Below are 57,671 nucleotides of genomic sequence, written 5' to 3'. Positions count from 1 at the left end.
AGATTAAAGATTGGAAGATAAACCTTTGGTCCAAATGACCACATTAAAGATGAAAAATCTTGAAAACTGTTATCTATTCCCAGTCCTCTATATCCTATGTCTCCTCCGATTGAAACCTGTGGATAGAAATCTGATTTTAATGATTTTAACTTGGCTTTTTGAGAATTAATCATCATCAGATAATATTGTACATCAGGACGATGGATAATAACATCGGAAGAGATCTTGTCAGGGATTAGAAATTCTTGATCCATAAGATGGGAGTAAACAGCATCTTTTAATATCTTTTTTACCTGAATCTTGTTTTTATAAGACGACAATGAATATATAGTCTCTGCAGTAGATTCTTTTTTAAATCTATTTATGTTTATATATCTGTTTAAATTAAGGATCTTGTTTTGAATGATCAGAAGATCATCTTCTGATCCTCCACCAAATTCGATGGTTGATCTGACCTTATCTTCGATAGATACCAATACAGATAGCTTTTTATCGAGGTTTATTTTTTCCTCCTGAAGATAAATATAATACCCGTAAAGTTTAGCAATATTTGTAGTAATATTCAGTTCAATCAGTTTTGAATGAAATTTAGTACTTTCAGCCAAATATGTTTTTTGTTTAGTTAAGTTTTCGTATTTATTATAGAAATCAAAGTTATAGTTGGCTCTGAGTCCTGTACCAGCGGTATAAGCAGTTTCTCCTGCAAGTGCATCTTCAGGGATAAGGGGTACTTCTCCCAATCCAGGAATAGTTTTTGAAACAGCTTTTGATTTTGTATATGGTTTACTGGTACCTACTACATTTGCTCCTGCATAGAGTCCCATTTGAAAAGCACTGTGGTCAGCTGCATCAATAACCGCACTGGCAGCACGAATATTTAATTTAGCTACTTTCAGATCTGTATTTGAATTTAACACGATTTCCATAAGTTTGTTAAGATCTGGATCATTGTAGTTTAACCACCATTTTTCATGAATGAAAACCAAGTTTTGATCTTTGGAAACATCTGTTTCCTCTAAGGTAAAATTATCCTGTAGCTGGATCTCATTTTTTGTCTGCATGAGGTCTTCGTGGGTCTCTGGAACATAGCTGGAGCATCCTATTATTAGGAGCAGCCATGAAATTAATATTATTTTTTTTGCCTTCATCTATATCCTCCTATTTACTAAATGTGTATCCTATATACACGAAAGTTTTGAAAATTAAGTTAACCTAAAGGTTGAAGTAATTCGTTAATTAAATTTTAGCATTTTTTTTATGAGAGAGTTAAACCATTCTTGCTACATTAAAAAAAGACGATATGAATAGGTAAACTGTAACCATGAAACTGGACACTTGAAAAAGAGTGTTAGTTTCATGGTTTTTTTGATACAATTTTTTAATAAGAGTTTAAAGGGGTGAATTAAATGTCTAAAAAAATATTTTCAGATATAGAAGTTACTAAATTATCTAAAAATAAAAATATTTCTAAAGTTTCAAATAAAGCTATTACATATACTTTTGAATTTAAAAAGAAATTTATTGAGGAATATAAAATGGGAAAGCCTCCGCGTATAATTTTTGAGGAAGCTGGCTTTGATGTGGATATTTTAGGTATGAAAAGAGTTGAAACTTCCTCTAAACGTTGGAGGAGAGCTTTTAAAGATAATGGTGAACTGGGTTTAATGGATTCCAGGAAAACATCTTCTGGAAGACCTCTGAAAAGAGAGTTAACAGATTTAGAAAAAATTAAACGTTTAGAAGCACAGATTGAATATTTAAAAATAGAGAATGAATTTTTAAAAAAGTTAGACGAGATCGAAAGGGGGGATGCTTAAATAAAACTGAGATTTTTGAAGCTATTAAATTAATAGTTAAAAGATATAAGTTGAAATCAAAAATTAAATTTCTATGTTTTCAAGCGGGGGTTTCCAGGTCTGGTTTTTACAACTATATTAATTCAGAAAAAAATAGAAATAATAAAGAAGCTAAAGATTTAAACTCCAAAAGATTAATTCTAAAAGCTTTTAATAGAAGAGGTTTTAAGAAGGGCGCCCGAAGTATCAGGATGATTTTAGAGAATGAATTTGATACTATTTTTAATTTGAAAAAAATAAGAAGAATTATGAAAAAATACGAAATAATATGTCCTCACAGAAAACCGAACCCCTATAAAAACATAGCTAAAGCAACTAAGGAACATTCGACTGTCCCTAATATATTGAAAAGAGAATTTAAACAAGAAGTTCCTAAAAAAGTTCTCCTAACTGATATCAGCTATCTAACTTATGGAATTGGAAAAAGAGCTTATCTTTCAACAATAAAAGATGGTAGTACTAATGAAGTATTAGCTCATGAGGTGTCTCATAGTCTTAGTATTGATATTGCTTTAAACACGGTTAAGCGCTTAGTTAAAAGAAAGTTTAAACTCCATCCAGAGTGCATTATTCATTCGGATCAAGGCTTTCACTATACTAATCCTAAGTTTCAAAGATTAGTGAAATCAAAGAAAATTATCCAATCAATGTCGCGAAAAGGTAACTGTTGGGATAATGCTCCTATGGAGTCATTCTTTGGACATATGAAAGATGAAATAAATTTAAAGCCCTTAAAAACATTAGATGATGTAAAGAAAGAAGTATCTAAATATATGAATTATTACAATAACCATAGGTATCAATGGAACTTAAAAAAGATGACTCCTGTGCAATACAGAAATCATCTTTTAACAGTATCTTAACCATACCTTTTTTTAAAGTGTCCTTGACAAAGGGTACAGTTTATAGGATATATCGTCTTTCTTTAATATTTATTGTTTATAGCTTTTATTTACTGACCTCTACAGGGATCATGATGGAATAATGAGATGGATTATCAATGAAAAACTGTTGAACAACCTCAAGGGTATTCTTATTAGGTGTGAGGTGTTCCTTATCAAAGATACTCTGTATATCATTCATTACTACATCTAAGGAGTTATACAATCGATCACCGGAATAGTGCAGAAGAGCATATAGTCCTGAAGGGATAGTAAAATGCTCTTTGAAATCAAGTTTTTTGTCGGTGAAAAAGCCAAAATTATAGATATCTTTAGTTCTTTTGATAGAAACATAGTAGAATTTTTTTAGCTGGGGTGTAGCAATAAAGTTCTGTGAATTTATCTTGGTAAATGTCACAAGATCCTCTTCACTAAGGGGTGTTTTAGTCAGGTCTATAGAATAGGTGATTCCATAGACCTTTGTTTTCTTGAAATACTCTAGGGAAAGATCAATTCTAATCTTTCCATTTAGGGAAATAGTTTCCTTTTCTAAAATGATCAGCCTGTCCTGGATGACCTTTCGGAGGTTGATCTCCCTATACTGTGTAGGAGTAATACTGTAATATTTTTTAAAGGTTCTGTTCAAAATTTGTGGATGGGTATAGGAATATTTAAGAGCGATTTTCCAGATTTCCTCAGTTCTTTTGTTTAATATATCATCGCCAATATATTGGAGTCTTCGTTTACTTATATACTGCCCAAATGAGATACCGGTATAAACTTTAAATATTCTATGGAAATGAAATTTTGAGATGAAAAAATTAGCTGAAATTTCATCTAAAGTGATAGGCCTATAGATATTATTTTCAACATAGTTGATTATCTCCTTTAATATAGGTGTATAATTCATAAAATTGACTCCCTTATATTTATACTTTTTTTAATTTGCTTATAAGATCCCTGCTTTCCTTTATAGATGCTGTTGAGTTTTGATATTCTTTTTGAACGATACCGATAAAGAGTATATCTATAAGGGATAATTGTGCCATTCGGGATGAGATAGCCGAAGATCTGAAAAGATCTTCATAGGCAATAGAATAAAGATTTATATCACTATTATCGCTTACAGGATTGTTTCCGATATTTGTAATAGAAATAGTAGTAGCGCCATGTTCCTTTGCTTTTTCTACCCCTAATATAACCTCCTTACTTTCTCCTCCATGGGAGATTGCTACCACTAAATCATCTTTATTTAAAGTAGTGGTGTGAGTCAACTGTACATGGGGATCAAAATCATGAAATGCCATCTTTCCGATCTTACTTAATTTGTAGAAAAAATCTTTTGCAACTAGGGAAGATGCTCCTACACCTAATATCACTATCTTTCTTGCCTTATGTAGATAGTCAATAGCTATATCTAACTGGTGAAAATTCAGATTATCCAAAGTTTCACTGATAGCATTTATGCTGTTATAGGAAAGTTTTTTTGCTATATCTTCCATGGAGTCGTTTAAGGTGATATCTCCATACAAGTATGACGGTGTAGATGAGGCTTTCGCTAGTTCCTCACCAAGACTTATTTTGAATTCTGTAAATCCTTTGATATCTATTTTTTTTATAAATTTTATGATAGTGGATTGACCTACGCCTATTTTTTTAGCCAGATCAGAGGATGTTATAGTTTTAACTTCTTCTAAATTATCCAATATATAGTTAGCTACTTTTATCTCAGTTTTAGATAAATTTTTTATTTCGTTTTTTATTCGTAGTGTTATAGACACGATTCCCCCCTTAATCTACCGTATTTTTACTTTCATTATAACCTTATTTAAAACTAAGGTGAAGTAAAATTTAAAAAAGGTAAAAAATTAAGAAATTTAAACTTCTCGAGGAAATGGTAAATTGTAATAAGGTAGAAAATATGTTACAATTTAGTCTGAATTTAAGGCGAATAGATTGAAAAAATCAAGTAAGAGGGAGTAAAAAAATATGGTGAAAAATTTAAATCAATGGTTATTTTTATCGATCAACAATTTGGCCGGTAAAAGTGATGTTTTAGACCGATTAGGTGTCTTCTTAGGAGAGAAAGGACCTTATATATTTATTGCATTGATAGTTTATATCTATTTTAAAAAGCAGAATAAAAAAGAAGCTATCTATGCTACGATTACTGTTATCTTAGCTATATTGCTCAATCATTTTGTAGAGTTGTTTTATTATCATCCCAGACCATTTGCCGATGGATTAGGATTAGTTCTGAAAGAACATATAGCAGACAGTTCTTTCCCTTCAGATCATACGACTTTTATGCTGGCTTTATCTTGGTCACTAATTATGTTTAAAAAGACTAAAAAAATGGGGAAAAATATGCTGGTATTGGGGATTTTATTGGGGCTTTGTAGAGTTTTTGAAGGGGTCCATTATCCATTTGATATATTAGGAGCTACAGTTATGGGGTATTTCAGTGCCGTTATAATTTATAGATTAAAGGGAGCGTTTGAGCCTTTAATAAATTTAATTTTAAAAACAGATGATAAAATTTTTAGAAGAGCCTAACTAGTAATTATTAATTACTAGTTACTGATTATATAGATGGGGTGAGAGATTTGCAATTTATAGTAACAGAAGGAATGGGATGGTTAGAAGTTGTAACTGGAAGTATGTTTTCAGGTAAAAGTGAAGAATTGATAAAAAGGTTGAGAAGATCAAAGTATGCACGTCAAAAAGTAGTAGCTTTTAAACATGCAAGTGATGTGAGATATGATGATGAAAAATTAGCATCACATAGTCAGTCTTTTATAGAGGGAGTACCAGTTGCTAGTGTTGAAGAGATGAAGAAAATATTCTTTGAAAAATATAGTGATGCCCAGGTAATTGGAATAGATGAAGTGCAGTTTTTTGGCAGTTCAGTTGTTAAATTTTGTGAGGATTTGGCTGACATGGGAAAGAGAGTTATTGTAGCCGGTTTAGATAAAGATTTTAAAGGTGAACCTTTTAAACCTATGGATGAGCTTTTAGCTAGAGCTGAATATGTAGATAAATTTCAGGCTATTTGTGCTGTATGTGGGAATCCTGCCACAGTATCTCAAAGGTTGATAGACGGGGAACCTGCTTATTACGATGATCCCATTGTATTGGTTGGGGCTACAGAATCATATGAGCCTAGATGTAGAAAGTGTCATAGAATAAAATATAAAAATGAGAATATAGGAAATATTTATTTCATAGTTGGAACTGGAACTGAGATAGGGAAAACTCACGTTACTCTAAAATTGATAGAGGAAGATCTTAAAAATAAAAAAAATGTTATGGCATTGAAACCTATAGAGACAGGGTCGGAAATTTTTGGTGAAAATTTGGAAGGGTCAGATACCAAAAAATATGCAGATCTTTTGGGTAAAGGTATAGAAGAGATAAATACATATTTCTTTAAAAAACCTATGTCTCCTCATATTGCAGCAAACCTGGATGGAAAGCAAATATTTATCGATAAGTTAAAGAAAAGGATAGATGAAGAAATTCAAACCAGTGAAATTTTGTATGTTGAGGGTGCAGGAGGTTTGTTAGTTCCTTATAAAGACAGATATACATATTTAGACCTTTTGGTGGATTACAGAAAAAAATCAGAGGTTATAGTAGTAGCAGCTAATTCTTTGGGGACAATCAACCATACTTTATTAACTATAGAAACATTGAAAAGAAATGATATTATGATAAAGGGGATTATCTTTAATAATAAAGATAATGATACCGATGAAATTTTATTGAAGGATAATGTAGAAACGATAGAAAAGTTAAGCGGAATAAAGGTTTTAAAAAACATGGGATATGACGGAGGCACAGGTGAATTTTAGGAGTTTAGAAAAAACAACAAAATTTGGATATTTATTTTATATCTCATACAGGGGAACAAAATTTCATTCTTTTGATGAAAATAAAGATGAAAATTCTACGAAGAAAACTGTAAAAGGTGAATTTATAAAGATATTAGGAGAACTTGGAATTACATGGGCTAAGGGAGTTCAGCAAGGTGGAAGAACTGATGGTCAGGTAAGTGCTAAGGAAAATATATTGTATATAAATTCAAACAATAAGATAGATAAGACCTTATTAAAGGATAAATTCAATAAAAAAATAAACGAGATGAAGATCGTAAAGATAGAAAAAACACTGCCTAACTTGGCTCTACCAGAGATGATAAAGGGAAGGGTTTACAGGTATAACTACCCGACAAATAAGATAAGCTCTACTAAAGAAGAGATCTTAACAAGGTGTAATGAACTTACGGGAACCTATGATGTAAGCGCGTTTACCGATAGAAAGGGTCAGAAATTAAAGGGAAAAATAAGAAGTGTAGAGATATCATACGACAATGAAAGTTTGGTATTTTCAGGGAACTCATTTATGCCAAAACAGGTAAGGATCATGTCGGGGTATATATTAACCGGTGAGAAAAAAATTCTATCAGGAAAATATTTGACTTTGGAAAAGATGATTTTATCCAAGGAGTTAGAGGAGATAATAATAGAGGAAGTTCACGATATCTCTGAAGATAATATTTTAAAAATAGAAAAAATTAAAGATATCTATATTTTCTATGTGGCTAAAAACAAAAAAGGTGAAGTTATTGGGAAAAATGCCACTAATATCAAAAATTTAAGAAAAAAATATGGAAAGATAATAATAAAGACAATCTAAATTTCTGGAGAGGTATAATGGGTAGAATAAAACAAGGACTAAATTATTTGTTTGCAAAACCTAAGACTGAAAAGATAGAAGAAGTAAAATTATTCTTAACGAAGGAAGAATATAAGATTTTTATAGATATGGATAACTATGATAAAGTACATAGTATAGGTGTCTATGAGAAGGTGAAGAAAGACAATATACTGAATAGAGATGAAAAATATTTAAAATTAGCCCTTCTGCATGATTGCGGTAAGGAAAGAGTTTGCCTCTTGACTAGGGTAAAAAAAGTCTTAGTAGGAGATAAACAATTAGATATGCATCCTAAATCAGGATATAAAAAAATAAAAGAGATAGATTTGGAATTGGCTAATTTAATTTTAAATCACCATGGTCTAGATGGGGATAGGAAATTGAAGAGATTCCAGGAGATAGATGATGAAAGTTAACCCTCCTAGAGAGACTGCGATTATTAAAATTAAGTATAATCAAAACTTAATTTTAAATGCTAACTACTCAAAAGAGGAAACGAAGTTAGGGTAATTTATAAATAAAGGAGAAAAAAATTATGATTGATATAGAAAAATATCTACTCTCAGTAGAGAAACCAGTACAATATATGGGAAATGAGGTAAACAGTGTCCATAAGAAAGATTATAAAGCAAACATGTGTTTATTTTTTCCTGATATCTATGAAGTAGGGATGTCCAACTTAGGTATAAGAATATTATATGATATTTTAAATAAAGTTGATGGATTTTCATTGGAGAGAGGTTTTTCTCCTCAAGAGGATATGGAAGCTGTCATGAGAGAAAATAATATACCAATGTTTTCACTAGAGAGCAAGATTCCTTTAAAAGAATTTGATGTGGTAGGATTCTCACTTTCTTATGAAATGAGTTATACCAATGTATTGAATGCAATGGATTTAGCAGGAATTCCACTGAGAGCAGAAGATAGAACAGAAGAGGATCCACTTATTATGGCAGGGGGAACTTGTACAGTGAATCCCGCTCCTATGAGCAAATTTGTAGATTATTTTGTAATTGGCGATGGGGAAGATGTTATGCCGGAAATAGCTGAGATATTTGTGGCAAACAGTGACAAAACTAAGGCAGAAAAATTAGAATTGATAAAAGATATAGATGGAGTGTATATTCCAAAACTGCATAAGTGTAAAAAAATAAAAAAGGCTATAGTTCATGATTTAGATAATACAGAATTTTATACTGACCAAATAGTTCCTTTTGTTAAGATAGTTCATGACAGGGTATCTGTAGAGATTCAAAGAGGATGTACTAGAGGGTGCAGATTCTGTCAAGCTGGATACACATATAGACCTGTAAGGGAGAGAACTTTAGGGAAAAATATGGCCCTTATAGAAAAAACACTTAAGTCTACTGGATATAATGAAGTGTCATTATCTTCATTATCAAGTAGTGACTACAGTAAGATAAGTCCTTTACTATCAAACTTACAGAAGAAACATGGTGATAGTAACTTGAGTATAGGGCTTCCTTCTCTAAGGATGAATCCTTATTCTGTAGAGGTTGCAGAACAGATTCAGAGTGGTAAAAAAACTGGATTCACATTCGCACCAGAAGCAGGGACTCAAAGGATGAGAGACATTATTAATAAGGGTGTCACAGAAGAAGATATTTTAGAAACAGCAATTTCAGCTGTAAAAGCCGGATGGGGGACATTAAAGTTTTACTTTATGATAGGCCTGCCTTTTGAAACTGATGAAGATTTAAAAGGGATACATGAGTTAGTGATGAAGGTTGTAAGAGCGTGTAAACCATTTACAAAAAAATTAAATATAACAGTTAGTGTATCTAATTTTGTGCCGAAACCTCATACTCCATTCCAATGGGCTGAACAAATGAATATAGAGGAGATGGAGAGAAAGCATCAACTCCTAAAAGATATTTTTTATAGAGCAAGACACACGACTCTTAAGATGCATTTTAGAGAAAAATCATATTTAGAGGGATTCCTATCTCGTGGAGATGAAAAGATAAGTGATCTATTAGAGAATGTATGGAAAAAAGGTGCCAAATTGGAAGACCATGGTAGAAACTTTCAATTTTCTAGATGGAAGGAAGCTATAGAGGAATTGAACCTGGATGAGAAAGATTATCTAGGAGAAAAATCAACAGATGTAGAGCTGCCTTGGCATATGGTAGATATCGGTGTATCGGATAAATTTTATATAAGTGAATTAAATAAAGCCAAAGAGATAGCTCTTACTCCAGACTGCAGGGATAACTGTTTAGGTTGTGGAATGAAGGGAAGAGTTAAAGAATGTGGAGAGTTAATCTCTGACAATTTAAAGAAAAAATAATATAAAAACTTCTAAGTGAACCCAACTATTATAGTTAGGGTTTGCTTGGGAGTCTTTTTTTATTAAGAATAAAAAAAGGAAAAAAGTTTTTTTTGAATAAAAGGTTAATTAGAGTAGTTGAATTTATTTAACTGGTGAATAAAGGGAGGGGAGTAATTTGAAAAAAATGCAGTTAGAAATAAATGGGGATATGGTAAAAATAAATGATATTCTAATTTTTGGTGTACACGATCTTGAGATTGGGGATGACTATGTACTGTTAAAAAAAGACAGTGATAATTTAATCCATTTTATCGATCATGAAAAAGAAGCTAATCCTTATTTTACTGTAATACGAATAAAAGATGGAGCGAGGTTAGCTCATAACTATAGATACTGTAACTTTAAACCTATAGAGATAATGGAAGGTTACCACAAAAAGACTTTATGAGTTTTTTAAAAAATATAATCTAAAAAGAATTTTGAATTTTCTGAAGAGGCTGGTTTATACCAGCCTTTTTTTATAATAAAAACTCTTTATATTTATAAATTTTATCTTTTAATTCTGAAATTCTTAAAAATCGACCTTCCCTATATACTTCCTTTCCCATAGCAAACATAATGACTGTAGGAGCAGTAAATACATTATATTTGGTTCCGACCTCTCTATTATCCTCTATGTAGATATCTATAAATTCGATTTTTTCTGACACTGCAACTTCCTCGACCTTTGGTAGAAGTTCAATACAGACGCTGCAGCTCCTGCTCTTTACATACAAGATAACAATTTCTTCACCTTTTATAGTTTTAGTGATCTTATCTAAATTCATATGAAACCTCCTCGTTTTTATAAAATTATACTCTATTATCAGCTTATATGCATATCTATTATAAAAAAACATGGATTTATAAGTTTAAATTGATATTTTAATAAAAAATTATTATCTTGTATGATAGAAAAAAATTAAGTTGTACTAAATATCGGTTAAAATACGTTAATTCGAACATAAAATGTTGCTTTTTTTTTGTTTTAGGTGTATAATCCACATACAATATAATAAAAAATTATCACGATAGATTGAGGGGGAGTTATGGACGTTAAAAAAATTGTAAAAATATTAAGTGAAGAAATAGTACCAGCAGAGGGGTGTACTGAACCCATTGCTATAGCCTATGTAGGGGCAAAAGCTGTAGAAATTCTGGGAAAAACTCCAACTAAATTAGATATATATGTTTCTGGAAATATGATAAAAAATGTTAAAAGTGTAAATGTTCCAAATGGTGGAGGAATGGTAGGGATAGAGGTTTCTGCTGTTATGGGAGCTATTGCTGGAAATGCAGATGCAGAATTAATGGTTATCAGCAGTGTTACGCCAGAACAATTAGAGGACGTGAAGGAGTTTATTGAAAATAAAGAGATAAATATAATTCATGAAAAAACAGATGTAAAGTTATATGCAAGAGTTATTGCTTATAATGGGGACGAATCTGCAAGTGTTGAGATAAAACATCTACATACTAATATTACAAAAATAGAAAAAAATGGAGAAACTTTGATAAATAGAGCTTGTAACGATACAAATTTTGTTTCAACTGAGGAAGACAGATCTATCCTTACAATTGAAGGGATCTATAATTTTGCTAAGACGGTAGAATTATCTGAGATAGAAGATGTTTTTAAGATGGTGGTAGATTATAACTCTGCAATAGCGAAAGAGGGATTAAGTGAAAAATATGGTGTAAATATGGGATCGATGATTCGTGAAAATATGGAAAAAGGTATATATGGAGATGACCAAAAAAATAGAAGTGCTAGTTTAGCAGCAGCAGGATCAGACGCAAGGATGGCAGGATGTCCATTACCAGTAATGACTACCAGTGGAAGTGGAAACCAGGGAATGACGGCTTCATTACCAATAATTCAATATTGCAATGATAATGATTTGAGTTATGAGCAAATGATCAGAGGATTAGCTTTTTCTCACTTAGCTTGTATTCATATCAAAACAAATGTAGGTAGATTATCAGCTTATTGTGGGGCTATATGTGCATCAGCAGCTGTTAGTGGAGCTCTAGCTTTCGTAATGGAAGAAAGTTTAGAAGTTGTAGCTGATTCAATAACTAATACTTTAGGAAATGTTTCAGGGATGATTTGTGATGGAGCCAAGGCATCTTGTGCTATGAAAATAGCCAGTGGAGTTTATGCAGCATTTGATTCACTACACCTTTCAAAAGCTAAAAAAGTATTATCTAATGGAGAGGGAATAGTAGGTAAAGATATAGAAAAAACTATAAAAAATATCGGTATCTTATCTCAAATAGGGATGAATGGAACGGATGAAACTATCTTAGGAATAATGACAAATAAATACTAAATTAAAAAAACCTATGGAAAAGATACTAGGGAGTATCTTTTTCATAGGTTTTTAACATATATATAGTATAGGAAACAAGGATGATAACGGCACTCCAATTTACTACAAGGATTCCTACCCAAACACCATATATTGGATTAGGGAAAAGCACTATTAAGATAGGAAATAATAATAGGGGGAGCAAAAATTGCCGGTAGACCCCTATAAAAATAACAAAATTTGGCTTTTTAAGACCTTGAAGGACAGCCACAGAGATGTTTAGAAAAACGTAGGAGTTAAAGGCAAAGGTTTCAATATTTAAATAGGTAACACCATATTTTATAACTTCCATATCGTCTGTAAATAATCTTAAAAAATATTTTGAAAAAGGGAAGATGATAAACATAGCGGTGGTCATTATAAGAAGTCCATAGATGAGACCTAATTTATATACTTTTTTTATCCTATCTAAATTCCTAGCACCAAAGTTTTGACCTGTAATACTTAAGATAGCTATATTTAATCCAATAGTAGGAAGAAGTGCCATCTGTTCGACTCTCATAGAGATACCGTAGCCTGCTACTGCAGAGCTGCCACCTACATCTAAAACAAAATAGTTGATTACAAAAACTCCTAAAGCCATACTCATCATATTCAGACTAGCTGGGAATCCTTGCTTTAAAATTTCTGAATAATGATGAAAATCAGGTTTTTTAAGACGCAATTTTATTTCTGAAAATAAAGGAGATCCTATAACTTTTTTTAGGAGATAGAAAGATCCTGTTATTTGGATAAAAACTGTAGCTAAGGCAAGACCTGCAATCCCCATATTAAAAACTAATATAAAGAGAGGATCTAAGATTAAATTTAAGAAAAAACCAAGGATAAGAAAGTTTCTGTAAGGTTTGGTGTCTCCTTGGGCAGAAAGAATTGCATTGAAGGAGCTATTCAAGATGAAGAATAAACTTCCTCCCATAATTATATGGATATATTGAACACCGTAAATTGTGGTTTCTGTAGGAGCGTTTAAAAATCTAAATGTAGTCCCTGTGAGGACAATTCCTAAAAAGGTAACGAAAAAACTTAAAATAATTCCAAGACTTATAGAATCTTCAGATATATCTCTGGCAGTTTTTGTATTTTTCTCTCCTAAAAGATTGGAGATGAGGGCTGTGGTACCGGTTCCCATTCCAGATCCAATAGATATCAGGATGAAAAAAAGTGGGAATGAAAGGGTAAGACCTGAAACTGCATCAGATCCTATATAACTGGCATAGAGGGTATCTACAATGTTAAATAAGGTATTGAATAAAAATCCAATGCTTGAAGGGATAGCTATTTTTTTTATGAGACATCCAATGTCTCCTTGAGTTAGATCTAAATGTTTACTCATAGTTTATCTCCTTTTTAGTGTTTCCTACAAATTACTTTGCAGGAGAACTCGTATTGTATAAAATGTTCTAATATAAATATTATGCCATAAAAAAAATTGAAATGCTCAGAATTACCGGAGAAAAAATAGAAGTTTAAATATAATATTTATATCTTTTTGTAAATGACTGAAGTATAATATTAAGAAAAAACAGAGGAGGTTAAAGATGGTTGATTTTAATAAAAAAATAGATAGAAATAAAAATGATTCAAGAAAATGGGCAGGAAGAAAAAGTTATTTTGGAAGGGAAGATATCCTGCCTATGTGGGTAGCAGATATGGATATAGAAGCTCCTAATGTGGTGATAGAAACTTTAAAAAATAAAGCTAATCAAAAGATATTCGGTTATACAATGGAAAACGAAAGATATATAGGTAGTCTAGTAAACTGGGTCGAAAAAAGACATGGCTATAAATTATCTTGTGATAAAATTGCTCACTCTCCTACTGTAGTGACCACTCTAAATCTATTGATCAAGGCTCTGACTGACGAAGGGGACAAAATAATGATTCAGTCTCCAACTTATCCCCAGTTTGTAAAACAGATTAAAAATAATGGCAGAGAATTAGTTGTAAATGAACTGTTAAAAAAAGAGGGCAGGTATGTAATTGATTTTATAGATTTTGAGGAGAAGGTAAAGTGCTCCAAGGTATTTATATTATGTAACCCTCACAACCCTAGTGGAAGGGTTTGGGAGAGGGAAGAGCTATCAAAAATCGCAGAGATTTGTGTGAGACACGGAGTTAAGATAATCTCCGACGAAATTCATAGTGATCTGATCTTAGAGGGGAAACATATTTCAATAGCCAGTCTAGGTAAGGAAGTGGAAAATATTGTATATACATGCCTTTCTTCTACTAAAACCTTTAATCTGGCTGGAATTCAAAGTTCCTTTGTAGTTTTTCCCACAATAGAGGAAAAAGAAGGTTTTATAGATGAACTTTCACTGATTGGAGTTCATGAACCTAATAGTTTTTGTATGGATATGGTGATATCTGCCTACAATAATGGGGAGGAGTGGTTGGAAGAACTCTTAAATCATCTGAGAGGAAATATAGAATTTGCTATAGATTATATAGGTGAAAACATTCCTCAAATTAGAGTGGAGAAACCAGAGGCTACTTATCTGCTTTGGCTGGACCTGAGAGAATATGGAATGGATAATGAAATATTAAAAGAAAGATTAGTGGAAGATGGAGGATTGGCTCTGATGATGGGGGGCGCTTTTATGGGTGATGGATTTGCAAGGATGAATATAGCCTGCCCTAGATATATGTTAGAGGATGGATTAGAAAGATTGAAGAAGGCTTTTGGATAGAGAAGATCTGTGTGAATCAGAGAATTTCTGTGTCCGCAATATTCTTAGTTTATGAAATAAACTTTAGAGATATTGGTGATGTCTATATTGGGTAATCTCAACAGAGATTGTGTTCAAAGGATTTAAAAGAAAGAAATAGAACGTTGATGCTGTCGCATACATGGAAGAAACTCTAATGAACACGAGTTTGTTCTTTTGGTTAAAATCAAAAAAAAGCAATTTTTAGTATCAGGTTGTTCAGATTAAAAGGTAAAAAAAAGAATTTAGGCTTGGTTTTATGACAAAAAAAAATAAATATGTTAATATTTGAGTACAAAATCAATAAAATGCTAGGAGGAAAAAGATGTTTAAAAAATTATTTGGGTTTGGAAAAAAGAAAGTTGATACTGATGAAAAGTTAAAAAAAAAAGAAGAGGAAGAAAAAAAAGAACTGGAACAATTGAAGGTTAAAGAGGAAGAGGAAAGAAAGGAACTGGAGGCATTAGAAAATCAAAAAGAAGCTGAAAGGGTTGAATTAGAAAGAAAAGAAGAATTAAGAGCTAAAAACGAAGAGTTGGAAATAGAAAAAGCTAAGCAAAAGAAATTGGCAGAAGAAAATGAAAGATTAAAAGCTGAAGAAGAGGCTAAAAGAAAAGAGTTAGAGGAATTAAAAGTTAAAGAGGAAGAGGAAAGAGAAAAACTTGAAAAATTAAAAATTAAAGAGGAACAAGAGAGAAAAGAATTAGAGGAATTGAAGGAGAAAGAGGAGAGAGAAAGAGGAGAATTAGAGAGATTAAAGGCTGAAGAGAATAGAATAGCCAAAGAAGCTGAAGAAGAGGCCAAAAGAAAAGAGGATGAAGAATCAAAGAAGAAGGAAGAAAAATCTAAGAAAAGAGGATTTTTTAAATCTTTAAAGGAAAGACTTGTAAAAACCAGAGAAGGGTTGTTTGGAAAGATGAAAACACTTTTTGCTGGTAGAAGTGTTATAGATGAAGAGATGTATGAGGAGTTAGAGGATCTGTTGATTCAATCGGACATCGGTATGGATATGACTCTGAAAATAGTAGGAGAGCTAGAAAAGGAAGTTAGAAAAAGAGGGATCAAAGATCCTAACTTGGTCTATGATGTGTTAAAAGATGTAATGGAAGGGTTCTTGATCGCTGAAGGGACGGAGTTAGAAGTGGATAAACCTGGGATGAATATAGTCTTAGTAGTAGGGGTAAATGGAGTAGGAAAAACAACTACCATTGGAAAATTAGCTGCTAAGTTTGTAAAAGATGGTAAAAAAGTAGTGATAGGTGCAGGGGATACATTTAGAGCTGCAGCAATTGAGCAATTAGAAGAATGGTCAGATAGAGCAGGTGCAGATATCATAAAGCATGAGCAGGGAAGTGATCCAGGTGCAGTGGTATTTGATACGCTAAAAGCTGCAAAAAATAGAGATGCTGATATAGTCATAATAGATACAGCAGGAAGATTACATAATAAGAACAACCTTATGAAAGAATTAGAGAAGATAAACATCATCATAAAAAAACATGTAGGGGAAGCAGCCTATGAAAGTTTATTAGTAATAGATGGAACTACTGGTCAAAATGGCTTGAACCAAGCTAAAGTATTCAATGAGGTAACTAAATTGAGTGGCTTTGTAGTGACTAAATTAGATGGAACAGCTAAAGGTGGGATAGTATTTGCTATATCTGAAGAGTTAAAAAAACCAATTAAATTTATTGGTGTAGGAGAAGGGATAGAGGACCTCCGTGAATTTAAATCTAAAGAGTATATAGATGCTATTTTCGAATAAAAATTAAATTTGGATAAAAATAAATCAAAAAAAGCTTTCAAAATAAACGTAAAAATAATATAATAGTTATGTTAGTAAAAAATGGTATAAAAAATGTGCTTATGGGAACAAAAGTTTGTAAATGAAACACTAGGTTCTAACCGGTTGTAAGAAAACAAAAACCATATGTACAACTAGAGTAAAATATGTTAATATAGGTTTCATATTATATAGATCGGGAGGATGACTAATGGGAATCATTAATCAAATAAAAGAAAAATCTAAAATCGCACAAAAGACTATCGTTTTACCAGAAGCAACTGATGAAAGAGTATTAAAAGCAGCACAAGAAATCGTAAAAGAGGGATTGGCTAAAGTTGTATTAGTAGGAAACGTAGAAACTTTAAATGCAGAAGCAGCAAAAGTAGGAGCTAACTTAGAGGGAGCTACTATAATAGATCCAAACACTTTTGAAAATATAGATGCTTATGTAGCTAAATTAGTAGAAAGAAGAGCTAAGAAAGGAATGACTCCAGAAAAAGCTAAAGAGATCTTAACTACAGATGTTAACTTCTTTGGTGCTATGATGGTAGCTTTAGGAGATGCAGATGGAATGGTATCTGGATCAGATTCACCTACAGCAAACGTACTTAGAGCTGGATTCCAAGTAATAGGACCTAAGCCAGGAATGAAAACAGTATCATCTGTATTCATCATGGAATTAAAAGATAAAGTTGAAGAGTATGGAAACATCTTAATATTTGGTGACTGTGCAGTAATACCAGAACCTAATTCTCAACAATTAGCTGATATTGCTATGGGTGCAGCTGAAACAGCTAGATCAGTAGCAGGAATTGAGCCAAAGGTAGCATTAATGACATTCTCAACTAAAGGATCAGCTAAACATGATTCAGTAGATGTAGTGGCAGAAGCAGGCAAGATATTAGCTGAAAGTAATGTAGACTTCGAATTTGAAGCTGAATTACAAGCTGATGCAGCATTAGTAGCAGCAGTAGGAGCTAAAAAAGCACCTGAATCAAAAGTAGCAGGAAACGCTAATATCTTAGTATTCCCTAACTTAGCAGCAGGAAATATCGGATATAAATTAGTACAAAGATTAGCAGGAGCAGAAGCTCATGGACCGTTATTACAAGGTTTAGCAGCACCAATCAATGACCTTTCAAGAGGTTGTTCAGTATCTGATATAGTAAACTTAACAGCAATAACATCAGTACAAGCTAACTAATAGATAAAATAGTAGGAGTTAGAGATAGCTCCTACAAAAATAATATAGATGATAAGTGAAATATATATCATCAAATAAAATCTAGGAGGAAATAATTAATGAAAGTTTTAGTAATTAACTGTGGTAGTTCATCTTTAAAGTACCAACTAATCAACCCAACAACTGAAGAGGTATTCGCAATAGGTCTATGTGACAGAATTGGAATTCACGGATCTAAGTTTGAGTACGAAGTACCAGCTACAGATTTCGAATTAGAATTAGAGCATGATATGCCTACACATAAGGAAGCTTTAGAATTAGTGTTAAACACATTAACAGGAGAGCACGGAGTAATTGCAGATATCAAAGAAGTTGACGCAGTTGGACATAGAATAGTACATGGTGGAGAAGAATTCACAACATCTGTATTATTAGATGAAAAAGTAATGGCAGGGATCGAAGCTAACAACGAATTAGCTCCATTACATAACCCAGCTAACTTATTAGGTGTAAAAACTTGTATGGAACTTATTCCTGGAAAGCCTAATGTAGGAGTATTTGATACAGCATTCCACCAAACTATGCCAGCAAAAGCATTTATGTATCCATTACCATATGCTGACTACACAGAGTTAAAAGTAAGAAAATACGGATTCCACGGAACTTCTCATAAATTCGTTTCTGGATTAGCTAACGATTTATTAGGAAACCCTGCTAACTCAAAAGTAATCATATGTCACTTAGGAAACGGAGCATCTATATCAGCTGTTAAAGATGGTAAATCAGTAGATACTTCAATGGGATTAACTCCATTACAAGGATTAATGATGGGAACTAGATGTGGAGATATCGATCCAGCAGCAGCATTATTTATCAAAGCTAAGAGAGAGTTAACTGATAAAGAAATCGATGCTAGAATGAACAAGCAATCTGGAATCTTAGGAATCTTCGAAAAGTCATCTGACTGTAGAGATCTTGAAATTGCAAGAGGAGCTGGAGATGAAAGAGCAGCATTAGCTATCGATATGATGACTTATAGAATCAGAGCTTATATCGCATCATACGCAGCAGCTATGGGTGGAGTAGACATGATCTGTTTCACAGGTGGAATTGGAGAAAACTCTAACTTAATAAGATCTAAATCTTTAGAAGGATTAGAATTTATGGGTGTAGAATTAGATGAAGCTGTTAACTCAGTAAGAAAGAAAGGATCTGTAAAATTATCTACAGAAACTTCTAAAGTAGCTATCTACAAGATTCAAACAAATGAAGAATTAGTAATCGCTAGAGATACATTAGCAATAGTTAAATAATTTTAAAGCTGCCAGATTAATCTGGCAGCTTTTTTTATTACCTAGAAAATTCTACCAGTAAATGGTATGACTAAAATATTAGTAGTTTACTCTGTAAATATAGAACTTTGAGATAAAACTTACTGAATAAATAAAAAATTATAAAAAAATTGGGTTATGTATGTTTGGATACAGCTCCACGTTGCTTTTTTATTTAGATGTAGAAATAGACTGTATATCATTTTTAAACGATATGTATTGGCAGATATCAAATTTGTAAAAAAATGTCCATAAAACACAGAAATATAGGGGGATTTGTAAAGTATAATCGTACAAAAACTTAGAGAATCAAAGGTTTTAACCTCGATAATACTAAGTGAAAAAAATAATTAAATGTGTGGAAGTGGTTATATATGACGTTTTAAGGACGAAAAAAGTGTAAAAAGAGATAAGTTTAAAAAAATAATAATGAATTATTGACAAAATATTGCTAGTGAAGTAAAATTGTACATGAAAGATATTTTATTTTACTGACACCAATAAAATATAATTAAAATTTTCAGGAGGTCAAAAAAATGGCTAAAACTATGCAAACAATGGACGGAAACCAAGCTGCAGCGTGGGTATCATACGCATTCACAGAAGTAGCAGGAATCTATCCTATAACACCATCATCACCAATGGCAGAATACACTGATCAATGGGCAGCTCAAGGTAAGAAAAACTTATTCGGAGTACCTGTAAAGTTAGTAGAAATGCAATCGGAAGCAGGAGCAGCAGGATCAGTTCATGGAGCGTTACAAGCAGGAGCTTTAACGACTACTTATACAGCATCACAAGGATTATTATTAAAAATACCTAACATGTATAAGATCGCTGGAGAACTATTACCTTCAGTAATCCATGTATCAGCTAGATCATTATCAGCTCAAGCATTATCTATATTTGGAGATCACTCAGATATATATGCTGCAAGACAAACTGGTTATGCAATGTTGGCCTCTGGATCTGTACAAGAAGTAATGGACCTTGCAGGTGTGGCTCATTTAGCAACATTTAAAACAAGAGTACCTTTCATGCATTTCTTCGACGGTTTCAGAACTTCACATGAAATCAACAAAGTAGAAGTAATGGATTATGCAGATTTAGATAGATTATTAGATAGAGATGCTGTTCAAGCATTCAGAGATAGAGCAATCAACCCTCATCACCCAGTGACAAGAGGAACAGCTCAAAACGATGACGTTTATTTCCAAGCTAGAGAAGCTCAAAATAAATATTATGATGCAGTACCAGCAGCAGTTTTAGAATATATGGAAGAAATTTCAAAGATTACAGGAAGAGAATATAAGCCATTTACTTACTATGGAGCAGCAGATGCTGAAAGAATAGTAGTAGCTATGGGATCAGTTACAGAGACTATCAAAGAAACTGTAGATCATTTAGTGGCATCAGGAGAAAAAGTAGGATTATTAACTGTTCACTTATACAGACCATTCTCTGCTGAGTACTTCATGAATGTTTTACCTAAGACAGTTAAAACTATATCTGTATTAGATAGAACTAAAGAACCTGGAGCAAACGGAGAACCTTTATACCTTGACATAGTTGAGTTATTCAAAGATGACAAAAATGCACCAAAAATCGTTGGAGGAAGATACGGATTATCTTCTAAAGATACTACACCTGCTCAAATAGTAGCTGTATTTGAAAATGCAAAATTAGATACTCCTAAAGAAGGATTCACAGTAGGAATTATCGATGACGTTACTCACTTATCATTACCAGTAGGAGAATCTGTATCAGTAGTTGCTGATAACGTAAAAGAATGTTTATTCTTCGGATTAGGATCTGACGGTACTGTAGGAGCTAACAAAAACTCAATCAAAATCATAGGAGATAAGACTGATCTTTATGCTCAAGCTTACTTCGCATATGATTCAAAGAAATCTGGAGGAGTTACTAGATCTCACTTAAGATTCGGTAAAGACCCTATCAGATCAACTTACTTAATCAACAGACCTTCATTCGTAGCATGTTCTACACCATCTTACTTAGGTAAGTATGATATGACAAGTGGATTAAAAAAAGGTGGATCATTCTTATTAAACTGTGTATGGGATGCGGAGGAAACTGTTGCAAACTTACCTAACTCAGTTAAGATCAAATTAGCTAAAGCAGAAGCTAAGTTATTCATCATCAATGCAAACAAATTAGCATCTGAATTAGGATTAGGAAACAGAACTAACACAATAATGCAATCTGCATTCTTTAAGTTAGCTAATGTAATTCCATTTACAGAAGCTCAAGAATATATGAAAGAGTATACTTATAAGTCATACATCAAAAAAGGTCAAGATATCGTTGACATGAACTACAATGCAATTGATAAAGGAGCAGACGAGTTAGTAGAAGTTACTGTAGATCCAGCTTGGATCAACTTAGTACATGAAACAGCTGAAGACGCTTACAAAGGTTCTGCATTCGTAGAAAAAATTGCTAAGCCAATAAACGCTATCAAAGGATATGATTTACCAGTATCTGCATTTGACGGATATGAAGATGGTACATTTGAAAATGGAACTACAGCATTTGAAAAGAGAGGGGTAGCAGTAAACGTACCTCAATGGATTCCTGAAAACTGTATCCAATGTAACCAATGTTCATTTGTTTGTCCACATGCAGTAATCAGACCTTTCTTAATCAATGAAGAAGAAAAAGCTAATGGACCAGAAGACATGAAAACTTTAAAAGTTATCGGAAAAGCTGAAGGTGTAGAATACAGATTACAAGTTTCACCACTTGACTGTACTGGTTGTGGAGTATGTGCAAACGTATGTCCAGCACCTAAAGGAAAAGCTTTAGTTATGACTCCAATTGCTGAAGTTATGCCTGAGCAAAAATTCGCTGATTTCTTATTCAACGAAGTAACTTACAAGAAAGAAATTATGGGAACTGCAAATGTTAAAACTTCTCAATTTGCACAACCTTTATTCGAATTCCATGGTGCATGTGCTGGTTGTGGAGAAACTCCATACATCAAGTTAATCACTCAATTATTCGGAGATAGAATGATGGTAGCAAACGCTACTGGTTGTTCATCAATATACGGTGGATCAGCTCCATCAACTCCTTACTGTACAAACGGTTGCGGAGAAGGTCCAGCTTGGGCATCATCATTATTTGAAGATAATGCAGAGTTCGGATACGGAATGCACGTTGCTGTAGAAGCATTAAGAGATAGATTAGAAGTAGAAATGGAAACAATCATGGATAAAGTTACTCCAGAAGTAGCAGAATTATTCAAAGAATGGATTGAAAACAGAACTGATGGAGAGAAGACTCAAGAAATCAGAACTAAATTATTACCATTAATCGAAGGTAATGAAGATGCTAAAGAAGTAACTTCATTAAAAGATTACATCACTAAGAAATCACAATGGATCTTCGGTGGAGACGGTTGGGCAAATGACATCGGTTACGGTGGAATAGATCACGTTTTAGCTACATCTGATGATATCAACATCTTAGTAATGGATACAGAGATGTACTCAAATACTGGTGGACAAGCATCAAAAGCATCACCAACTGGATCAGTAGTTAAGTTTGCTGCAGCTGGAATGCCATTAAAGAAGAAAGATTTAGCTGCTATCTGCATGTCTTATGGACATATCTATGTAGCTCAAGTATCTATGGGTGGAAGTCAAGCTCAATACTTAAAAGCTGTTAAAGAAGCAGAAGCTCATAAAGGACCATCTATCATCATTGCATACGCTCCTTGTATCTCACATGGTGTAAGAAAAGGTATGGGTCACTCTCAAACAGAGATGAAGTTAGCTACTGAATGTGGTTACTGGCCATTATTCAGATTTGATCCTAAATTAGAATTAGAAGGTAAGAACCCATTACAAATCGATTCTAAAGAACCTAACTGGGACAAATATGAAGAGTTCTTATTAGGAGAGACTAGATACTTAACACTAACTAAATCTAATCCTGAGAGAGCAAAAGAATTATTCGCTAAGAATAAAATGGAAGCTCAAAAGAAAATCAGACATTATAAGAGATTAGCTGCACTTGACTATTCTCAAGGTCTATAATTTATCCTCTTCCTTTTAGGAGTAAGAATAAAGTAGACATATAGAAAAAGGACTGGAAATTTTCCAGTCCTTTTTTGCATATCATAAGATTAATAAATTTTAATAATACATAATTAATATATTGGTTCAAAATGAGTGAAACTTAAGAAACAAGATACAAAGCCATAAAACATAGGCGAAAAAGAGTATAGATTTAATTAACAATTGATTTCTAGATGGACTATAGATGTTATATAATCAAGTTATATCATATAAATAGGGGGAATAATTTTGAAAAAAATACTATTATGCTTGGTTAGTTTATTTTTATTTATCGCTTGTGGTGAAGAAAAAGAGAAGAAGGTTAAGGATACGCTAATTTTCTCTCAGTCTTCAGAGTTAAGAACATTAGATCCGCAAATGCACACCGATATCTACTCAAGGAGGGTTTTAACAAATGTTTTTGACAGATTAGTAGAAAAAAATATCGAATTGGAAATTGTACCTGGACTAGCAAAAAATTGGGAATATTTGGATGAGACCACTGTACTTTTTAATTTGAAAGAGGGAATATTATTTCATAATGGAAGTGAGCTAACTTCAGAAGACGTTAAATATTCTTTGGAAAGAGCAAAGGAATCTCCAATGATTGGGGTATTGTTTAGCTTAGTAAGTGAAATAGAAACACCTGATAAATATACAGTAATAATAAAAACGGAGGAGCCATTTGGAGCCTTATTTCATCACTTAAGTCACATTGGAGCTTCTATCGTAAACAAAGAATATAATGAAAACACAGATGAAGTCGCTTTAAATCCAATGGGAACAGGGGCATATAAAATGATAGATTGGAAAGCTGGAGATAGAGTTGTATTGGAAGCTCACGACAAATATTACAAAGGTGAAGCTCCTATTAAGTATGTTCATGTGAGAAATATTCCTGAAGAAAATAGTAGGGTGATAGGTCTAGAAACTGGAGAAATTGATATATCTATGGATATAGCATCAATTTCTAGAACTTCAGTTATTGAGCATAAAGATCTAACTCTTCACGAAGTAACTTCATTAGGGGTGTCATATATGGGTTTAAACACAGAAAAAGGGGCATTAAAAGATAAAAAGGTAAGACAAGCTATTGCTTTGGGAATTGACAGAGATATAATAATTGAGACTATATTAATGGGAGCAGTTACAAAGGCTAATGGATTATTGGGACCGGGAGTTTTTGGTTACTCAAAAGATGCTACAACCTTAGGGTACGACCAGGAAAAAGCAAAGCAACTGTTAAAGGAAGCTGGATATGAAAAAGGAATAGATATGAAAATGACAATAAGTGGAAGTGAAACTAATTCACAAATAGCTCAAATTATGCAGGCTCAATTAAAAGAAATCGGAATTAATTTATCACTGGAACAAATTGAATGGGGTGCATTTTTAAATATTACTTCTAAAGGTGAAACGGACTTATACTTGATGGGGTGGTCAAACTCATCGGGGGATGCAGATTATGGTTTCACTCCTATGCTACATAGTTCTATGAAGGGGAATGCCGGGAATAGAAGTTTTTTTGAAAATTCAGAATTTGATGCTCTTTTAGAAGCTGCGAAGATAGAATTAGATGAAGGTAAAAGAAAAGTATTGTATGCTAAAGTTCAAGATATCATGAATGAAGAAGTGCCTATCTATCCTACAAATTTTTCTGCTGCAAGTGGAGGAGTTAATAACCAAATAGTTGGGTATGTGCAATCAGAATTAAATTTACCATATTTCCATGATTATTCATTTAGAGTTAATTAATAAATGTATATATGATAATGGGAGTTATTTATCTGAAGGACTGGGATTTTCCAGTCCTTTTTTTATTATCTAGGAAATCATACCCGCAAAGGGTATCACCAAAATTTTAAGGTTTATTACAAAAAAATTTGGATGCAGCGTCATGTTGCTTTTTTATGCCATGATATATTTATTCTTCTTTTTCCATAGACCTGACAGATAAAATAGGATGGAGACAACTCCTATGGCATTCGTAGCAATTGCTGTAGAATACCATAATGACCTTTCTCCTACAAAAATTCCCAGGATGAAAACCAGCGGGATTCTCAGCAGCCATAATCTAATAATGGTTATATACATGGATATCTTAGTATAACCGGCTCCCTGATGTACCCCCATAATGATCTGAGAGATCCCCCATGCAACAGCTGTAGGAGTTGTAGCAACAAAAAATTCTTTTGTAAGTTTTTTTATTGATGGATCGGAAGTAAAGAAAGAGAGGATATTCTCTGAAAATAAAATTATAATAACCGAACCTAAGAGACTGATAAAAATACTTATAATTCCTAATTTTTTTACAGCTTCTTCGACTCTTTTTATCTTTCCAGCACCGATGTTCTGACCAGCAATGGTAGTCATCGTAGCGGATAGACTGGTTCCCATGCTGAATAGAATACTATTTATCTTATTACCTAGACCCACTGCTGCAATAACAGAACTACCATAACCAACAGCATAGGAATTGATAAGCATATTCCCCAAAGGAGAAGTAGATTTAGTGATGACAGCAGGGATTCCCAAAGCAAGTATGTATATAAGATCTTTTCTTGATATTTTAAGGTGCTCTTTTGAAATCCTTAATCCTTTTCCCTTATAAAATAGGTCATAGATCCCATAGATAGTTAAAAACCCTTTTGAAACCACCGTGGCTATGGCAGCTCCTTCAATTCCTAAATTCATTTGAAATATTAAAATAGGGTTGAGTAAAAGGTTTAGACCAAGGGAAGCAATATTCAAATATAAAGGCTTCATGGTATCTCCTTCAGCTTGTTTTATGGAGAGATAACATACGTTTATAAATGTAAAAAAGGTTCCCCAAAGAATAATTTTTAAATAACGAGAACTCTCTATTAATAATATTCCATGGGCATTTAATGTTTTAAGGATTGGATCTGAAAGAAAAACTCCTGCCAGTCCAATAAAGATAGATAAAATTGATGCTAAAAAAATAAGGTTACCGATATTTTTTTTAGCACCATCGTAGTTTTTGGCTCCTATATTTTGAGAAACCATAGACAGCATAGGAACTGCTAATCCCATTCCAATAGCCATGATTCCATTTATTATTGGATCAACAAAGGTAAGGGCTGCTACCTGTATACTTCCCATCTTCCCCATAAAAAACATATCTGTAAGGGTATAGGCTCTTTGAATCAGCTCACCAATCATGAGAGGAATGGAGATCTTTAAGATTACTTTGTAGAGACTTTTATTAACTATTAAATCTCTGTGTTTTATATATTTCATTTAAAACTCCTTATATTATTAATTAGCTAAAAATAACTCTTAGATAAGTTTAGCCAGAATGAAAAAATCTTTATATTTTATCATATATTTAGTACTTTAACAACGGTAGTTTGTACGAGCCTTAAGTTATAAGATTAAAATTATAAAAAATGAAATTAATATTATTTATATATTCGAGTTATTTTAAGGCTATTTTTATAATTTTTTAATCTTAACTTGTTTAAACTTAAAAAAGTAGTATAATTGTAGCAATGATTTAAAATATAGGGGAATGAGATCATCTATAAAATTAAAGTAGGGGGAAGAAAAATGGTTGAAAAGTTAAAAAAGAGAAGAGGGAATTCAAAATATATCCTATCATTTCCTATATTTATTGTACTATTTACTGTAAATATAGGACTTTATCTACTGGTATCACCAAAGGCGGTATATTTATTTTTTATACTGGGAATTATTGAATTTATCTTGGCCAAAAAAAGGTTTAATTGGGTAGTAAAATCTTCTAATATGAATATTTTATCTGCTTTATTTCTCCTGCTGCCAAGTATGATGGCATTGATATTTAACAATAAGAGTGAAGGATTTCCAATAGGGGTAGCAGGATTGATTGTTCTGCTGGGACTTAGAATATACCTCATGGTAACAAAAACTAAAAAAAGAGTTGTGATGAGGAGTTCTTCTAGTGGTTTATTCAATCTAATAATTCTTACATTATTTGTATCAAATTTTTATTTTATGATCTTTTATAACTATCAAAATAAAGTAAAATGGGTATCAAAAGTTCCCAGCGGAATAACTTCTAATCTGAAGTTTTCAGATCAAAATATTTCCTTCTTGACCAATGATGATTTTTTGAGAAAAGATGTCTATAATTTTCCTCAGACCTATACGATTGATAAAGAAAATGGAAAAACAAAGGATGTAGAAAAAGGATATAAATTCTCTGAAGAATTCAGCCCATTTAAAGGAAAGGTAGAAAAGATAAGATACCAGAATTTAGAAATTTCAATTACCGGGGATAAATTATACATTGAAGATATTTCTTCGAAAAAACAATTATTTAAATTTATAGTAAATGGGGATATAGTAACAACTCCTACTATAAAAGATAATATACTTTATCTTGCAGCTAATGGAAGGGCTGTCATGGATAAGATAAAAAGAACAGATGTTTATGCAGTAGATATAGAGTTTTTATTAGGAGAGAAATAGTAGGGATAAAAGATGTTATTTTAAATTTATTAAAAAAAGTTAAAGAGAACCTCTATAAAAAATCACTCCCTAATTAGGAGTGATTTTTTATATCTTACTTATTGTTCTTTTCTATCGTTTAATGCTCTGTTGATAGTAGCAATATCAGAAAATTCGATATTTCCACCCATGGGAATTCCACTGGCAATCTTAGAGATCTTAACGCCAAATGGTTTGAGTAGTTTCATGAGATACATAGCCGTAGTTTCTCCTTCTAAATCAGGGTTAAGAGCTAGGATGATCTCATCTATTTCTTCAGCAGCCACCCTAGTTAAAAGTGATTTGATATTTAATTTATCAGGAGTTATACCACTTAGAGGGGCAATCTTACCATTTAAAACATGGTATTTACCGTTATATGATTTTGATTTTTCCAAGGCGATAATGTCTCTATTATCTTCTACTACACATATGACAGAGTTATCTCTACTTTCATTATCACATATATCACAGATAGGAGATTCGCTTAAGTTCCCACAAACTGTACATTTTTCAGTATTCTCTTTTACCTCATAGACAGCCTTCACAAATTCCTCTATCTCATTTTTTTCCATCTCTAGGATGTGAAATGCCAATCTGCTGGCAGATTTCTTTCCAATTCCTGGAAATCTATAAAAATAATCTGTTAATTTCTCTATACTTTTTGTTGCCAAATTTTCCACCTCTTTAAATTTAAATATTATATCTATTATTATAACATTTAAAACAATAAACTTCACCTTAAAGAAAAGAATCAATCAGATTGGCAGTTCTAGGAAGTTATTTCAAGAAGTTTAAAAAACACGCAATTGAATAAGATAGTTGAATTAAAAAGAAAGAATATTCTTGTAAAAAATATTTATTCCTCTTTTTTTAGTGTAAAATCTTTTTAATTTCTCTCCCTCTTTTTAAATCTTTTAAAGAAATTTTGAAAAAAAAAGGAAATAGACCAAGTATAATCGAATAAAGAAGTATATGGATAAATTGAGTGTGCAATTCTCGGCACTTAGGCCACAAAAAATAAAATTAGAAAGGAGGTTATAAAGATGAAAAAAATTATAGTGTTTTTATTGTCCTTATTACATTTGACAATTATTTATGGAGCTGAAGGCGGGTATAGTAACTATATTCCTGGAACATATGGAGATTTTGGAATGGCATTGGAGCCACCTCATGGTCTTACTATACGGAATGATATATATTATTATGGTGCGAGCACCAATAAAACAATTAGAAACACAGGGATTGATGTGGATGGAGATATCACAATGAAGATGGATCTACTTACTATGATATACAACACAAAGATTGAGTTTTTTAATGGAAATTATGCCTATGGAGCAGCAATACCTCTTGTGTATCTTGAGGTTAAAGGTGGATCAAACTTCGGAAGATTTAATGAGAACGCAAAGGGATTGGGAGATCTCACTCTTATTCCAGGAATGTTATTTTGGAATGAAGGGAATTATCATTTTAGCTTAGGAGAATTTATAATCATTCCAACTGCTGATTATGATGAAGAGGCTGAGGCCAATACTGGCCTTAACTACTATTCATTTGACACCAACTTTGCTGCTACATATTTAAATCCAGAGACTGGTCAGGATTATTCTGTTAATATAGGGCATATCTATAATACTGAAAATAAAGATACTGACTATCAAACAGGACAAGAATTTCATATCGATTTAGTATTAAATCAGTTTTTTTCAGAAAATTTTGCAGTAGGAGTGCATGGATTTTATCTTAAACAGTTTACAAGTGATCAGGTTAAAAATGATACTGCCAACAGTTTGTTAAGTGGTTTTAAAGGCGAAGCCGCTGGATTTGGCCCGGCAGTTATGTGGGCAACTAATATTATGAATCAGGATGTTACTTTTATAGCGAAATGGTTATATGAGTTTCACGCAGACAATAGAATTGAAGGAGATCATCTTTTTCTTAGCTTTGCTTTAAGCTTGTAATTAAAAGCTTAAATATTTAAAACCAATTATTGAGGAGAAAAAATGAGAAATAATATTTAAAAAAATATAAAAGAACCTAATGTAAAGGGGGAAATTATTATGTCTAAAAAGGAACTGAGAAATAAGGTTATTGAACTCTTGTCAAAGACATCTTTCTTTGGAGGAATAGCCAGAGAAGATATAGATTTTTTTATAGAAAAACTTATAGAAAGAAGTTATAGTGCCGGAGAAAATATCTTTGAAGAGGGAGAAACAACAGAGGACTCCTATCTTCTTTTAGAGGGAGAGGTAAAGGCAGTCGTAGGAGGGAGAACAGCAGATAAATTTTATCCAGGAATGTTTTTCGGAATAATCGCCCAAGTAGGTATCCCTAAACATCTTGCAACAGCAATTGCCGATACAGATATTATTCTAGTAGTGATCCCCAAGACGACTCTCTCCCTTTTGGAAAAGCAAAAGCCCGAACTCTATGGAAAGATAATACTCAAAATGTGGAAAGATACCTCAAATTGCTAAAAGAAATAAAAGAATGGATTCCTGGTTATTGGATATAAATTCATCACTTAAACTAGAATAAATATTTAATTTTTATTCTTATTGATTTTGGCTGATATAGGTGATATTCTTACTTTAAGAGAGATCTAAATGTCAGGTTATTTAATAATAAACTATCTTAAACATGGAGGTTAAATATGAAAAAAATGTTATTCTTAATTTTGATTTTATCAGTCGTATCTTTTAGTAAAGGTGACTTTGAAGCTAGTGAAGACATTCTTGAAAAACAGTTTGAAATTGAATACTCTGTTATCAGTGATGGAAAAACACAAATTAAAGATATTGAATATGACCTAACTATTTCTCAAAATAGAGCTATATTAGAGCTTGAAATTGAATCAACATTTGGAGATGCTAACTGGTCTAAACTTGATAAGCAAATATTTGAAAAAGTAATCTTTAAACTGGTTAAAAGTATAAGGTCAGAAGTTAACAATCCAAAGCTTGATGTAACTGTTTTTGTAAAGCTAGATAAAAAAATTGGAAGTGATAAAACTTTGTTTAATAAAACTTACTAAATAAAAGAGCAGTCATTGCTCTTTTTTTATTACAGGAACAATTCATCCCTTGTTTTCGGAAAAATCAGGGAAATCTTCCAATAAAAAAAATGAAGGATTCCCTTCATTTTTATATAACCACTATTTAGTTATTTTCATTCATTTGGTTAGCTTGCATCAATTCCTTGATACTTTTATTAAGATCTCTTCTTTCCTTTGAAAACTCAGCAGTTTTGATGATGAAATCATCGATTCTATCCTCGTAGTCACTCTTCATACTTTGAATGATATCTTTTATCTCATCTGTAGTCATATTATCTTTGATATATGATGATAAGTTATCTAATAATTCAACCCTTTTTCTGTTGTCTCTTATTTTTTTTTCAACATCAGTTACTTCTCTTTTGATTTTATTTTTTCTTCTCATGTTTCTTACGATTTCTAAAGCGTTATCCATAATTTGTCCCTCCTATAAATTAATTGATTGTTACTACCCCAATAGTATAACATATCATCTGTAAATATTTAAATATATAGCGGATTAAATTCTGCTCATTAAACTTTAATTTTGTAATTTTATTTCAAAAAAAAATAAAATTTTGCACAAATTTCAATAATGCTTTATAATTTGTAAAGGGGGTTGAGTAAAAATGGATTGTATAACAAAATTAAAGGAAATGAAAGAGGTATTTACAAAGACAGAAAAAAAGATAGCTCAATATATTTTAGGAAATTTAGAAAACATAAAGGGAATGAGAGCCAAAGAATTAGGAGAATTAATAGGTATAAGCCAGCCCAGTATAATTAGGTTTGCCAAAAAATTGGGATATAAGGGATTTCCGGAATTTAAGATAGCTCTAAGTGAAGCAGTAATAAGGAAAAAATCAAAAAAAACTAAGATAGTACACGATCAGATTTCAATGGATGACATAAGTTCGGAAGTTATAAAAAAAGTGGCGTATCAAAATATTGAGGCTATAAGAAATACTACTTCTATTGTGGATGTTTCAGATATGGAAGAAACTGTAGGTGCCATATGCAAGGCAAGAAATATCTATATTTTAGGAGCTGGATTTTCAGGTCTGGTGGCCAAGAATTTGATGTATAAATTGTTGGAGATAAATCTAAGTGCCAGTTATTTAGATGATACCCATGTACAGCTGACTAGTATGAATAATACCACTCCCGATGATCTGGTCTTTGCTATATCCCACAGCGGACAGACATATGAGATAATCAAATCTGTTGAGATAGCGAAAAAAAATGGAGCAAAGGTAATTACTTTGACTAAGGTATTGGAAAATCCACTGAGTAAGTTAGCAGATATAGCCATTAAAACTGTAGCTGAAAATGTTAATTTCAGGCTGACTGCGATTTCATCTACAATAACTCAGCTGACAGTGATAGATGCAATTTTTATCCTCCTCAGTAAGATTAACTATGAAAAAAACTTGAGTTTAGCTAAGAAAAATACAAAGACAGTAAAGATATTGAAAATAAAAAAGTAAAAAAAGTCATCTTAAATTTAGATGACTTTTTTTATTTGACGTTACTTTATCTAGTTTTTAATCTAGCATTAATTCTTTTGATCTTTTCTAAATATTTTAAAATGTTTTTCTGAGCTTCCTTCCCTTCTGGAGTTGTGGGCTCTAATTTAGCAATTTTCCATCTTTTAATAAGAACTTCTAAAACCTGGTTTACATATTCGTCCGGGCCATATCCGGCTTTTTGAATTACCTTCATCCTATCATCAAAATCACTCAAAGATCCTCCGGGCATTTTGAAGTTTTTAATTACAGGCCAGACATGTGTTATTAAATCAGGATTCAGCTCTAGGTGTGCATCAACTATCTGGTTGTAGAAGGCATAGTGAGATGATTCATCCTTGGCTATTCTGAGGAGTAAATCACTCAGTCCAGAGTCATATTTTTGTGCATATTTAGCTATATTTCTATAAAATACAACTGTTCCCAATTCCTGTAACGAAGTGTATACCATAGATGCCAAAGGTTCCGACAAGATAGAGTCCCAGCCGGTAGTAAGAATTTCTTTTTTTACTTTGGTAAGCTCCTTAGGGTCAGCATTTCTAGTCAAGATTAAGTAAGTTTCCAAAGCTGCGGCATGCTGGTCTTCCTCACTTACCCAAGTATGTACAAAGTTTTGCAGCGGCTCTAAACTATCTGTAAACATATTATTTAAAAAAGTAGTATACCAAGGAAGATTTAATTCTGTCAGCATAGAAGTTTCTATTGCTGTAATCAACTCCTGAGGCAGGGTATTTTGTGATTTATCATAGGGCAGGGTGGAGAAAGACTGCCCCTTATCCCAAGGCATATATTCGTAGAAATTCCATTCCATTGATTCACTTTGTTTTTGGTGTCTTAAGTATAAATTCATTATTTTTTCTTCTAAATCTATTTGATTTTTAATTGTATTCATCGTTACCTCCATATTATTAATCCTTAATATTTTTCTATAAACAAAGTTTACTAAACAAGTAAAGAAATGTCAACAAAAATATAATAACACCTGAAATTTTATTTTTCTAAGGTGATTATTTAGAATATTTGGTGAGTTCAATCCTTTTAATACCAAGAGTTTATAATATTCTTGAGTTAGATAAAATTTCCTGCACGGAATTTTTTTATTATCATAGTTGGATACCTTTAATTAAATTAATTTAAAAAAAGTATCCATAGAATTGTCATGACTTTAAACTTTATATTCATAATTTCGACCGATAAGATCCTGATAAACTTTTTGCAACACTCTTACTAATAGTGTAAAATGAACTTATATAAATATATTAATATAAAGGAGGAGCTATGTTCGGGCTTGTTGGAAATCTAATAAATAGTTTGGGTTATATCATAACGATAGCATTTTTCCTATCGAGGGCTAGGGGATTCAAACGGTTAATAAAAAAAGAAAAATATACAAAACTAGATATGGTATTATTATCTCTGATATTTTCTGTACTTGCTATAGGCGGGACCTATATGGGAACAGACTATAATGGTGCCATAGCCAATACTAGAAATATCAGTGTAGTTGTAGCAGCGATTATAGGCGGACCTATGATCGGACTTATCACAGGATTAACTGCAGGAATCCATAGGATCATGATAGATCCCTATGGGATAACGGCAATTCCCTGTGGTATAGCCACTTTTTTAGGGGGCTGGGGACTGGGATACTTAAATAAACTCAATGTAAAAAATAAATATATATTGGGGTTTATAGGTGGAATTATTATTGAAAATATCAGTATGGGATTGATATTACTCATGTCAAAACCATTTTATCTGGCTTTAAATATAGTGGAAACTATATATTTTCCTATGGTTTTAGTAAATGCTCTGGGAGTAGCCATCGTAATATTAATAACAGAAAATATGATGTTAGAAGAAGACAGGGTAGCAGGGGAAGAGGCCAGGTTAGTTTTGGAGATAGCTAATAAAACGCTGCCATACTTTAGAGATGTAAATAATGATTCATTAAAAAATGTATGCAGGACTATACTGGAATCTTTAGGTGCTAAAATAGTGGTATTTACCGATATGGAAGATATAATTTCATATTGTGCCCAGGATGAGAAATATGAAATAATGCATACAAAGATCCGGGGGAATGTCACAAAGGAAGTGCTTAGAACAGGGAAGTTTAGAATGGTCAATAAGGATGATGAGGAAGAGAGAAAATTAGATTGTATCTCTGAGGATATTATTTCATTTATAATAGTGCCACTCAAATCAGGAACTGAAGTAACCGGAGCATTAAAAGTTTATTTTTCGGAAAATTCCTATATATCGGAAAGAAATAAAAACCTAGTGCTTGGATTATCTGAGCTTATATCGACCCAGCTGGAGATAAGCAGGATAAAAAAATTAGAGGAGATGGCCAGAGATGCAGAGATAAAAGCGCTGCAGACTCAAATCAATCCGCATTTTTTATTCAATGCACTGAATACAATAACCTCCTTTGTGAGAATAGACCCTATTCAGGCCAGGAGCACAATTATTGATCTGGCGACCTATCTCAGATACAATTTGGATAATGGAAATAAACCTGTGGATATAGTTATGGAATTAGAGCAGGTAAAAGCCTATGTAAATATAGAAAAAGCAAGATTTTATGATAAAATAAATATGCACTATGAGATAGATGAAGATGTTAAGCTAGTAAAGATACCAAGTCTGACAATTCAGCCGTTGGTAGAAAATGCAATACAGCACGGACTCCTTAATGGAACAGGGGGAAAAGATATCTACCTCAAAATATACAGGGTAGACAAAAATAAAATACGTGTGATCATAGAAAACAATGGTAGGAGTATAGACCAGGAAGTGATCGATAAAATATATAGCGATAGTATTGAAAGTAGTAAGATAGGTCTTTATAATGTACATCGAAGGATAAAATTGATCTATGGAAAGGGATTGGATATAGAAAGATTAGAGGAGGGAACGAGGATAACTTTTGATATCAGGGGGGAATAATGAAGTGTATAATAATTGATGATGAATATCCAGCAAGGATGGAACTTCGATATTTTATAGAAAAATATGAAGAGTTAGAGATTGTAGGAGAATTTGAGGATTCCATGTCAGTGCTTAATTTTTTGGAAAAAAACAGCGTGGATATAATCTTTTTAGATATAAATATGCCAAATATGAATGGGATGGTCTTAGCTAAGTTGATCTCAAAATTTGAAATAAAGCCACAGATCATATTTATAACTGCATATGGTGAGTATGCAGTGGATGCTTTCAGCATAAAAGCTTTTGACTATATATTAAAACCATATTCTGAGGAGAGGATAATAAAAACCTTAGATAGTTTAATAGAAAAAAACATAGAAGAAAAACCTAAGGAAGAGAAGAGCATCAACAGACTGACTCTTTGGAAGGGGGAGAAGATGTATGTTTTATCCCTGGATGAAATTTATATTTTCGAAGCATGTGAAAGGGAAACGAAGGTATATGCCAAAGGTGAAATATATTTTTCCAAACAAAAGATATCTGATTTGGAGGGGGAATTGCCAAATATATTTTTCAGGACCCACAGATCATATATAGTGAATATAAACAAAATAAAAGAAATAATACCTTGGTTCAACAGTACGTATAACCTGAAGATAGAGGATTTGGATGTAGAAGTTCCTGTGAGCCGGAATAAGATAAAAGAATTTCGAACTTTGCTGAATATAAAATAGAAAACAAAACTAATAGTTCCAAAATAGAACTAGGTGACTTGATAAAGATCGGGACTTCAAAATGCATTTCATGACGAATATTTGTATTTAATGTTTGAAATTTTGTATTTTATCTCTAAATGACACCTTGAATCTATAATAGATGTATAATAATCATATCAAATATATTAAATTTATTTTAGGAGGACGATATGATTACTTTTTTAGTATCGATAGTTTTATTAGTTTTAGGTCATCTATTTTATGGAAAATTTGTTGAGAAGGTATTTGGAGTAGATCCAAAAGCCGAGACACCAGCAATTAAGTTAGAGGATGGAGTAGACTTTATACCATTACCAGGTTGGAAAATATTTATGATTCAATTTTTAAATATTGCAGGATTAGGACCAATATTTGGAGCCATTGCAGGAGCTTTATTTGGACCGGTAGCATTTATATGGATTGTAATTGGATCAATATTTGCAGGTGGAGTACATGACTATATGTCAGGGATGTTATCTCTTAGAAATGACGGTAAATCAGTACCGGAATTAGTTGGAAAATATTTAGGACAACCCTATAGAATGGCAATGAGAGTTATATCTGTAGTACTTTTAGTATTAGTAGGAGTAGTATTTGTAGCAGGGCCTGCAACTATCTTACATGGATTAACAGGATTGAATGTACAAATGTTAATTTATATCATATTCGGTTATTACTTAATAGCAACATTAGTACCGGTAGATAAGATAATAGCTAAGATCTATCCATTATTTGGAGCAGCACTGTTATTCATGGCAGCTGGTGTAGGAGTAATGTTATTTGTAGGAGGATTTGAGATCCCGGAATTATTTGGAAACATAACAAATATGCAGGCAACACCTATGAAAACACCTATATTCCCAATGTTATTTATCACAATAGCATGTGGAGCAATATCAGGATTCCATTCAACACAATCACCACTTATGGCAAGATGTTTAACTAATGAAAAGCAAGGTAGAAGTGTATTTTATGGTTCTATGATTGCAGAAGGAATAGTAGCATTAGTATGGGCAGCAGCAGCGATGGCATTCTTTGGTGGAGTAAAAGGATTAGCAGGATTTGATGGAAATGCAGCAGCAATTGTAAATGTAATATCTAACTCATTATTAGGAAAAGTTGGAGGAGCATTAGCAGTATTTGGAGTAGTAGCAGCACCTATCACATCTGGAGATACAGCATTTAGAAGTGCCAGACTTACAATAGCAGATGCACTTAACTTTGAACAACACTCTATGAAAAATAGATTATTAGTAGCTATACCGTTATTCGTTATTGGATTCTTCCTTTCAAAGGTAGACTTCAACATTGTATGGAGATATTTTGGATTCACGAACCAATTGATCGCAACTATCGTATTATGGACTTCTACAGCTTACTTTGTAAGAGAAAAGAAAAACTTCTGGATTACATATATCCCAGCAGTATTCATGACATCTGTGTGTATCGCATTTATCATGATGGCACCGATCGGATTTGGATTACCAGTAATGATGTCTAAGTATGCAGGAATTGCCTTAGCAATAGTTATCGGAGTAGTATTCTTAGCAGTAAAAGATAAGGTATACAACAAAGAAGGTAAAAAAGTAACAGCATAACCCCCCCTTACTCTGCCTTCTCCTACATGGGAAGGACAGAGTAAATAATATAATGTAACAGAAAAGAGAGAAGATCCATTTGGATCTTCTCTCTTTTAGTTTATTGACTGGTGATAAATAAATTATTTATTATATCAGTCCTACTGCTTTCTTAACTTCTACCATCTTAGCTTTTGCTATTGCACTGGCCTTCTCGGCTCCTTCAGCTAATATTTTATCTACATATTCAGGGTTAGCGACTAACTCTTCACGTTTAGCTCTTGCTTCGGCAAAGTGCTCTAAGATAGCTTCTAAAAGTTCTTTTTTAGCATGACCATACCCGTAGTTACCAGCTCTAAATTTTTCCTTCATCTCTTCTAATTTTTCAGGTGTAGCGAATAATTTATATAAAGTAGTTACATTGTTATCTGGATCTTTAGGATCTTCTAACGGTGTAGAATCAGTTACAATACTCATTACCTGTTTCTTTAATGCCTTTTTAGGTGCAAACATATCGATGGTATTACCGTATGATTTTGACATTTTAGCCCCGTCTACTCCAGGAACTACTGCTGTACTCTCGACAATCATAGGTTCTGGTAGTTTGAAAATTTCAGTGTATTTCTCATTGAACTTTGTAGCTATGTCACGAGTCATCTCTAGATGTTGTTTTTGGTCTTTTCCAACTGGAACCATGTCTACATCATACATTAAGATATCCGCTGCCATAAGTACTGGGTATGTGAATAATCCTGTATTAGATGAGATACCACGAGCACTTTTGTCTTTAAATGAGTGACCTCTCTCCAGTAAAGCCATTGGAGTTAAATTTGATAAAACCCACATAAGTTCTGTATGTTCTGGTACATGAGACTGGATAAAGATGCTGGCTTTGGCAGGATCTACTCCTAATGCTAAGTAGTCTAAAACTACATCTCTGGTGTTTTTACGTAATGCGTCTGCATCTGTAGAAGATGTAAGAGCGTGGTAATCTGCTACGAAGAACAGACAGTCGTTTTCTTCCTGGAATTTGATAAATTGTTGTATTGCACCAAAATAGTTTCCTATATGTAAGATTCCACTTGGTTGTATTCCTGATATTATTTTTTTCATGGTTCCCTCCTATAATAAAAAAAGACCAGTCGAGATGACTGGTCAAGTATATATATTTTCCCTTCGATTCTATATTTTAGTTTAGAATTAAAGGATAAAAAAGATATTACTATTGATTAGACGTCAATCTACTTAGATGAAACAGTATTAAAATTATTAGATAAATTTCTCCACCACCAAGTAAATCTCTTTGACACAATAGCTACCTCCTTTATAGATTATTTTAGATAAATGATACCTTTTTTAGGTGGGAATGTCAACTTATTTAGGGCTATATTTCTCTTTTTTTCCAGTTTCATGATCTAAAATAATAAGGGATTGTTTTTTTATTTTTTCTCCATTATAAAATTTATCAATGGTAGAATAATTCGTTATGATACTGTATCTCTTTCCAAATTCAGTTTTTTGGAGTGTATTATCACTGGATAGATATTCAAAATTAGTCATAGGTAGTTTTACCAAGATTTTATGCCATTTAGAGAAAAAAACTGCATGGGGAACTATATATTTTTTGTCCCTCCTCCAAACTCTTCTATCAAGATGATATAAAGGCGGTATATTATATGAAATTTCCATAAGGTAGTTATTTTTCCTTTGACCTTTAAACTTTAAGCTTCCCATTGTCCAGTGGTGTGTTGTTATGACAGAATCATTGTAAACCAATTGGTATAAAGGGAGATTAAATTTATTATTAAAATAAACATATGAATAGATATCTTTTAATGGAACCTCTTTTTCAAACAGAGCAGGAACTCCTCCAGTAGGAGAGTAATATTTTCCCAAATAATACTTTGAAGCTTTATTTTTACGGAGATCTTTGTCTCCCCATCCAAACAAAGGTCTTGTCATTCCGTGAGCAAAACTAATATATTTACTTGAAAATCCCATTCCAGTTTCAGATCCTAAAACCATATTATAATTTTTAGAAATATAATTCATTTTTTTTATCCTTGCATTCATGTCATCTTTTTGTGTAGACATCCTGCTTGGAGTATAATCATTATGAAATTCGCCAGTAGCATCTACATCTAAAAACCATGAATTCATCTCTACACCATTGCTTAAAATTTTATCTATTCGATCTTTTATTAAGGGTATTGTGGTAGATGGATTTAATTTTCTACCTGTCTGCTGGAACCCCTTAATTTTTTCCCCATTTCTGCCTGTAATAGTATTGTTGTCATAGGCATTTTTATTATTGAATTCAACTGTTGACCATGCCTTAGCTCCTGGTTTGACAATTGTATGGTATGAATCGTAGACTCCGAATAGATATCCCATTTTATTTGCTCGCTTAACAACTTCAGGGTTACCGATAGCATAGAGGTCGTTGTTGTCTCCCAGCCAAGCTCTGTCTATATTATTATTTTTAAGTTCTGTCAAAATATAGTTAGATACACCATCTCCAAAACTGTCCAAAGGATTTAAATATTTTCTATATCTATTATAGAATTCATATTTGTTTTTCAAAATTTTATCACTGTTACTGAATTGTTTGGGATATTGAAGTAAGTTTTTTTGTTCTAAAGAATGATTGATTCCCTTTATAAAAATATTTACATTGTGGCTGTAATATTCTTTTACTTCAGTTTTTAAATTTTTTGTAAATTCATCTTTTTCGTCATAATTTTTTAGTCCGGAGTAGATTTTTTTAGCGATATTATCCTCTTTAATTTTTAAATCTTTTTTAAAAGCATGATATAGTCCCTTGGGGTCTTTTACATTTTCTGCAGTGATAATTCCTAATCCCCATAGATAAAAATGAGAAGCACCGTATAATTTTTTTACGTTAGGATTTATTTGTGCTTTTTCTTCCAATGTTTTAAAGTCTTTATTTTTGATCAGTAAATTTCTATATGTAGCAGTGATCTCTTTGATATCTTTAGGCAATATATAGATACTGAAAGATATAGTTTTTGGAGATTCCATAATAGGGAAGGTGTGGGTGAGGTTAAACTGTATATCCCCTTCGTTATCTGTAAATTTATAGGTATTATTAAAGATATTCCCGACTACTATCATAGCATTAAAATATTTATATTCGGAACTAAAGAAAGCCATGGAAAACCTTTCACTAAAAATTTCTTCCCCTTTACCAATTAGATAGTTTTTAAACTTTTTATCCTTTGTAGGAATTCTTTTCCCTTGATATAGTGGTAAAATAAAATTCTCTACCCCTTTTGAAATCTGAGGAAAAGTTATTTTATCGTCTGTTTTAGTAGCAGTAATAGAGATATCTAAACGATCTTTTATAACTTTGAAACTAAATTTTTTACTATTCCTATCAAAACTAATTTTATTATTGCTTTTTAAAACATTAGTTGGTTCTAGGTTATTCTGAGCTATAGACAGTATTTCCCTATGGGGACCTTTGTTTACAGTTACTTCTAGGGTATTAGTATCTATAAAATAAAACACCTCTCTACCAGAGTATATTTTGACCCTCTCTCCAAAAGTTGTAAGTGCAGAAAATACCATAAATACAACTAACAATATTTTTTTCATCATATCGACCTCCCTTTTTTTTTAGAGTACCAAAAAAAAGTGATAGAAAAGTGATATTGAAAAATTATATTTGCGTTAAATTTAGTTTATATAAGACTCCGTTATTAAAATTTTCTATAGTAATATCTATTTTTGAATGATCTAAAATATTTTTTATAATAGTGGTACCTAATCCAGATCCATTTTTATTTTTTTCTCCTTTCTCTGTATAAAAAATATTCCATATTTTCTCTATATCCTTTATTTTTTCTCCATCGTTATAAAAATTTAAATATAATTTATTGTCTTCTGTATTTAAGTAAATAAGTACATTCTTGTCAGCAAACTTAAATATATTTGAAAAAATATTATCCAATGCAATCGTTAATTTTCTTTGATTCCCTCTGAAAATAAGTTTATTTTCTACTTTATTTATACAGTTTATATCCAAATATTTGTTTATATATTTTATCTCTAATTCTTTTATTATTTTCTTCAAATCGACTATTTCTTCTATACTGGCTTCTTCTAAGCTGGATATAGTTAAAAGGTTGTCTATTACTTTTGCACTGCTAAAACATTCTTCTATGATAGTGTCTAAATAAAAGTTATTTTTATGAGGGATTATATTGTCTTTTACAGCAGAGGCATAGCTTCCGATGATAGCTAAAGGAGTTTTTAGTTGATGTCCTGCATTTCTTATAAAGTCCTCTTTTTCTTCAATTTTTAAATTTAATTTATCAATATTTTCCTTTAAATTAGTTCCTAAAATATTTATGCTTTTTCCTAATCTATCAAACTCATCATTTGTTTTGATATCATACTGGCTTTCAAATTTTAAATTTGAAAATTCTAGAGATATATCGTTTATTAAATAAAGTGGTTTTATCAACTTCCTCAAAATAAATACTAAGGTAATTATAGTTAAAATCGATAGAATAAAACTAAATATAAATAGAATATTCTTTAAATATGGAAAAAATTCGTTAAACTCAATAAGGGGTGTGATTATTGCTATTATTTTATTATCTGTACCTTTAAAATAAAGGATAAGGGCACTAGCATTGATCTTCGGCTGTCGATATTCAATTATTATTTTTTCTTTCTTCTCGAGTAAATCTCTATTAGCCTGCGTTACCCATATTTTAGTAAGGGGAAGTTTTTTATTGTATACACCCCATCGTAGAGAATTATTAAACTCTTCTAAATCAGCACTGTTATCTAATTTTAAAATGATCACATTGTTCTCTTCCTCTAATTTATTATTATTTATATATGAATTATATGTATTTTCTAAAATTTTAGATTTGTGTTTACGATAACTTATCTGAATCATAGATGTATTGAGGTAAAATAATAAGATAAAGTTTATGAGTAAAACAGTAAATACGGAGAGTAAAATTTTATTTTTTAATTTCATTTTTCACCTCCAAATAGTATCCAACTTTTGATTTGGTCTTTATTCCATCTATTCCTAATTTTTTTCTAAGTGATTTTATGTGTGTATCAATAGTTCTAATATCTCCATAATAATCATATCCCCATATTATATTTAATAACTGCTCCCTGGAATAGATTTTATTTTTATTCTCTACTAAATGAAGGAAGAGTTTATATTCCTTTGGAGTTAGGTTTATGCTTTCTTTACCTTTAGATATTCGTTGCTTTTTTTTATCGATAAAAAGATCAAATATATCAAATGTGTCTTCACCGTATACTCTAGCTAAAATAGATTTTATTTTTGCGATTAGTATTTGTGGATTGAATGGTTTTATTATATATTCGTCTATTCCCAATTTATAGCCCATTAACTGATCTTTGTCGTTTGAGTTGGCAGTTATCATAACGATAGGAATTTCACTAATTTTTTTTATTTCTGTGCATATATCAAATCCATTCTTTTTACCTTCTAACATTAAATCTAATAGGATAAGAGATATATTTTTAGAAGTATAGTATTGATTCATAGCTTCTTCATAGCTTTTAGCTTCTAAAACTTCAAATCCTTCACTTTCAAGGTAATCTTTTACTATTATCATTAATTTTAAATCATCTTCTACAATTAATATTTTCAAGTTATTCCTCCTAATTTATAGTTAATTTTATTATACCTAAAAAAAGTGATGAAAATATGATTAAATTGATTTTTGTTACTAATTCTAAAAAAAACTTTATGGTATACTTAATAAAAAGAAATAAAATGGAGTGAAAATATGAAAAAAATATTAATATTGTTGGCAGTTATGACTTTATTTGGATGCAGTGATAAAGGTTCGGCCCAAAAAATAGAGTTTAGAAAGGAAATCATCTATACCCTTGACGGAGAAAAGCCCTACACAGGTGAGGCAGTTCTATACTATGATGGAGATAATATAGAAAGCAGAGGTTATTCCAAGGACGGGAAACCAGATGGAGAGTGGACCTATTATTTTTATAACGGGACGGTAAAGAGAAAAGGAAGTTATCTAAACGGCAAGATGGAAGGCCACTGGATCTACTACTACCATAGTGGTGAAGTAGAAGGAGAAGCTGAGTATAGAAACGGGAAAGAGATTTAGGGAAACCCTTCATAAGACCCTCTCCTCCTAGTTTCTCCCTAGTAGGGAGAAACAAAGTGATAAATTAGAAACTGAGAGAGGATAAGAAAAAAAAGGAGGGAATATGGGAAAAGAAATATTTGATAAACCTTCAACGTTGGAAAAAAGAAGAGAATTAAAGAAAAATCAAACAGAATCAGAAGTTATTATGTGGGATAGATTAAGAGCAAAACGATTTAAAGGGATAAAATTTAAAAGGCAATATGGAATAAGTGAGTATATAGTCGATTTTTATTCTTCTGAATTAATGTTAGCTGTTGAAATAGATGGAAATCAACACTATAAAGAAGACGGTTTGGAGTATGATGAAATTAGAACTGAATATTTAAACAATATAGGTGTTAAAGTGATTAGGTTTAAAAATAAAGAAATTTTGAATAACATAGAAAAAGTTAAGAGAGGAAATAGAATGACCCTCTTCCTTCTTGTGTTTTCTTCCTCGTAGGGAGAAATCGAAGTGGAATAGTTGTGGTGTAGAAAAAATAGGTTCCCTTGCCCGATTGACGAGTACTAAAAAATTATATTTAGTAAATATGATTTTTACGATGTCAAAAGGGGGGAGGGGGTCCGTTAGGACCGGAAAGGTTAAGGTTAGAATATACTTCTTTCCCCCTATGAGGGGGAGAGTGCCTAAAAGGCGAGAGAGGGTAGAAACGACATTATAAAAATTATGTAAATGAAATATGAAAAGAAAATTTATAAAAATATTCGACGACTTTCTAAAATATATAGCTTCGATTCGATTTTTTATAATTTTCTTGAATATGGAATAATAATTTTTTTACGGGTGTCCTTTCTTGATTCCGTTCTTTGGACAAGCAAAGAATGAATGGAGGAACTTATGTACAAAAACTTATACAATAAAATAGAAACTTTAGATCTAAAGGGTGTAGGAGAAAAAACTATAGTTGCCCTAAAAAATCTGGGAATAAATACCATCATGGATTTGATATGTTTTTTCCCTCGAACCTATGAGGACAGATCTAATATAAAGAAGATAGGGGAGATCAGATCGGAAGAATATGTGGTGGTTATCGGAAGGATTATCTCGGTAGAAAATAGGAAAACTAAAACCCGTAAAACCATGACTGTGGCTCGTATTACTGACGGGACAGGGATGCTGGATATGGTTTGGTTCCAGATGCCGTATCTAAAGAAAAGCCTCCAGGTAGGAGAGGAATATGTATTTATCGGGAATGTGAAGAGGGGATATAACTTTCAGATTATGGGGCCGGAATACAGGAAATACAGTGGTAAATTAAGTGAGGAAATAAAACCTATCTATAGCAGTAATAGAAACTTATCTCAAAATGGATTACGAAAAATAATAAGAGATGCGATAAAAAAATATATCCCTTTCATGGAGGAAAATATCCCAGAAGAGATACTCCAAAAATATAAATTGATAGGTAGGAGGGAAGCAATTCTAAAAATTCATCTGCCAAAAAACTTAAGGGAAATTGAGGAAGCTAAGAGCAGGATGGCTGTAGAGGAACTCCTAATACTAGAATTAGGAATATTATCTAAAAGGTTTCAATTAGATGCGGATAATAACTCTAAGTACAAGTTAAATGACGACCGGCATATGGTAAAAAAATATTTAGGTAGTTTAGGGTTTGACCTTACCAGGGCACAAAAAAAAGTGATCACAGAAATATATAAAGATCTATCTAGCGGAAAGATTGTTAATAGGCTTATACAGGGTGATGTTGGATCGGGGAAAACCATTGTAGCAGTCTTAATGCTCCTATACCTTGTAGAGAATTCATACCAGGGAGTAATCATGGCTCCTACAGAGATTTTGGCTGTACAGCATTATCTGTCAGTAGTGGATGACTTGGCAGAATTAGGAGTGAGGGTGGAGATCCTGACTGGTAGTATAAAGGGGAAAAAAAGAGAAAAACTCCTATCTGAGATAAGGGAGGGAGTCATCGATATAGTGGTGGGAACCCATGCCCTTATAGAGGATCATGTGGAGTTTCACAAATTAGGATTGATTGTGGTAGATGAACAGCATAGGTTTGGGGTAGACCAGCGAAAAAAACTCCGAGATAAGGGTGAAATAGCTAATCTGTTGGTTATGAGTGCTACACCTATCCCAAGATCATTGGCTCTAAGTATCTATGGGGATTTAGATGTTTCGATCATAGATGAACTGCCTCCAGGAAGAACTCCTATAAAAACCAAGTGGATAGAGTCGGATAATGATCTGGAAAAAGCCTATGAGTTTATCAGAAAACAATTGGTTAAAGGAAGGCAGGCATATATCGTAGCTCCCCTTATAGAAGAGAGTGAGAAGCTTGATGTGACCTCTGCTACAGAACTTTATGAGGAGATGCTTAGGAGGTTTTCTGAATTTGAGATAGGACTTCTCCATGGGAAGATGAAAAATGCAGAGAAGGAAGAAACAATGGCTAAATTCAAGAAAAATAAGACGCAGATATTGGTCTCTACTACAGTTATAGAAGTAGGAGTGAATGTTCCTAATGCTACTATAATGATGATAACCAATGCTAATAGATTTGGACTAGCAGGACTCCATCAGCTTCGTGGAAGGGTAGGAAGAGGTGAGCATAAATCTTACTGTTTTTTAATAGCAAAAACAGATAATGATACCTCAAAATCCAGATTGAAGGTTATGGAATCAACTACAGACGGTTTTTTAATAGCCGAGGAGGATTTAAAACTTCGTAAACCTGGAGAGATATTCGGGACACGACAGAGCGGGATGTCAGATCTAAAATTTGTAGATATAGTTCATGATGTAAAAACTATAAAGCTGGTCAGAGATATCTCCATAGAGTATCTAAAAAAATATAGTGGAGAGATACAGGAAAATACATTGAGGATAGACATAGTAGAAAAATTCAAAGTGGATGAGATTAAATAGGAGTGGATTTATGAATATAGTGAAGTTAGATATGGAAGATTATGACAAGGTATGGATTATAAGTGACATCCATGGATATCATAATGTATTTTTAAAATTATTGGATAAGATAAAATTGACTGAAAAGGATCTGTTGATTATAAATGGTGATTCCTGCGACCGTGGGCCTTCTAGTTTAAAGATGTATGACACAATAGAAGAATTGGTTAAGAGTGGATTAAATATAATCCATACCTTTGGTAACCACGAAGATCTCATGGTCAATGCCATTGAAAAGGGTGAATTATTTGCCTGGTATAGGAATGGAGGGAGACAGACAGTTGATTCCTATAAGAAAAAATATGATATTTTGAATAAACATTTAAAGTATATAAAAAATATGCCCATAGCAGTTGATTTGGGTAAATATTTCGTAGTTCATGGAGGAATAAATCCGGAAAAAAGCATAGAGGATCAGATCCCCTATGAGATGACATGGATAAGAGGAGACTTTATAGACCACCCCCTTTTAAAAACTGACAAAATCGTAGTCTATGGACACACTCCTAACTTAGATGGAAAGATTCACTTTGTGAGTGATCAAAAAATATCTATAGATTGTGGAAGTTACGACACTGGAGTTGTAGGAGCTATTGAGCTAAAAAGTATGGAGATTATATATGAAAGTACAGACCGGTTAAATATATATTTGAATCAGCATTTTAAAAAAAGATAAAATTATATATGGATTAATACCATGGAAATATCGAGGAATTAAACTTGCTATTACTCTAATATAAAAGTAATATCATAAGGATATTATTTTATATTTAGGAGGAAAGAGTATGAAAAAGTTAATATTTATAATGTTGTCACTGCTGCTTTTAGCATGTGGAAAAAAAGAGGTAGCAGAGAAAACGAGAGATACATTAGTGATTGCAGATTCAGCTAATCCAAAATCATTGGACCCACACATGGGAAATGATGGAAGTTCTCTGAGGATAAATAAGCAAATTTATTCAAGGTTGGTAGAATCAACTGGAGATATGAAAATTATTCCTGGATTAGCAGAAAGCTGGGAACAGATTAATCCAAAAACTGTAGAATTTAAGTTGAGAAAGGGAGTTAAATTTCATAATGGAGAAGATTTTACAGCAGAGGATGTAAAGTATTCTTTTGAAAGGATGCAGACTTCACCAAGGATAGCCTTTATCTTACCGCCATTGGAGGAGATTAAGGTTATAGATGATTATACTGTACAGATAATTACAAAAACACCATTCGGTCCATTATTTGCCCACCTGTCCCACCCGGCTTTGGCTATTGTAAATAAAAAAGCCATAGAAAAGTATGGAAAAGATTATGGACAACATCCAGTTGGAACAGGGCCTTATAAATTTGAATCTTGGGATGCAGGGGATAAAGTCACTTTGGTTAGAAATGATGAATACTTTTTGACTCCTCCAAAATTTAAGCATCTTGTGGTAAGAAATATTGTAGAAGCTTCCAACAGGACCATTGGTCTGGAGACGAAAGAATTAGATATTGCTCTTTCCATTGGTGCCGTTGATATTGAAAATATAAAAAATAACAATAATTTAAAATTATTAGAAAAACCATCTATCTCATATTCATATATTGGTTTTAATAATGATAAAGAGGTCTTTAAAAATAAAGATTTAAGATTGGCTATAAACTATGCCATAGACAAACAAAGTATAGTGGACGTTGTACTAGATGGAGCAGGAAAAGTAGCGACCTCTCCACTTGCACCAGGTGTCTTTGGATTTACAGATAAAACAAAGGCATATGAGTATAATCCAGAAAAGGCGAGAGAACACTTGATTAAAGCCGGATATAAAGATGGTTTGACATTAACATTGACCATATATGAAGGGAATTCAAACAGTGATGTAGCTACTATTGTACAGGCTCAGCTAAAGGAGATCGGTATAGATCTGATTATCCAATCTTATGAAACAGGAGCGTTTTTTACATACACAGCTGAAGGAAAACATGAGATGTTTTTAGGGTCTTGGGGTTGTGTAACTGGTGATGCAGACTATGGATTATATGCAGTTTATCACTCTACGGCAAAGGGTGCAGCAGGAAACAGAAGTTTTTATAGCAATCCAAAGGTAGATAAATTATTGGAGGAAGGAAAAGTTTCTATAGATCCTGAAAAAAGAAAGGAAATATATGAAAAGGCTCAAGAGATTATCGTAGATGATGCTGCCGAAGTTATGTTGTATAACAGAATTTTAAGTGTCGGAACTCAAAGAGATATTCAGGGGTTAAATTTACATCCAGTGACGCTGCATGATTTCTATCCAGTTTCCATAGAGGAATAAAATGATGATTTAGGAGAAAAAAATGAAAAAGATATTAATATTATTTATGTTAAATATTGTGATTATTTTTGGTGGAGTTCAGGTTAATTATTCCCCTCCAACTGGAAAGAAGGAGAAAGAAGTAAAGGAATGGATGATAAAAAATAGAGTTATCGAAGATCTAGTAGATACTGTAAACCAAGAGATAAAGATAGAGGAAGAACTACAGGTAGTGGTAGAAGTAGCTGATAAAGACTCTGTCTATTATAGTCCTGAAGACCGTAAGATAGTCATAAGTTATGATTTTATAATGGAAATCAGGGAAAGGTTTAAAGATGAATATAAGAAGGAATGGGAAATCTATGCAAAGGATGCCATAGAACATACTTTTTATCATGAATTAGGTCATGCCCTGGTGGATCTTTTAGATATACCTGTTCTGGGAAAAGAGGAAGATGCTGTAGATGACTTTGGAATAATTATGCTTATCTTGACATTGGAAGATGGAGAAGAACGAGCTATCTCAGCAGCAGAACTTTTCTTTATGGAGGGGTTGGAAGTAGAAGAATTTACTTCTGAAGATTTAATGGACGAGCACAGTCTGGATGACCAGAGAGGGTATAGAAGTCTTAATCTGGTATATGGAAGCAATCCTGAAAAATATGAGAATATAGCAGAAGACCTGAAGATGGATGAAGACATGCGACTTATGGCTCAGGAGATGTTTGAAAGACAGACTATCAATTGGTTGAGGCTTTTAAAACCCTATTTAAAAGATGGTATTCTTTTAAATACATATAAAGAATTTCAATAAAATATCAGTAGCTATGAAATGATTTGAATAAAAAGTGGGTTAATCTGTAGATTAACCCACTTTTTATTTAGTAAAACTGTTAAACTTGGCGTATCATAGACAATGAGGCATCTAACTTATTTTTTATATTTTAGAATTAAGCAGGTGTAAACTACTATAAACTATAGAAAATTTTCACAAATTTCTTTTATATCAATAAAAATTTTGATAAACCAAAACAAACTTGATATAATGATAGATAAGAAAAATTACAAGATAAAATAATTTATTAATTTAAAATTAGTGATGATGGGCAATATTTCATCAAAATATTAGGAGGATTAGATCATATGAGATTCAGTAAGATGTATGCAAAGACATTAAAAGAAACACCAAAAGATGCTGAGGTAGTAAGTCATCAATTGATGTTAAGATCAGGAATGATAAAAAAATTAGCGAGTGGGATTTACACATACCTTCCTTTAGGCTATAGAGCATTACAAAAGGTAGAAAAAATAACTAGAGAAGAGATGGATAGAGCAGGTTCTCAAGAATTGTTTATGCCAGTATTACAACCAGCAGAATTATGGAAAGAAACTGGAAGATGGGATGCAATGGGACCAGAAATGATGAGACTTCAAGATAGACATGGAAGAGACTTTATATTAGGACCTACTCATGAAGAGGTAATCACAGATATAATTAGAAATGATATATCATCGTACAAATCTTTACCCCTTAGTCTTTACCAAATTCAAACTAAATTTAGAGATGAAAGAAGACCTAGATTCGGACTTATGAGAGGAAGAGAGTTCTTAATGAAGGATGCTTACTCATTTCATGCAACTGATGAATCTTTAGACGAAGAATTTGAAAATATGAAGGCTGCTTACACTAGAGTTTTTGAAAGATGTGGGCTTAAATTTAGATCTGTAGAAGCAGATTCAGGAGCTATCGGAGGAAGCGGATCACAAGAATTTCATGTATTAGCTGAATCTGGTGAAGATGAAATAATCTTCTGTAATACTTGTGATTATGCAGCTAACCTTGAGAAAGCAGAGAGTGTTGTTAAAGAAGAAATAACAGAAACTAAAGAAGAACTAGCAGAAGTAGAATTAAGAGATACTCCTAATGTTGCTAAGATAGACGACGTTTGTGAATATTTTGGAATTCCTGCTTCTAAGACTGTAAAAGCTATAACTTATATGGATACTTTATCATTAAAAGCATACATGGTCTTACAAAGAGGAGACTATGAGATAAACGAGGTTAAACTTAAGAACTTATTAAATGAAACTGATCTAGTTATGTTAAGTGAAGCAGATTTAATTGCCTATAACTTGGTAAAAGGTTATATGGGACCATATAACATTGAATTAGGTGATATGACACTTGTTGCTGATGAGAGTGTAACTAAGATCATAAACCATACTGCCGGTGGAAACCAAGTGGATACACACTATATGAACGTAAACTATGGTAGAGACTATACAGCTCATATTGTAGGAGACGTTAGAAGCGTAAAAGCTGGAGAAGGATGTCCTAGATGTAGCGAGGGAGAATTGGAAAGTGCCAGAGGAATAGAAGCTGGTCATGTATTCAAACTTGGAAAGAAATATTCTGAAAGTATGGGAGCTACATTTTTAGATGAAAATGGAAAGACAAAAACAATGACTATGGGATGTTATGGTATCGGAGTTTCTAGAACTCTAGCTGCTGCAATAGAACAAAATAACGATGAAAATGGAATTATCTGGCCTATGTCAATAGCTCCTTACTTAGTAGATGTAATTCCTGCAAACATAAAAGATGCAGATCAATTAGGATTAGCAGAAAAATTATATGCTGAATTAACTGATAAGAATATCGATACTGTAATCGATGACAGAAAAGAAAGACCAGGATTTAAATTTAAAGATGCAGACTTAATCGGATTCCCTATTAAATTAATAGTTGGAAGAGGAGCTAAGGATGGATTAGTAGAAGTTAAGGTTAGAAAAACTAATGAAGCTTTTGAAGTAAAAGCAGAAGAAGTAATTTCATTTATTGAAGAAATAATAGCTAAAGGTTAAGTAAATAAAAAAGGAACTCTGAGGAGTTCCTTTTTTCATAGATAGATAGTTTTAAAAATACATTAAATATACTAACAGAAATACAATAATTTTTCATTTCTAACTTTTTACTCTAATACTTCTAATTTCTAATAAAAATTTTGCCTTTTAAAATAATATCCAACTCACAATTAGTTGGTTGTTATTTTAAATTTGAAACCAATAACCATAATCTAAAAAGGGGTTATTTTTAAACCTTGAAACATAACGAATAACTCTCAACAGTTACCTGTTATTTGTTAATAAATCTTTTTTCTTTTTTACTACAACTAGTTGGTTTATCATATTGCTACTTGCTACTTGCTACTTGCTACTTGCTACTTACTACTTACTACTTACTACTTACTACTTACTACTTACTACTTACTACTTACTACTTACTACTTACTACTTATTCTATTACCCTTGCTATTTTCAAAATACATTTTAACAAAAAAACTTTAACTTCTAATAATGATAATCTAATGACCGACATTAACCAAAATTAAATTAACTTTTTGAAACTATCAACTATCTATCTTATTACAGTAATACACTAAAAAAAATGAAAAGTCAAATTTTTTTTAAAAAAGTTTTAAAAGTATCACTTATTTGATACTTATTTCACTATTATACTTTTTATGCTTGACTTTTTTTGATTCTTAGAATATAATCGATTTGAAAAGGCACAAATGAACTAAAAAAAAACAGAAACAGGCAACTGTAGAACACAATATAAGGAAATTAAACTTGGAGGTGAACCTTAAATAAAATTATCAAAACAAGATAAAACATCAGAAATAGATAATTATTTCGTCGGTTAATACTAAATTTAAGGATGGTGGATAAAATGAAAAAAAATAAATTAGATTGGTTAGTTATAGGGTTAGCATTATTTTCAATGTTTTTTGGAGCAGGAAATTTAATATTTCCTCCAAGTATAGGATTAGCAATGGGTGAAAATTGGTTAGTTTCAGCAATGGGATTTGCATTTACCGGGATAGGACTTCCTGTATTAGGAGTACTGACAATGAACAAGGTTGGAAGCTTTGAAAACTTTGCAGGGAAGGTATCGAAACCATTTTTTACAATGTATTCACTACTTTTAATGGCGTCTGTTGTATTCACAAATACTCCAAGAACAGCAGCTACAGCGTATGAATTAGGACTATTACCAAATCTTGGAAGTTTTCATATAAGCCCAATAATAATATCAATAGTGTTCTTTGCAGTAACTCTGTACATGTCATTGAATCCTTCTAGAGCGATAGATCAAGTAGGGAAGTTTCTAACTCCTACAATAGTAACGATTGTATTATCTATGATCGTTCTTGGTATAACTAATAAGGTTGCTGCTCCAGGAGCTTCCCATGTTCAGGTAAATTCATTTGGATTTGGATTTTCTCAAGGGTATCAAACAATGGATGGTATCATGGCAGGATTATTCAGTATGGTTATATTAGCTAACTTAACTGCAAGGGGATATACATCTAAAAATGAAAGAGCATCCCTTATAAAAAGAGCAAGTATAGTAACAGGTACAGGACTTTCTATAATATATCTTGGACTATTTTATTTAGGTGCGACAGGAAATCAATATTTCCCAGCTGATATTTCTAGACCAGAACTAGTATCTAATTTTGTAAATATATTTTTAGGACAGTATGGAAACTTAATATTTGGAATATGTGTAATAGCAGCATGCCTTTCAACAGCAGTAGCACTAACTATGGTTGTATCGGAGTTTTTCTCAAAGACTTATAATATGGATTATAAAAAAGTAGCTGTAGTTTCTTGTGTACTATCAGCATTTATGGCTAACTTTGGAGTGGATAAGATAGTTGTGATAGCATCTCCAATCTTAGGAATACTATATCCAATAACAATAGTTTTAATATTCTTAGGGATATTAGGAATTAATTCTATAGCAATCAGACGTAGTTGTGTAGGAGTATCTGGAATCTTAGCTGTTTTACAAATAGTAGTAGACAATACAGAGATCGGAGCAATAGAAAGTATCTATAGAGCTATTCCGTTATCTAGCCAAGGATTTGTGTGGGTAGTACCGACAGTAGCAGCAGGGCTTCTAACATATATATTGATGAAAGATGCTAGAGAACTTGCAAGAGCATAAAGAAAAGAACCTTTGGGTTCTTTTTTTGTTTAGAGGAAAATAAGAGTTATGGTAGAATAAATTGGATAGGAGTACATTTGTAGTAAAATTATGAGATATTTTAAGAAAGTGAGGAGATATTATGAAGAAATTATACGTATTGATGTTTTTTATATATTCTATTGTGAGTCTGGCAGAGGATACAGATAAGATAGAATTTAGGGTAGGGGGAAATTTAGCAGGAAAATACAAGGAGGTTAATACGACCAATTTTAAGAACGATAGCGAGCCTCAGGGAATAGGATATGAATTTATTGTAGAATTAGTTCATGAGCCTATCCCGAATTTGATAACTGGTTTAGGAACAGGGTATCAAAGGGAGGGTGAAATAAGGATAGAGGGGAAAAATTACAAAATAATCGATACTATACCTATCTATGCAACTGTAAAATATAGGTTTAATGAAACGGGAATATATAAGCCGTATATAAAATTAAATTTAGGTGCATCTATTCCTTATACCAGGTCGGACTTAGACAGGAGTGGTGTTAAAGCAGAAACAGGATTCTATTATTCTCTGGGAGGAGGAATAGAATATGAAAATATGATAATTGATCTCAGTTATCAGTATAATGGAAATAAATTGGATGGGGATTATGATGGTAAGGTAGAATTTTCTAGATTAACATTGGGTATAGGGTACAGGCTGGATATATAGGAGGCTGTTATGATAGATTATCGGGATAAGATAGATAATATAACAAATCTATATAAAATATATGACTATGAGATGTTTCTTTATCAATTGAGAGAAAAGATCTTGGATGAACAATTCAGGGAAATATTTAATGAGATTAGGTGGGCAAGGGAGATTAGAAAACTGGGATCACCTATACCTAAAGAGCTTCTCAACATGTTGGAGAAATTAAAGGAAAGGATAGTTAATTACTATATAGAATACCTAAAAACCAATAGGGAAATAGAAGAGATAGAAGACCCGGATCTGATTATTGGTTTAGGATGCAGTAATGGACTGGGATTTTTGGATAAAAGGGTAGAGGTCTTAGGGAAATTAATAGAAAAATTTCCCAAAGCTAAAATTCTGCTTTCTGGAGGAGGAATGGGGGTTTTAAAGACCGAGGCCTTAGAGATGCTGGAGAAATTAAAAAAAAATTATAAGATGGATGATAAACTTGTGATTTTGGAGGAGGATTCCCTGGATACCTTGGGAAATATTGTTTTTTCAAAACTCCTCTTAAAAAAAATGAATATATTATGCAATATAAAGAAAATAATCGTAGTAACATCTCCATTTCATGTAATTAGGGTCCATTCTTTATTTAGCAGGGTTTTTCCAAAGGAAGTATCTTTTGAGATTAGAGGTCATGATTACTATCTAAATAAAGTTAGTAGTGATGTAATTACTAGAAAAATTGTTGAAAATGAGATAAAATCTCTCTACAGATCTGATAGGATATTTAATATAGTTAATTTGAAGGAGGAGAAAAAAACTGGTTTTGAAGTGGATGAAACCAGTCTTTTCTATCAAATGCTCCTATATCATGACCTTTATAGGAATAGAAGGGATATTTTGAGAAAATATTATAGATGTTTGGAGACCTATAAGATCTAAATTTTTTCTGTGGGAGATAAATTTTGGTAAGAAATAAAAAACACTAAAAACTACAGAGTTTTTAGTGTTTTTTTTCTAAATGGCAGATACATCAGAGTAAATAATATTATCATAACTACTTCTAAAGAAATTATATAATATGGCCAAGGGCCTAAAAAATCCATAGGACTTGAGATTGGCTTATTTTTTAAAAACATATAGTTTGTATTCAATAAAAAATTAAGTGGGAAAAGTATCAGCATTATTCCATTTATATAAATATATGATTTTTTTAAAGCATTAAAAGTAATAGTAAACTTAAAGTATTTTAAACCGTAAAATACAGCAAAATAAATATAGTAATGTGTTACAAAAAAACTAATATTTGAGTAATTTGGAAAGGCAATCCTGATATCTGGTGTCATAATTGCTAAGATAGCTCCGATACTCCAAAAATATACAAGATTAAAGATCTTATTGGATCTAAAGATCATCATAAAAGCTGCTAAAACTAAGGTGTAATTACACATATTAAATGGTAAAAGGTTGGTAAAGGGTTCCTTGAAAACAATGTATCTATAGATCAATTCGATAGTTTTTTCTATTAAGATAAAATACCCAGAAATTTTGGCAAATTTATCTATATCAAGTTTAAATATTTTTGGCAGGGATAGTGCTAAAATAGCTAAGCTGCCATAACCGAAAATATAAAAAAAGTGTTCTATACTGAATAATGTAAATTCTCTGATTGTAATCACCTACCTATGAAATCCTAGATCTGAAGGATTTATATCTCCCGATACATGGGCAATATGTCCTCCTGATTTTTCAAACTCTTTTCGAAGTTTTACTACTTTTTTAGCCAATTCGACAGTATCAGTACTTAAATTTTCTGCTTTTATTCTACCTTTTGACCAATATTCAATGATTAATTTACTGTCTCCATAGATGTTTTTTTCCCCTTCTTTTAGAGCAATATTTAACGCGATATAACATCCTAAGAGTTCACCAAAGTTATTGGTGCTCCCTGGTTTAGTAAGGTAGTTGTCAAATTGATTGATCTTTTCCTGAGGGACAAAATGATGGAGGATGGAGTTCCCGTACTTGTCAGTGACTCTGACTTCAGTACCGATACCACGACCGGTTCCAGCATCAAAATATATCCCTAAAGGTAATTTCTCCTGGATCATCTCTTTGGTTTCATAGATTCCTCCATTTGCTATCCACTTTTCAGCTTCCTTTCGGTTTTTAAATGACTTATAACGGACGTTTCCGCCACGAGTAAGGGTCTTACATTCATCCCAATCGTTGGTGATTACACCGGTATTTGAATGGGTATAAAAGCAGGCATAAAATTTATCTAATTTTTTTTCATAGTTTCCCCCTGCACCTAACCACTTTTCCGCTTCTAATTTGGTTACAAATCCTTTATATCTTGCTTTTTTTCCTTTGACTCTCTTTTGGCATTCTGGCCAAGATGTCAGTATACCGGTTTCATTTATATTTTCAATTACATATGCATAAAATTTGTTCTTTGCCATTATTATCTCCTATTTTTAATTTTCTACTTTCAGCTATTATACCATTATATTATAAAATCAAAAAAATAAAATTAAAAAGGAAAATAAAAATATCTATAGAAAAAAGTAGATAAGAAAATTTGGAGGTGAAAAGGTGAAAAAAATATTGATTATGTTTTTTATTGTGACAAGTCTGGCTATGGGAGATTATTTGGATACCTGGGATGAACTCCTTCAAAAATATACATCTATTGGAGAAAGTGGTGGAACAATTTTGGTGGTAGTAGATTACAGGGGATTAAAGCAAGATATTAAATTTGAAAAATTATTAGAAGAGGTAAGGAAGGTGGAGATAAAAAAAATAAAAGGAGATGAGTTAAAGGCATTTTGGATAAATACCTATAATATAGGGGCGGTTAAGACCATAGTGGATAACTATCCCATAGAGGGGATCAAAGATGCGGGCTCGTTGTTTAAATCGGTTTGGAGTAGAGAGGTTATAGAGGTAGAAGGTAAACTCTATTCTTTGGGGGAGATAGAAAATGAAATTTTGAGAAAGACCGGGGATGAACTTATTCAT

At 32.2% G+C, this 57,671-nt stretch carries 48 protein-coding genes (2 of these 48 running past the window's edge); 33 read left to right on the top strand and 15 right to left on the bottom strand.

Features of this window, described 5'->3' with window-relative positions; all coding sequences use genetic code 11:
• A protein-coding gene (locus K337_RS0109845) for a TolC family protein (RefSeq protein WP_028856461.1) crosses the window boundary here: on the bottom strand, nucleotides 1–1,148 show its 5' portion. The gene continues 376 nt to the left of window position 1, outside the view; only the first 1,148 of its 1,524 coding nucleotides appear in the window; it begins with the start codon at nucleotides 1,146–1,148; the stop codon falls past the left edge of the window.
• Nucleotides 1,149–1,406: 258 nt separating this feature from the next.
• Between K337_RS0109845 and K337_RS19590 the strand changes: the two genes are divergently transcribed.
• Nucleotides 1,407–2,719, top strand: a protein-coding gene (locus K337_RS19590; RefSeq protein WP_425414008.1) for an IS3 family transposase whose coding sequence is annotated in 2 segments (ribosomal slippage) — nucleotides 1,407–1,797 and nucleotides 1,797–2,719 — 1,314 coding nt in all. Because the reading frame shifts where the segments join, the coding sequence is not laid out codon by codon here.
• An 85-nt stretch (nucleotides 2,720–2,804) separates the two neighbouring features.
• Here the strand turns inward: K337_RS19590 and K337_RS19210 are convergent.
• Both K337_RS19210 and K337_RS0109825 read right to left on the bottom strand, forming a co-directional pair.
• Nucleotides 2,805–3,647, bottom strand: a complete 843-nt coding sequence (locus K337_RS19210; RefSeq protein WP_028856460.1) for a helix-turn-helix transcriptional regulator — start codon at nucleotides 3,645–3,647, stop codon at nucleotides 2,805–2,807.
• 19 nt (nucleotides 3,648–3,666) lie between these two features.
• A complete protein-coding gene (locus tag K337_RS0109825) occupies nucleotides 3,667–4,518 on the bottom strand; it encodes a MurR/RpiR family transcriptional regulator (protein WP_028856459.1) in 852 nt (283 codons plus the stop codon).
• 208 nt (nucleotides 4,519–4,726) lie between these two features.
• Between K337_RS0109825 and K337_RS0109820 the strand changes: the two genes are divergently transcribed.
• The 6 genes from K337_RS0109820 (at nucleotide 4,727) to K337_RS0109790 (ending at nucleotide 10,197) form a co-directional block, all read left to right on the top strand.
• On the top strand, nucleotides 4,727–5,293 hold the full coding sequence (locus tag K337_RS0109820; RefSeq protein ID WP_051251704.1) for an undecaprenyl-diphosphatase: 567 nt from the start codon (nucleotides 4,727–4,729) through the stop codon (nucleotides 5,291–5,293).
• Between the two features lie 50 nt (nucleotides 5,294–5,343).
• Nucleotides 5,344–6,591: a thymidine kinase gene (locus K337_RS19585; RefSeq protein WP_084140850.1), complete on the top strand. Its 1,248-nt coding sequence runs from the start codon at nucleotides 5,344–5,346 to the stop codon at nucleotides 6,589–6,591.
• Entirely contained in the window at nucleotides 6,581–7,435 is an 855-nt protein-coding gene (locus K337_RS0109810; protein WP_028856457.1) for a tRNA pseudouridine synthase A, read from the top strand. The genes K337_RS19585 and K337_RS0109810 overlap by 11 nt, the downstream gene beginning before the upstream one ends.
• Before the next feature lie 17 nt (nucleotides 7,436–7,452).
• Entirely contained in the window at nucleotides 7,453–7,872 is a 420-nt protein-coding gene (locus K337_RS0109805; protein ID WP_037029319.1) for an HD domain-containing protein, read from the top strand.
• Nucleotides 7,873–7,991: 119 nt separating this feature from the next.
• Complete coding sequence (locus K337_RS0109795) at nucleotides 7,992–9,767, top strand: TIGR03960 family B12-binding radical SAM protein (protein ID WP_037029317.1); 1,776 nt, start codon at nucleotides 7,992–7,994, stop codon at nucleotides 9,765–9,767.
• Nucleotides 9,768–9,924: 157 nt separating this feature from the next.
• Nucleotides 9,925–10,197, top strand: coding sequence for a hypothetical protein (locus tag K337_RS0109790; RefSeq protein ID WP_028856454.1), 273 nt, complete (start codon nucleotides 9,925–9,927; stop codon nucleotides 10,195–10,197).
• A gap of 70 nt (nucleotides 10,198–10,267) precedes the next feature.
• On the opposite strand, the gene K337_RS0109785 is transcribed toward K337_RS0109790, so the two are convergent.
• Nucleotides 10,268–10,576, bottom strand: coding sequence for a thioredoxin family protein (locus K337_RS0109785; protein ID WP_028856453.1), 309 nt, complete (start codon nucleotides 10,574–10,576; stop codon nucleotides 10,268–10,270).
• Nucleotides 10,577–10,837: 261 nt separating this feature from the next.
• Here K337_RS0109785 and K337_RS0109780 point away from each other — a divergent pair, with 261 nt between their 5' ends.
• A complete protein-coding gene (locus K337_RS0109780; protein ID WP_028856452.1) occupies nucleotides 10,838–12,121 on the top strand; it encodes an L-cysteine desulfidase family protein in 1,284 nt (427 codons plus the stop codon).
• 25 nt (nucleotides 12,122–12,146) lie between these two features.
• Here K337_RS0109780 and K337_RS0109775 read toward each other — a convergent pair whose 3' ends face one another.
• Nucleotides 12,147–13,493 carry an MATE family efflux transporter gene (locus tag K337_RS0109775; RefSeq protein ID WP_028856451.1) on the bottom strand — a complete coding sequence of 449 codons (1,347 nt, stop codon included), beginning with the start codon at nucleotides 13,491–13,493 and terminating at the stop codon, nucleotides 12,147–12,149.
• A gap of 205 nt (nucleotides 13,494–13,698) precedes the next feature.
• On the opposite strand from K337_RS0109775, the gene K337_RS0109770 reads away from it, so the two are divergent.
• From K337_RS0109770 to K337_RS0109745, 6 genes are all read left to right on the top strand, one after another.
• Nucleotides 13,699–14,850 (top strand): MalY/PatB family protein, encoded by a 1,152-nt coding sequence (locus tag K337_RS0109770; protein WP_028856450.1) that lies wholly within the window; start codon nucleotides 13,699–13,701, stop codon nucleotides 14,848–14,850.
• 793 nt (nucleotides 14,851–15,643) lie between these two features.
• Nucleotides 15,644–16,633: a signal recognition particle-docking protein FtsY gene (gene ftsY / locus K337_RS0109765; RefSeq protein WP_425414019.1), complete on the top strand. Its 990-nt coding sequence runs from the start codon at nucleotides 15,644–15,646 to the stop codon at nucleotides 16,631–16,633.
• Nucleotides 16,634–16,862: 229 nt separating this feature from the next.
• Entirely contained in the window at nucleotides 16,863–17,858 is a 996-nt protein-coding gene (pta, locus tag K337_RS0109760; protein ID WP_028856448.1) for a phosphate acetyltransferase, read from the top strand.
• 98 nt (nucleotides 17,859–17,956) lie between these two features.
• Entirely contained in the window at nucleotides 17,957–19,150 is a 1,194-nt protein-coding gene (locus K337_RS0109755; RefSeq protein ID WP_028856447.1) for an acetate/propionate family kinase, read from the top strand.
• Nucleotides 19,151–19,704: 554 nt separating this feature from the next.
• On the top strand, nucleotides 19,705–23,229 hold the full coding sequence (gene nifJ / locus K337_RS0109750) for a pyruvate:ferredoxin (flavodoxin) oxidoreductase (protein WP_028856446.1): 3,525 nt from the start codon (nucleotides 19,705–19,707) through the stop codon (nucleotides 23,227–23,229).
• Between the two features lie 270 nt (nucleotides 23,230–23,499).
• Nucleotides 23,500–25,005, top strand: coding sequence for an ABC transporter substrate-binding protein (locus tag K337_RS0109745; protein WP_028856445.1), 1,506 nt, complete (start codon nucleotides 23,500–23,502; stop codon nucleotides 25,003–25,005).
• Nucleotides 25,006–25,158: 153 nt separating this feature from the next.
• On the opposite strand, the gene K337_RS0109740 is transcribed toward K337_RS0109745, so the two are convergent.
• Nucleotides 25,159–26,511: an MATE family efflux transporter gene (locus K337_RS0109740; protein WP_028856444.1), complete on the bottom strand. Its 1,353-nt coding sequence runs from the start codon at nucleotides 26,509–26,511 to the stop codon at nucleotides 25,159–25,161.
• A gap of 309 nt (nucleotides 26,512–26,820) precedes the next feature.
• Between K337_RS0109740 and K337_RS0109735 the strand changes: the two genes are divergently transcribed.
• Entirely contained in the window at nucleotides 26,821–27,723 is a 903-nt protein-coding gene (locus tag K337_RS0109735; protein WP_028856443.1) for a hypothetical protein, read from the top strand.
• A gap of 98 nt (nucleotides 27,724–27,821) precedes the next feature.
• Here the strand turns inward: K337_RS0109735 and recR are convergent, their stop codons facing one another.
• Nucleotides 27,822–28,415, bottom strand: a complete 594-nt coding sequence (gene recR / locus K337_RS0109730; protein WP_028856442.1) for a recombination mediator RecR — start codon at nucleotides 28,413–28,415, stop codon at nucleotides 27,822–27,824.
• Between the two features lie 372 nt (nucleotides 28,416–28,787).
• On the opposite strand from recR, the gene K337_RS0109725 reads away from it, so the two are divergent.
• The 3 genes from K337_RS0109725 (at nucleotide 28,788) to K337_RS0109715 (ending at nucleotide 30,778) form a co-directional block, all read left to right on the top strand.
• Nucleotides 28,788–29,705 carry a SphA family protein gene (locus tag K337_RS0109725; protein WP_028856441.1) on the top strand — a complete coding sequence of 306 codons (918 nt, stop codon included), beginning with the start codon at nucleotides 28,788–28,790 and terminating at the stop codon, nucleotides 29,703–29,705.
• A 99-nt stretch (nucleotides 29,706–29,804) separates the two neighbouring features.
• Nucleotides 29,805–30,221 (top strand): cyclic nucleotide-binding domain-containing protein, encoded by a 417-nt coding sequence (locus K337_RS18180; protein WP_037029314.1) that lies wholly within the window; start codon nucleotides 29,805–29,807, stop codon nucleotides 30,219–30,221.
• 176 nt (nucleotides 30,222–30,397) lie between these two features.
• Nucleotides 30,398–30,778, top strand: coding sequence for a hypothetical protein (locus K337_RS0109715; protein WP_028856440.1), 381 nt, complete (start codon nucleotides 30,398–30,400; stop codon nucleotides 30,776–30,778).
• 124 nt (nucleotides 30,779–30,902) lie between these two features.
• Here K337_RS0109715 and K337_RS0109710 read toward each other — a convergent pair whose 3' ends face one another.
• Nucleotides 30,903–31,214 (bottom strand): DUF496 family protein, encoded by a 312-nt coding sequence (locus tag K337_RS0109710; RefSeq protein ID WP_028856439.1) that lies wholly within the window; start codon nucleotides 31,212–31,214, stop codon nucleotides 30,903–30,905.
• Between the two features lie 193 nt (nucleotides 31,215–31,407).
• On the opposite strand from K337_RS0109710, the gene K337_RS0109705 reads away from it, so the two are divergent.
• A complete protein-coding gene (locus K337_RS0109705) occupies nucleotides 31,408–32,265 on the top strand; it encodes a MurR/RpiR family transcriptional regulator (RefSeq protein WP_028856438.1) in 858 nt (285 codons plus the stop codon).
• A 46-nt stretch (nucleotides 32,266–32,311) separates the two neighbouring features.
• Here K337_RS0109705 and K337_RS0109700 read toward each other — a convergent pair whose 3' ends face one another.
• Entirely contained in the window at nucleotides 32,312–33,196 is an 885-nt protein-coding gene (locus tag K337_RS0109700) for an acyl-ACP desaturase (protein WP_037029312.1), read from the bottom strand.
• 386 nt (nucleotides 33,197–33,582) lie between these two features.
• Between K337_RS0109700 and K337_RS0109695 the strand changes: the two genes are divergently transcribed.
• The 3 genes from K337_RS0109695 to K337_RS0109685 all read left to right on the top strand — a co-directional run bounded on the left by K337_RS0109695 (nucleotide 33,583) and on the right by K337_RS0109685 (nucleotide 37,591).
• Nucleotides 33,583–35,256, top strand: coding sequence for a LytS/YhcK type 5TM receptor domain-containing protein (locus K337_RS0109695; RefSeq protein ID WP_028856436.1), 1,674 nt, complete (start codon nucleotides 33,583–33,585; stop codon nucleotides 35,254–35,256).
• Complete coding sequence (locus tag K337_RS0109690; protein ID WP_028856435.1) at nucleotides 35,256–35,972, top strand: LytR/AlgR family response regulator transcription factor; 717 nt, start codon at nucleotides 35,256–35,258, stop codon at nucleotides 35,970–35,972. The genes K337_RS0109695 and K337_RS0109690 overlap by 1 nt, the downstream gene beginning before the upstream one ends.
• A 191-nt stretch (nucleotides 35,973–36,163) precedes the next feature.
• Nucleotides 36,164–37,591, top strand: coding sequence for a carbon starvation CstA family protein (locus tag K337_RS0109685; RefSeq protein WP_028856434.1), 1,428 nt, complete (start codon nucleotides 36,164–36,166; stop codon nucleotides 37,589–37,591).
• A gap of 129 nt (nucleotides 37,592–37,720) precedes the next feature.
• On the opposite strand, the gene trpS is transcribed toward K337_RS0109685, so the two are convergent.
• The 4 genes from trpS to K337_RS0109660 all read right to left on the bottom strand — a co-directional run bounded on the left by trpS (nucleotide 37,721) and on the right by K337_RS0109660 (nucleotide 43,242).
• Nucleotides 37,721–38,683, bottom strand: coding sequence for a tryptophan--tRNA ligase (gene trpS / locus K337_RS0109680; protein ID WP_028856433.1), 963 nt, complete (start codon nucleotides 38,681–38,683; stop codon nucleotides 37,721–37,723).
• A 261-nt stretch (nucleotides 38,684–38,944) separates the two neighbouring features.
• Nucleotides 38,945–41,188, bottom strand: coding sequence for a glycoside hydrolase (locus tag K337_RS0109670; RefSeq protein WP_028856432.1), 2,244 nt, complete (start codon nucleotides 41,186–41,188; stop codon nucleotides 38,945–38,947).
• 64 nt (nucleotides 41,189–41,252) lie between these two features.
• Nucleotides 41,253–42,587: a sensor histidine kinase gene (locus tag K337_RS0109665; RefSeq protein ID WP_028856431.1), complete on the bottom strand. Its 1,335-nt coding sequence runs from the start codon at nucleotides 42,585–42,587 to the stop codon at nucleotides 41,253–41,255.
• Nucleotides 42,571–43,242 (bottom strand): response regulator transcription factor, encoded by a 672-nt coding sequence (locus K337_RS0109660; RefSeq protein ID WP_028856430.1) that lies wholly within the window; start codon nucleotides 43,240–43,242, stop codon nucleotides 42,571–42,573. The genes K337_RS0109665 and K337_RS0109660 overlap by 17 nt, the downstream gene beginning before the upstream one ends.
• A gap of 138 nt (nucleotides 43,243–43,380) precedes the next feature.
• Between K337_RS0109660 and K337_RS0109655 the strand changes: the two genes are divergently transcribed.
• The 10 genes from K337_RS0109655 to K337_RS0109610 all read left to right on the top strand — a co-directional run bounded on the left by K337_RS0109655 (nucleotide 43,381) and on the right by K337_RS0109610 (nucleotide 55,592).
• Nucleotides 43,381–43,725 carry a toxin-antitoxin system YwqK family antitoxin gene (locus K337_RS0109655; RefSeq protein WP_028856429.1) on the top strand — a complete coding sequence of 115 codons (345 nt, stop codon included), beginning with the start codon at nucleotides 43,381–43,383 and terminating at the stop codon, nucleotides 43,723–43,725.
• A 103-nt stretch (nucleotides 43,726–43,828) separates the two neighbouring features.
• A complete protein-coding gene (locus K337_RS0109650) occupies nucleotides 43,829–44,209 on the top strand; it encodes an endonuclease domain-containing protein (protein WP_028856428.1) in 381 nt (126 codons plus the stop codon).
• A 396-nt stretch (nucleotides 44,210–44,605) separates the two neighbouring features.
• Nucleotides 44,606–46,654, top strand: a complete 2,049-nt coding sequence (gene recG / locus K337_RS0109645) for an ATP-dependent DNA helicase RecG (protein WP_425414016.1) — start codon at nucleotides 44,606–44,608, stop codon at nucleotides 46,652–46,654.
• A 10-nt stretch (nucleotides 46,655–46,664) separates the two neighbouring features.
• Nucleotides 46,665–47,369 (top strand): metallophosphoesterase family protein, encoded by a 705-nt coding sequence (locus K337_RS18175; protein ID WP_051251703.1) that lies wholly within the window; start codon nucleotides 46,665–46,667, stop codon nucleotides 47,367–47,369.
• A gap of 109 nt (nucleotides 47,370–47,478) precedes the next feature.
• Nucleotides 47,479–48,984 (top strand): glutathione ABC transporter substrate-binding protein, encoded by a 1,506-nt coding sequence (locus tag K337_RS0109635; protein WP_028856426.1) that lies wholly within the window; start codon nucleotides 47,479–47,481, stop codon nucleotides 48,982–48,984.
• A gap of 22 nt (nucleotides 48,985–49,006) precedes the next feature.
• Nucleotides 49,007–49,777, top strand: coding sequence for a DUF4344 domain-containing metallopeptidase (locus K337_RS19205; protein WP_051251702.1), 771 nt, complete (start codon nucleotides 49,007–49,009; stop codon nucleotides 49,775–49,777).
• A 329-nt stretch (nucleotides 49,778–50,106) separates the two neighbouring features.
• Entirely contained in the window at nucleotides 50,107–51,828 is a 1,722-nt protein-coding gene (locus tag K337_RS0109625; protein WP_028856425.1) for a proline--tRNA ligase, read from the top strand.
• Between the two features lie 868 nt (nucleotides 51,829–52,696).
• Nucleotides 52,697–53,980, top strand: a complete 1,284-nt coding sequence (brnQ, locus tag K337_RS0109620) for a branched-chain amino acid transport system II carrier protein (RefSeq protein WP_028856424.1) — start codon at nucleotides 52,697–52,699, stop codon at nucleotides 53,978–53,980.
• A gap of 121 nt (nucleotides 53,981–54,101) precedes the next feature.
• A complete protein-coding gene (locus K337_RS0109615; protein WP_028856423.1) occupies nucleotides 54,102–54,677 on the top strand; it encodes an outer membrane beta-barrel protein in 576 nt (191 codons plus the stop codon).
• Nucleotides 54,678–54,686: 9 nt separating this feature from the next.
• Nucleotides 54,687–55,592, top strand: a complete 906-nt coding sequence (locus K337_RS0109610) for a YdcF family protein (protein WP_028856422.1) — start codon at nucleotides 54,687–54,689, stop codon at nucleotides 55,590–55,592.
• A 50-nt stretch (nucleotides 55,593–55,642) separates the two neighbouring features.
• Here the strand turns inward: K337_RS0109610 and K337_RS0109605 are convergent, their stop codons facing one another.
• Nucleotides 55,643–56,329 (bottom strand): YwaF family protein, encoded by a 687-nt coding sequence (locus K337_RS0109605; protein WP_028856421.1) that lies wholly within the window; start codon nucleotides 56,327–56,329, stop codon nucleotides 55,643–55,645.
• Nucleotides 56,330–57,112: a ribonuclease H family protein gene (locus K337_RS0109600; RefSeq protein WP_028856420.1), complete on the bottom strand. Its 783-nt coding sequence runs from the start codon at nucleotides 57,110–57,112 to the stop codon at nucleotides 56,330–56,332.
• 133 nt (nucleotides 57,113–57,245) lie between these two features.
• Between K337_RS0109600 and K337_RS18165 the strand changes: the two genes are divergently transcribed.
• On the top strand, nucleotides 57,246–57,671 hold the 5' portion of the coding sequence (locus K337_RS18165; RefSeq protein ID WP_051251701.1) for a DUF547 domain-containing protein. Its footprint extends 276 nt past the window's final position; 426 of the gene's 702 nt are visible here — the first part of the coding sequence; its start codon is at nucleotides 57,246–57,248; the stop codon falls past the right edge of the window.

It is taken from the genome of Psychrilyobacter atlanticus DSM 19335, assembly GCF_000426625.1.
In the GTDB taxonomy this organism is placed as follows: Bacteria; Fusobacteriota; Fusobacteriia; order Fusobacteriales; family Fusobacteriaceae; genus Psychrilyobacter; species Psychrilyobacter atlanticus.
The sequence above is the reverse complement of the archived record's forward strand: the minus strand, read 5'-3'. Positions and strand labels throughout refer to the sequence as shown.

Excerpts from the sequence above, each read along its gene's own strand:
- K337_RS0109615 (WP_028856423.1), top strand. The coding sequence starts at position 54,102 with ATGAAGAAATTATACGTATTGATGTTTTTTATATATTCTATTGTGAGT.
- K337_RS0109670 (WP_028856432.1), bottom strand. The coding sequence starts at position 41,188 with ATGAAAAAAATATTGTTAGTTGTATTTATGGTATTTTCTGCACTTACA.
- K337_RS0109780 (WP_028856452.1), top strand. The coding sequence starts at position 10,838 with ATGGACGTTAAAAAAATTGTAAAAATATTAAGTGAAGAAATAGTACCA.
- K337_RS0109805 (WP_037029319.1), top strand. The coding sequence starts at position 7,453 with ATGGGTAGAATAAAACAAGGACTAAATTATTTGTTTGCAAAACCTAAG.
- K337_RS0109740 (WP_028856444.1), bottom strand. The coding sequence starts at position 26,511 with ATGAAATATATAAAACACAGAGATTTAATAGTTAATAAAAGTCTCTAC.
- K337_RS0109705 (WP_028856438.1), top strand. The coding sequence starts at position 31,408 with ATGGATTGTATAACAAAATTAAAGGAAATGAAAGAGGTATTTACAAAG.
- K337_RS18180 (WP_037029314.1), top strand. The coding sequence starts at position 29,805 with ATGTCTAAAAAGGAACTGAGAAATAAGGTTATTGAACTCTTGTCAAAG.
- K337_RS0109785 (WP_028856453.1), bottom strand. The coding sequence starts at position 10,576 with ATGAATTTAGATAAGATCACTAAAACTATAAAAGGTGAAGAAATTGTT.
- recG (WP_425414016.1), top strand. The coding sequence starts at position 44,606 with ATGTACAAAAACTTATACAATAAAATAGAAACTTTAGATCTAAAGGGT.
- K337_RS0109635 (WP_028856426.1), top strand. The coding sequence starts at position 47,479 with ATGAAAAAGTTAATATTTATAATGTTGTCACTGCTGCTTTTAGCATGT.
- K337_RS0109795 (WP_037029317.1), top strand. The coding sequence starts at position 7,992 with ATGATTGATATAGAAAAATATCTACTCTCAGTAGAGAAACCAGTACAA.
- K337_RS0109700 (WP_037029312.1), bottom strand. The coding sequence starts at position 33,196 with ATGAATACAATTAAAAATCAAATAGATTTAGAAGAAAAAATAATGAAT.
- K337_RS0109625 (WP_028856425.1), top strand. The coding sequence starts at position 50,107 with ATGAGATTCAGTAAGATGTATGCAAAGACATTAAAAGAAACACCAAAA.
- K337_RS0109690 (WP_028856435.1), top strand. The coding sequence starts at position 35,256 with ATGAAGTGTATAATAATTGATGATGAATATCCAGCAAGGATGGAACTT.
- K337_RS0109655 (WP_028856429.1), top strand. The coding sequence starts at position 43,381 with ATGAAAAAAATATTAATATTGTTGGCAGTTATGACTTTATTTGGATGC.
- K337_RS0109695 (WP_028856436.1), top strand. The coding sequence starts at position 33,583 with ATGTTCGGGCTTGTTGGAAATCTAATAAATAGTTTGGGTTATATCATA.
- K337_RS19205 (WP_051251702.1), top strand. The coding sequence starts at position 49,007 with ATGAAAAAGATATTAATATTATTTATGTTAAATATTGTGATTATTTTT.
- K337_RS0109755 (WP_028856447.1), top strand. The coding sequence starts at position 17,957 with ATGAAAGTTTTAGTAATTAACTGTGGTAGTTCATCTTTAAAGTACCAA.
- K337_RS19210 (WP_028856460.1), bottom strand. The coding sequence starts at position 3,647 with ATGAATTATACACCTATATTAAAGGAGATAATCAACTATGTTGAAAAT.
- K337_RS0109715 (WP_028856440.1), top strand. The coding sequence starts at position 30,398 with ATGAAAAAAATGTTATTCTTAATTTTGATTTTATCAGTCGTATCTTTT.
- K337_RS18175 (WP_051251703.1), top strand. The coding sequence starts at position 46,665 with ATGAATATAGTGAAGTTAGATATGGAAGATTATGACAAGGTATGGATT.
- K337_RS0109820 (WP_051251704.1), top strand. The coding sequence starts at position 4,727 with ATGGTGAAAAATTTAAATCAATGGTTATTTTTATCGATCAACAATTTG.
- trpS (WP_028856433.1), bottom strand. The coding sequence starts at position 38,683 with ATGAAAAAAATAATATCAGGAATACAACCAAGTGGAATCTTACATATA.
- K337_RS0109600 (WP_028856420.1), bottom strand. The coding sequence starts at position 57,112 with ATGGCAAAGAACAAATTTTATGCATATGTAATTGAAAATATAAATGAA.
- K337_RS0109770 (WP_028856450.1), top strand. The coding sequence starts at position 13,699 with ATGGTTGATTTTAATAAAAAAATAGATAGAAATAAAAATGATTCAAGA.
- pta (WP_028856448.1), top strand. The coding sequence starts at position 16,863 with ATGGGAATCATTAATCAAATAAAAGAAAAATCTAAAATCGCACAAAAG.
- K337_RS0109775 (WP_028856451.1), bottom strand. The coding sequence starts at position 13,493 with ATGAGTAAACATTTAGATCTAACTCAAGGAGACATTGGATGTCTCATA.
- K337_RS0109685 (WP_028856434.1), top strand. The coding sequence starts at position 36,164 with ATGATTACTTTTTTAGTATCGATAGTTTTATTAGTTTTAGGTCATCTA.
- K337_RS0109725 (WP_028856441.1), top strand. The coding sequence starts at position 28,788 with ATGAAAAAAATTATAGTGTTTTTATTGTCCTTATTACATTTGACAATT.
- brnQ (WP_028856424.1), top strand. The coding sequence starts at position 52,697 with ATGAAAAAAAATAAATTAGATTGGTTAGTTATAGGGTTAGCATTATTT.
- nifJ (WP_028856446.1), top strand. The coding sequence starts at position 19,705 with ATGGCTAAAACTATGCAAACAATGGACGGAAACCAAGCTGCAGCGTGG.
- K337_RS0109735 (WP_028856443.1), top strand. The coding sequence starts at position 26,821 with ATGGTTGAAAAGTTAAAAAAGAGAAGAGGGAATTCAAAATATATCCTA.
- K337_RS0109710 (WP_028856439.1), bottom strand. The coding sequence starts at position 31,214 with ATGGATAACGCTTTAGAAATCGTAAGAAACATGAGAAGAAAAAATAAA.
- K337_RS0109650 (WP_028856428.1), top strand. The coding sequence starts at position 43,829 with ATGGGAAAAGAAATATTTGATAAACCTTCAACGTTGGAAAAAAGAAGA.
- K337_RS0109610 (WP_028856422.1), top strand. The coding sequence starts at position 54,687 with ATGATAGATTATCGGGATAAGATAGATAATATAACAAATCTATATAAA.
- K337_RS0109665 (WP_028856431.1), bottom strand. The coding sequence starts at position 42,587 with ATGAAATTAAAAAATAAAATTTTACTCTCCGTATTTACTGTTTTACTC.